This window comes from Sulfurimonas sp. (assembly GCF_026196735.1).
Lineage (GTDB): Bacteria > Campylobacterota > Campylobacteria > Campylobacterales > Sulfurimonadaceae > Sulfurimonas.
The window spans coordinates 1-57,671 of sequence record NZ_JAPHUF010000012.1; the positions used below are offsets into that span (position 1 = coordinate 1).

Sequence of the window (57,671 nt, forward strand, 5' to 3'; positions counted from 1 at the left end):
CAGGAGTATTTGGACATTTGTCTTTAGAGTTTAAAACACCGTCATTGTCATCATCGCCGTCTACTTTACATCCAGAAGCATCGACTTTTACTCCTGCTGGCGTGTTTGGACACTGATCAACAGAGTTTAAAACACCGTCATTATCGTCATCGCCATCAACCGGAGCAGGTGGTACTTGTTGCGCTTTAGGTCCAAAAGCATAGCTAACACCCGCTAAAACAGCAAAATTACTATCAAACTCTTTATTCATGTATATTGCTTCAAGTTTTAATGCAAGATTATCAGCTAGAAATGTTTTAACACCAACACCCGCATTTACAAACAAAGCATTGTCATTATCAGCTAAAGTTTCATCCATATATTCATAACCGACACCAACTTTAAAAAGAGGAGTAAAAGCACCTATAGCATCAAAATCATGAACACCGTTAAATGCAAAACGCCAAATGTCAGTACTTGGATTTACAGGTAAATCTTCATAGTCAGTATCTGTAAATAGTACGCTAAATTCCGGTTTTAAGAATGTATCTGTATTTATTTGAAATTCCGCACCAGCTAAAAACTGGTCTTTCAGGTTAAGATTGCCCTCTGCTATGTTGTATCCGATAACAGGAGTTATTTCATACTTATACTCTTGTGCAACCCCAATTGAGCCAAGTAAAAGAGCTGGGATTAGTAGTAATTTTTTCATGTGTTTCCTTCGTTATTTATTAATTCGGAATATTATCTATAAATATCTTAAAATACGACCACTATAGATATTAATATTTTTTTTAATTTATCTAGGGTCTGTTATGTAACCATTGATTGCAGAGATGGCAGCAACAGCTGAATTTGCCAAATATACTTTTGAGCTACGGCTTCCCATCCGACCTACAAAATTACGGTTAGTAGTTGAGACTGCAACTTCATCATCGCCGAGTATTCCCATATATCCGCCAAGACATGCTCCACATGTAGGATTACTGACAACCCCGCCTGCATCGATGATGATATCCATATAACCGAGTTTGTAAGCTTCTTGTAGGATTTTTTGAGTTCCAGGTGTTACAATAAGACGAACATCTTCATGAACTTTTTTACCTTTGAGTATATCTGCTGCAGTCTTTAAATCACCAAGTCTTCCATTTGTACAACTTCCAATAAATGCCTGGTCTATCTTAATTTTGTCACTAACTGCTTGAGTTATAGAGTGTCCGTTTGATGGTAAAAATGGGTAAGCTATAACCGGCTCTAGATTTGCTACATCAATCTCTAATATTTGGCAGTAAGAAGCATCTTCATCAGAGTAGTGAATTCTTGGCTCTCGAGCCAGATTTTTATCAGCAAGAAATTCTTTTGTGATGTCATCATAAGCAACGATTCCACTTTTTGCACCGGCCTCGATAGCCATGTTACACATAGAGAATCTATCGTCCATATTTAGATGCTCAATTGTGCTGCCTGTAAATTCTAAAGTTTTATAAAGTGCACCATCAACACCAATCATGCGGATAATTTCCAAGATGATGTCTTTTCCGGTTGTATATTTACCAGGTTTTCCGCTAAGAACTACTTTGATAGACTCAGGGACTTTAAACCAGTTACCGCCTGTAATCATCGCAAAAGCTAAGTCTGTTGAACCCATACCTGTTGAAAATGCTCCAAGTGCACCATGAGTACATGTATGACTATCAGCACCAATGATAACATCACCAGGAACTACAAGACCTTTTTCTGGAAGAAGTGCATGCTCGATTCCCATGTCTTTTTCATCAAAAAAGTTTTTAAGATTGTGCTTTTTAGCAAAATCACGACTGATTCTAGCTTGATTAGCCGAAGCTATATCTTTTGCCGGAATAAAGTGGTCAAGTACAATAGAAAAACCGTCCGGATTAGCAAGTTTTGTAGCGCCGCTTAAATTAAAAGCACTAATTGAGATAGGAGTAGTAATGTCATTTCCGATAACCATGTCAATGTTTGAGCGGATAATTTCCCCTGCAAAAACTTTTTTTCCAACATGCTCTGAGAATATTTTCTCTGTTATTGTTTGAGCCATAATGAACCTTTAAATATATTAAATAATTTCGCGATTATACCATTTAAGTTTTAAAGTTGTAATATCTAGTAAAACTAATTGCCAAATACTTGTTTTAAAAGTGATGTTGTTTGTGCAATTGGTTCTTGTCTGATTTGAGATTCTTTTGTTGCAATCATTTTAAATAAACCATCTATAGCTTTTTGTGTTACATACTCATCTAGATTTTCATCAGAACCTGAAGGTAAATACTCATCAGCCCCAAAACCTTTTGCCATATCCATAATTCCATTGCTGTTGACAAGTTCTTTAACATTTGAGTTATAAAACTCATTGACTTTATCATAATATACGGCAACTTGATTGTCTTGCATAGCCTCTTTGACAATTGGTTTAATCATCTCCTGTAAAGATTTTGTTGTGTTTTCTTTAAAGTATTCTGTAGCAGCATCTTTATTGCCTGCTAAAATCTTTTTTGCATCAGTCAGAGTCATTTTTTCTATTGCACTCATAAATATAGTTGCTGTTTTTGGAGCAGCTTGAGTAGCAGCAGAGTTCATAGATAAGATTAAATTATCAGCCATCTCCTCTCCGCCAGCTTTTCTAATAAGCCCTTCTGCCTTAGCCAAATCTCCAGGCAAAGCTATCTTTGCCATTTGGTTATTAAGATAACCATCTTTTTTGCCTAACTCTTTGACTCCATAATCAACACCAATTTTTAAAGCCTCTTTCAAACCGTTTGTAACTGTAGAGTCACTAAGGTCTGTTTTTGAAGTTGTTGTGCTATTTGAAGTTGTAGCGCTCTCTACACTCTTTAGTACAGAGCCAAAATCAAAGCTAAATGCGGTAGTTGAAGCGAAAAGTATTACTGTAAATATTGATGTTTTTTTCATAATAATTTTTCTTTATATAGTATATTTTAGAGCTTTTTTCATATATTCTATTGAACAAAAAAACATAGCTGCAAAGATGGGATTTATTTTTACATTATCATCTTGAACGCTCTCAAAGATTTTAAAGCTAAAGCCTTCACCATTATCTGAATTTTTAGGAGTTACAATAAACTCTATAGGCGCTAAAGTCTTTAGCATATTTAAAATTTTCTTCTTTTTTTTATCACTGTCATTTTCAAGTATATTGAAGTCTAAGCCTTCTGAGCTGTCGTGAGAGCGGATGATATTTTCTAAAACATCTAGTTTATCTTTAAAAACTATCTTATTCCATATTATGCTAACTTCATCGGATTCTATTTTGCACCCTTTAAACATGAGAGCATTAGGTTTTTTTTCTTTCATAGCTTCTAAAAGTCCAAGTAAAAAGTTTGTACCTCCTACGGTTTGAGCAGACTTTGTCATTAATAGATGGATTAATGCTTTGGTATCATTATCATGTTTGTTAAAATTACACATATATATTCCTGTTTTTTTAGATAAAATTGTTATAATTAAAATTATAGCTTAAATAATCCATAAGTACAGCTTCATTTAAGCTTATCATAATATCAAACCTATTATTATGTCAAAAGTGAAACAAGACAAAAATTGTCTTAATTAAAATAACTCAAAAAATGAGGAAAAATATGCAAGTTTATTTAGATAATAATGCTACAACAATGGTTGATCCGTTGGTTGTAGAAGCAATGCTACCATTTTTTAGTGAGATCTACGGTAATCCTAACTCGCTTCATAAAATCGGAACGGCTTCACATCCGGCAATCAGTAAGGCAATTGATCAAGTTTATACTGCTTTAAATGCGGCAGATGCAGATGACATAGTATTTACATCATGTGCAACAGAGTCAAACAACTGGGTTTTACAGTCTATGTATATAGACCATGTACTAAATGGTGATAAAAATCATATTGTTACAACTGAGGTTGAGCACCCGTCAATTCTTTCTACATGTAAGTTTTTAGAAGAGCAAGGCGTAAAAGTTACATACCTTCCGGTAAACGAGCAGGGCGTAGTAGAAGCTCATACTGTTAAAAGTTTTATAACTGACAAAACAGCTTTAGTTTCTATTATGTGGGCTTCAAATGAAACGGGAATGATTAATCCTATCGCTGAAATAGGTGAAATATGTAAAGAAAAAGGTGTGCCTTTTCACTCAGATGCTGTTCAAGCTGTCGGTAAGATTCCAGTTGACCTTCAAAGCCTACATGTAGACTTTATTTCAATGTCAGCACATAAATTTCACGGACCAAAAGGTGTAGGCGCACTCTATATTAGAAACTCTCAAGCTCTATCTCCACTGATGCATGGCGGTGAGCATATGGGTGGTCGTCGTTCAGGTACTTTAAATGTTGCAGGTATTGTTGGAATGGGTAAGGCTATTGAACTTGCAACTGCAAATATAGAAGAGGCAGCAGCAAAAATTAGAGCAAAAAGAGACCGCTTAGAAGATGCTATTTTAGAACTTAATGATACTTTTGTTGTAGGTGACCGTGACAACCGAACACCAAACACTATCCTTATATCTATAAAAGGTGTTGAGGGTGAAGGTATGCTTTGGGACTTAAACAATGGCCAAATCGGTGCATCAACCGGTTCAGCTTGTGCTAGTGAAGATTTAGAAGCAAATACTGTAATGCTTGCAATCGGAGCTGACAATGAATTAGCTCATACAGGTATTCGTTTAAGCCTTTCTCGTTTTACAACTGACGCAGAGATAGACTATACGATTACACACTTTAAAGATGCAGTAAAACGACTTAGAGCAATTTCAAGCTCTTTCGCAATACAAAAACCAACAGCTGGCGGAGAAGTTCAAGAGTGTGAACTTCACCATCATTAATAGCTAAGGCGACTAAAGAACGCATAAGTGCGTTGGGCTCTCTGCCCAAGAGAACCTAGTGTTAGCGTAGGTAGCGGAATTATTTCCGATACCGTAATAAACTATAGGGGAAAGGTTCCCTTATTTTATGAAATAAAAAAAGGAAATATTATGGCAAAAGATAATTTATTAGGCGGTTCACTTTGGGACGCTTACTCAAATAAAGTAACAACTCTTATGAATAATCCTCAACATCAAGGTGAAATCTTTGAAGCGGAGGCCCAGGAGCGCGGCAACAAACTTATTGTTGCTGATTTCGGTGCAGAGTCTTGTGGTGATGCAGTTCGTCTTTACTGGGAAATTGACCCAAAAACAGACATTATCGTAGATTCAAAATTTAAAAGTTTTGGTTGTGGTACGGCTATCGCATCTTCTGATGTTATGACTCAACTTTGTATCGGTAAAACAGTTCAAGAAGCTGTTAAAATAACAAATATTGATGTTGAGTTTGCTCTTCGTGATGATCCGGATACTCCAGCGGTTCCACCTCAAAAAATGCACTGTTCGGTTATGGCTTATGATGTTATCAAAAAAGCTGCAGGACTTTACATGGGTGTTGATGCTGAGAGCTTTGAAGAAGAGATTATAGTTTGTGAATGTGCTCGTGTAAGCTTGAGTACACTTCAAGAGGTAATCCGTCTTAATGACTTAACAACTATTGAACAGATTACCGACTACACTAAAGCCGGTGGTTTTTGTAAGTCTTGTATCAAACCAGGCGGACACGAACAAAGAGAATACTATCTAGTTGATATCTTAGCTGATACTCGTCGTGAAATGGATGAAGAAAAAATGAAAGCCGCAGCTGATGCCGGCGGAAGTGCTTCATTTGAAGATATGACGCTTGTTCAGCAGATTAAAGCTATTGATGCTGAGATTGATGAATCTATTCGTCAATTTCTAGTTATGGATGGTGGAGATATGGAAGTTATCGATGTTAAAACAAGCGATGAGTATATCGATGTTTATATCAGATATTTAGGTGCATGTAATGGATGTGCTTCTTCTTCAACAGGTACACTTTATGCGATAGAATCAACTCTTAAAGAGAAACTATCTAAAAAAATTAGAGTCTTACCTATATAAGTTTGTACGCTTTTCGAGCAAAAGCCCGATAAGCTACGCTAACGCTAAGTTGTCTTCAGCAGACGGCTCATGCGACTAGTCGCATTTAAATACTCTGTTCAATTCTTGTGGGGTTTTAAAAGCGGTGAATTCTTACCCATATATCTCAGATCTAAAACTGCTATTTCACACTCCAACCAAATATTAAATTTCTCGTAAACTCTTCTTTGAGCCTCTTGTATTAGATACACGGCATCTTCAAAATTTCCCTCACCATTGTTTACTAAAAAGTTTGCATGTTCTTGACTGAAGCACATATTGCCTCGCATAACACCTTTTAGTCCGACCTCTTCTATAAGTCTGCCGGCATAATCCCCCTCGGGGTTTTTAAAACAGCTTCCTGCACTTGGTGTACTTGGCTGGTTAGAACGCATCTTTTTAAATATCTCTACATTTTGTGTATCAAAGCCATATTCTAGTTTAAAAGTTGCTTCTAGAATGGGGCTTTTTATATCCGTGTATCTGTATCTAAAATTTATATCCTCTTTGTTCAACTCACCACTACATGTAGATATGGAGATAAGATTATTAAATATCTCATATTCTTTTAATCCCGCATTCATAAAAACAAGACCACCGAGTGTTCCTGGCAGATGAGAGATAAATTCAAAGTTAGCTATATTGTGTTTTTTACAAAATGAAGCGATTTTTCCAGATGGAGTAGAGCCGCCGATTTTAAGAGCTTTATTTTCTATTTTAATATAGTCATATTTTTTATCTAGTTTTAAAAGTGGAGGAGGGTTTGTTCCCATCAAGATATTATTGCAAGAACCAATAAGATAAAATTTTTCAGGGAGGTTTTCACAATCTTCTAGGAGAGTTACATCGAGTGTAGGACCAATTTTAAAAGATGAAAATTTTGAGAAGTTAATACTTTTTGTTTTCATCACTCTACAAAGGTTGGAATCATGTTAAACACATTTACTGAAAAATCTGTCATGGCATTGAGCATCCATGGCATAGTCAAGATAATTACAACGACAACACCGATAATCTTGGGAATAAAACTCAGAGTCATCTCATTGATTTGTGTAGTTGCTTGAAAAATACTAACTGCCAAACCTAAAAACATACCCGTTAACAGACCGGGAAGTGCTAACAAAAGAGCTATTTTAAATGTTTCAATTCCGAGCGAGATGAGTTTTGCTTCCATTAAGAATCTCTTAGTTGCTTATATTGGGTTGGTATCATAAAATCTTCAACCTTTACAAGTGTATCATAAAAGCCATGTTTATAGCCAATCTCAAACAGTTTGTTGATAGCTTTGTATTGAATATCACTTAGAGTTATTGACTCATCATTTGCATAGAGTTCAAGATACTTATCAAGTGTAGCGGCATCAATACGGACTAAATCTCTCTCAATAAGCATCTGTGAGAGTTTATTTTTATGGTCTCGTGCAACTTGAACAGCTTTTGTCAGAGTTTCTTCATACTCTATAGCTTTATTTAGTGCAATTGAGCGGCTGATTGCCATACCGCCAAGAGGAAGAGGTAACTCTTTTCCTGCTAATTCTTGCCAGATATCCCACATCTCTCGCTCTACTTCAAGCTCTGAATCATAAGTTAAAATAGACTCATGTATTAAAACACCTGCATCAACAACTCCATCAAGAACAGCCTGTTCAATTTCCAAGAAGTTCATATAGGTAACTCTTGCATCAGGGAAAGCTATGCGAAATAGCATGGCATTTGTAGTGTGTTCACCACTAAGAGCAACTTTGAAGTTACGCTTGAGCTTAACACCTTTTTTCTTGATGACTTTAGGTCCATAACCTTCACCAAAACTCACTGCAGTACGAAGAGGTGCATAATCATCTCTTATATGCGGATAAAGAGCAAAACTTATCGCAACTATTTCATACTCGCCTCGTAATGCTTTTTCATTTAGAGTTTGAATATCTTCAGCAATATTGTCAAATTTTGTATCTTTCATATCTACCCAGCCAAACTTAATGGCATAGTACATAAATATATCATCAGCGTCTGGTGAGTGTGCAATCAATGTTTTTTTCATAAGAGAGATTTTAACCAAATATGGATAAAATCCTACTAATTTACAAATAAGTTTTTGTATAAAAGAAATTAATAAAAAAATATGACAATTTGCAATATTTTTTATAAATAAAATAAAATTGACATACAATATCTTCAAATTTAATATAAGTGAGCCAAAGATGGACGCAAATAAACAAAAATCATTAGACTTGGCAATGAAGCAGATTGATAAGACATTCGGCAAGGGTGCTCTTATGAGACTCGGAGATAAAGATATAGAATCAATTCAGTCAATCAGCACGGGTTCTCTTGGACTTGACTTAGCGCTCGGTATAGGAGGCATTCCACAAGGAAGAGTTGTTGAGATATATGGACCTGAGAGTTCAGGTAAAACAACTCTAGCTCTTCAAATAACGGCCGAATGTCAAAAAAAAGGCGGTGTTTGCGCATTTATAGATGCCGAGCATGCTCTTGATGTAGTTTATGCTAAAAATTTGGGAGTAGATGTTGAGAACCTACTTGTTTCTCAGCCTGACTATGGTGAGCAAGCCTTAGATATAGTTGAAACAATCGCAAGAAGCGGTGCAATTGATTTGATAGTTATAGATTCAGTTGCTGCGCTTACACCAAAATCAGAAATTGAAGGCGAGATGTCTGACCAAAATGTCGGTGTTCAAGCGAGACTTATGTCAAAGGCACTTCGTAAACTAACGGGTGTTATTAGCAAGATGAACTGTACTGTCATTTTTATCAATCAGATTCGTATGAAAATCGGCATGATGGGTTATGGTTCTCCAGAGACTACTACAGGCGGTAATGCACTAAAATTTTATGCATCTGTTCGTATAGATGTTAGAAGAATAGCATCTCTAAAACAAGGAGAGAGTCAAATCGGTAACCGTGTAAAAGCAAAAGTTATTAAAAATAAAGTAGCACCTCCATTTCGTCAAGCAGAGTTTGACATTATGTTTGGAGAGGGAATTTCCAAAGAAGGAGAACTTGTTGATTACGGTGTAAAACTTGATATCATCGATAAAAGTGGCGCTTGGTTCTCATATGAGGAGACAAAACTTGGTCAAGGTCGTGAAAATGTCAAGCAAAAATTTAAAGAAGAGCCTGAATTAGCAAAAGAAATCGAAGAAAAAATTAAAAATGCTATGGGAATGAGCAGTCTTATGACTATGGATACAAGCGAGATAGAAGAGGCTGACCAATAGCCTAAACTAATCTTTAACCAAAAAACGATAGAATTCCATTAATAAAATAAAAAAGGCAAATTTATGTTCATAGATAACATTAGTGCAATAGAAGTTATGGATTCTAGAGGAAACCCAACCGTAAAAGCAACAGTAGAATTGAGCGATGGCACAAAAGAGAGCGCAATCGTACCTTCAGGAGCAAGTACCGGTAAGCGTGAAGCTCTTGAACTTCGTGATGGTGGAGACCGCTACATGGGTAAAGGAGTGCTTCAAGCAGTTGAAAATGTAAATGGTCCGATTGCAGATGCACTTGTGGGATATTCTCCATTTAATCAAGCGATAATCGATGCAGCGATGAAAGAGCTTGATGGCACTGAGAACTACGGTAATTTAGGCGCTAATGCTGTTCTTGGAGTATCAATGGCTGTAGCTCGCGCAGCGGCAAAAAGCTTAGATATTCCTCTTTATCGCTACTTAGGTGGAGCTAACGCTATGGTTATCCCTACTCCAATGCTTAACATTATCAACGGTGGCTCACACGCTGATAACTCTGTAGATTTTCAAGAGTATATGATTGTGCCTGTTGGTTTTGAAGATTTTACAGAAGGATTACGCGCATCTGCTGAAGTTTACCACAATTTAAAATCTATATTAAAAGATCAAAAACACAATACTGCACTTGGTGACGAGGGTGGTTTTGCACCGGATTTAAGCTCAAATGAAGAGCCGATTCAAGTAATAATGCAAGCTATTGAAAAAGCAGGTTATAAGCCTGGCGAACAGATAGCAATTGCACTTGATGTAGCTGCATCAGAGTTAGTTGTTGATGGCGGCTATAGACTTGATTCTGAAAACCGTACTGTAACTTCTGAAGAACTAGCAAACTATTATGTTGATTTATGTTCTAAATATCCAATTGTATCTATTGAAGATGGACTTAGTGAAGATGACTGGGATGGTTGGAAAGTTTTGACTCAAAAGCTAGCTGATAAAGTTCAGCTTGTTGGTGATGATCTATTTGTTACAAATGTTAACATTTTAAATGAAGGCATTGTAAAAGGTATCGCTAACTCTATTCTTATCAAGCCAAATCAAATTGGCTCAGTAAGTGAGACTATGCTTACTGTTCGCCTTGCTCAGAGAAACGGCTATACTTGTGTGATGAGTCACCGTTCAGGTGAGAGCGAAGATGCTTTTATCGCTGACTTTGCAGTTGCACTAAATTGTGGTCAAATCAAAACAGGTTCTACTGCTCGTGGAGAGAGAACTGCTAAATATAATCGTCTATTAGAGATAGAAAATGAAGTTGCTTACGGCGAATATCTGGGTTTGGCTCTTTTTAAATAAGAATCATTTATGAAAGATGAAGAACTTTTTGAGGGGATAGATGATACTCAGAGTATAACTCAAAAGTATTTAGGTCTATCACTTGTTAAGTTTTTTACTTTAACTATTATAGTTTTAGCAGTTGGTGTTTACCTTGGCATACTTTTGTATGGTACCAACTCAGTAGAGATTTTTTTAGGATTGCAGGATTATGAAGAGTATTTACAAAGTGAGATACATAGATTAAAAGGTGAAAATGCAGAGCTTCAAAGAGAGTATTTTGAACTAAAAGAGATAACTGCAAAGTAGCTTAATCGTAAAGTAAATAAACTATTTTGAGATACTAGTTAAACTTGATATAATACTTACAAATAATACTAGGAATAATCTTGACTAAGACTTTATTGATATTTTTTACTTTACTTCTTACGCTGGATGCTCGTGAAAATCCATTTTTCCCATCTGTTGGTGAAAAAGAGACTCCTTTTACTTCAAATGAAAATAGAGACAAAGAGCCACTAAAAAGAGCAACTATTACTTTGCCTGCTCAAGCAAGAATACTTCAAAAAGTTACTATAGAGTTTAAAAATCTTGATGGCTCACTTGAGAGCAAAAGTATAGAACTTGATAATGCGGTAGATTGGCATCTACCTATATTTATTTCTCAAAGTTACGGTGAAACGCAGGTAGCAGATAAACCTCTTGCAGAAAAACAAATAAGTAAAAAAATTATTGCAGATGAGTCGATGTATAAAAATATTGCATCTATAAAGAATTTTAAGCTTTACTCATCGGATAAAAGCCTTAAAATAGTTACTGATGATGAAATGATAAGAAACTTTTTGCTAGTTAATCCACATAGGATAGTTGTAGATTTTAAAAGAGAAATAGATATAAGAAGTTATGTAAAAAAATATCCTAAAGATATATTTAAAGCTGTAAGAATAGGAAGTCATAAAGGGTATTACAGAGCTGTTATAGAACTTGATGGGCCTTATAGATATTCTTTGAAAAAAATATCTAATGGGTATATTATGGAGTTAAAATAAATTAATTTAAATCTTCATCTTTCCAGTATTTAGTTCCTTGAATCGTTGCTTGTATGGCAAGACCATTTTGTGTTAATTTGTATAGTCTTATTCCCGGAGCAACAGTAATGGCGGCATTTATAGCCCCACCACTTTTTCCGGCTTTGGCAGCAGCATCCGCTTGAGCATTAGCTTCCCAGCCCGATTGCACAAATGTTTTAAAAGCTTTTCTATCTCTGAAAAGAAATACAGCTCTAAAATCTTTTACACCAAGTCCAAGACCTAGCCCGCCTGAAGCCATATTCATATAAATATTTTGACCGGTTTTGTTATTGTGTGCTACACCTTTGCCGCCTTCTGCTGAAAACAGAACAAGATTTACTCCAAAGTTGGCAAATGTTGCATATCCATAAGATCTTAAAAGCATCTCTCTTGCTTCTGGAGCATATTTATACAGCAGCTTTAATGTTTCGTTATTTGTTTGTAGACGCTCTTTTCTAGCCTCTCTATTTTCTTGTCTTATCTCTTTTTTACTTTTTGCATCCCAAAAACCAGAAAACATAATGACTACAAGAATTAAACTAACAATTAATTTTATACTTTTCATACAAAGCCTTTTTATTTGTGGGTTAATAATAACATAAAACTTATTATAACTTGTACAATATATTGATAATTATAATACTAAAAATAGTAGTTAAAATTAAGTTTATATGTTTGTTCTTTATTTAAATTATTAATTTTATACCTATCTTTATAAGTGTAATTAAATTGTAATTGTGTATTTTGTGAGATTCTTAGACTCTGTGTCAATTCTATAAGCCACTGTTGGTCACCTGTATCATACCATCGTCTTGTAGCTTCAAAATTTGTACTCATATGATTATACTTATCAAATACTATGCCGATACTCGTGCCAATTGCAGACCTTATGTTTCCATCAAGATAAAATAGTGGGTCAGCCATTGCATAAATATAACCAAGTTTATTTCCCCAACTCAAACCTATTCCTACGGTACCAATAAAGTTAGTGCCATTATCAAGATAGTTTCTGTCCCATCCAAATTTTGTTCTCCAAGATATATTGTCAAAAAATTCGCTTCTTTGAGCGATAGAGGCTATTGAAAGAATGGTTGCGTCTTCTACTTTTATTTCATCATCTGTATATGACAACTCAAAATTCATAAACTCTATTTGTGTACCTCTTAAAAACCCATAATTGCTATCTTTTAGATTATGATAAGCCGGTCTGATTCCTAAAAAACCAATCGCTTCATTTTCCCTAAATCCAAAGCCCGCAGTAGCTCTAACACCCCTATGACTCTCTATTGGATTAGGAGGTGTAGCAATATCTAATCTTTTACCTTCACCAAGAGATGCTCTGGCTTTAGAAAGGTTATGAAAAAGTTCTAAGAACTCATCCTTGTTCATCTCATTTTTAGCAAAGGAGTATTCTAGAAATTCTACTGCTGCTTCTAAAATATACATTTTTTGTTGAGAATCTATGCTTGGGCTGTCTACGACACTTTGTATAGAAATTTTTGAGTTTATTAATTTGGAGGGTATTTGCATATATTCTTCATTTATCAGCGTTTCATATTCTAGTAAAATAGTTCTTTTGGAAGCTCTGTAATTATTAGCTTTTAAAATGTTTTCTAATTTTGCCGCATGTACAGTTTCAAGCGGGATTACTTGGTAATTAAAATATTCTCTTAGATGAATGGATGGTCTTGCTATTTCAATCAACCATAGCATATTGTATGAGCAATTTTCAGTAAAAAAGTAGTAATAAGAATGAGTTCCGTTAAGTTCCCAAATATGTCTTACCATTTTTAATACTTCTTCTTGATTTAAATCTAAATCATATTCCCATATATCTCTTTTTTCCGTGTCTCTGTATTCTTTTAGTTTCTCGTAGTAGGGCAGTAAAGAGTACATTCCATAGTAACCGCCAATTAAGCCCTTGATTGCAAAAATTACACCGTTTTCTTTGTCTGGATTTGCATCTGCTGCATAGTTAATCGCATAAGATAATAGTTTAGAATCATATCCGGAATTAATGCGTAAAAATGTATGACCAAACATTGATGCAGGGGAATTGATATGTGCAGATGGAAATACAAGAGTAGCTGATTTTGGGTCAAGTCTATCTAAAATCTTATTGTACTCTTTGCACTCTACATTTGGAAAATTTGTTATTTGTAGTTCTTGCTCAAGCCAAGCTTTTCTAGCTGGAAATCTACAGGCAGTAGAATTATCGTCATATGTTGTTTCATTAAATAAAGCGTCAATAGTTGCGTTTAATTCAGCCTTAGCGTTGGTTTTACCGTCTTTTGCAAAAAAGAATCTAGGGTCGTCAATCTCACTCTTGCCATTGTTCATGTGCAGTAGAAGATTCCAGTATCTTGTTTGTGATAAATTCAATTTATCAGCCTTTTGTTGATACTCTTGTGATGAAGCATTTAAAAAAGTAATGAAAAAAATGAGTATTATAAATGATTTATTTAAAATGGAAATTTCCTAGATAGTAGTATGAGAGATATTGTAATAAACTAAACGAAAAAATTCGCTTAGTTTAAAGGTTGTTATAGAGAAACAGTTGAAATATTATCTAATACATCAGCCATTTTTGCATCTTTACTAGTATAGATGCTATTGTAGTTTTCTTGAAGTGAAGCAGAAAAAGTAGCTTTATCTTCAATATTTAAAAGTTCAGCTAATGTTTCAATAGATTCACCGTGACCTTTTGCAATCTCTTTTGCAAGTTGATCCATATTAGATGCTACGAACTCTTGAGCTCTTTCATTCATAACAAATTTAGTTTTTTCACAGCCAGAAGTTCCAGAAGTGATACCAAAAGTTTGATTACCAGATGTACCGTTAGTAGTAGCTTGTAAAGCGTATAATACAGCAGTATCAGCACTCTTAATTACTTGTGAACCAAGCCCACAACCTGTTTGATTATTAACCTCTGCCATTGCTGTCGTGCTAAGGGCTAAGATTGCTACTGCGCTTACTAAAATCTTTTTCATATAACTTTCCTTAAATTTAAGATAACTAGATTGTAGATTTTATTTGCTTAATATTTGTTTATAAATCATTACTAATAAACAATAATTCAAATATTATGTTACTGAAAATTATGATGTTTTTTTATAGACCAAAATGAGCTGCTTGTTGTAGCAGTTAATTAACAGTGAGAGAGTATAATATTTTTCATCAAAGGAAAAATAGAATGAAAATATTTTTAGTATTTTTAAGTTTATGTGTTTGTGCATTAAGTGCAGAGACTTTACATGTAGGTTCCAAATTAAGTCAGTTAAACAGTTTTAAATATGAAACTCCAAATGGTCGCGAGGTAAAAATTCCCAAAACAGTATCTCTTGTTATTGTTGCCTTTGAAAAAGATACAGGGATTTTGGTAAATGAGTATTTAAATACTAAAGATTCATTTTATTTACAAAAAAACAATTCAATATTTATAGCAGATATCCATGATACGCCAAAATTTCTTACAAATATGTTTGCTCTGCCTAAGCTTAGAAAGTTTAAACACCCTATCTACTTACATTATGAAGATAAGTTTCATACTGTAGTTCCAAGTAAAAAGAAAAAAGTTACTCTTGTTCATATAAAAGATTCTAAAATAGATAATATTTCCTATATATCAACAAAAGAAGCATTAAAAGCTGCTATTGAAAATTTTTCTATTAACTAGAAATGTGATATTATTATATTTATTTATATTTAAAAAGGTTTAATTATGAAAAATATACTACTGCAACAGATACAAAAAATAATTATACAATTGATGGAGTGCTAAGCTTTCGTGATCAAGTTGATATTTTGATTAAAGCTTCATTCTAGCAAATCACAACTGTAACTTTGGTATAATTCGCTCATGCATAAACTAGAAGAATATTTAAATTTTCATGAGTTAAGTGAAATTCACCCATCAGATATAGCCAAGATATTAAAGCAACTAGATGATAAAGAATTTGTTGATGCTTTAAAGCTTGTACCTAAAGACCTTATTGGTGATGTTGCTCTTGCTCTTCCTGATAGATATTTTGATGATGTTGTAGAAAATCTAAGCGTAGATGAGCTTAGTCATGCAGTTACCGAACTTGAGTCTGACGATCAAGTTGATTTTATGAATGAACTCGGAGAAGTTGATGAAAATATCGCATCAGAGGTTTTTGACACACTTGATGAAGAAGACAAACAAGAGATTACAAGACTTCAAACTTATGATGAAGATGAAGCTGGTGCATATATGCAGCTTGAAGTTTTTACAGCAGGCAAAGAGGAAGTTGTACATGATGTAATTAAGAGGTTTGGAGAACTTAGAAAAGCTAAAACCATAGAAAATATTCAAAATCTCTTTATTGTGGAGGAGGGGAACAAACTTCGTTTTACTGTTGGTTTGGATGACCTGCTTGTATTTGATTTTGATAAAACATTGTTTGAGAATATACAACAGAGTGAAGACAGCTTTGAGCCAAAAAAAGCCGAAGACAGGGAAGATATTCGAGATGTAGTTCACTACTTTGAAGAGTATGATCTCTCTGTAATGCCGATTGTAAATGCTTATGGTGTCTTAGTTGGTCGTATAACTTCGGATGATATTTATGATATTATTAACGAACAAGCAACGGAACAGATGTATAATCTTGCCGGTGTTGATGATGAAGCTGAAGATGATGATGAGGTATTAAAAGCAGGAAAAAAAAGAGCTTCATGGTTAAGTATAAATCTTTTTACGGCTATATTTGCTTCTATAGTCATAGGCTTATTTTCAAATACCATAGAAAGTATGGTTGCACTTGCAGTACTTATGCCGATTGTTGCTTCCATGGGAGGTAATGCAGGAACGCAAAGTCTAACAGTTGTTGTTAGACAGTTGGCACTTGGAGATATATCTCAAGGTGACGCAATGAGAATTATTAAAAAAGAGGTTATAATCTCCTTAATGAATGGAGTCTTCTTTGCTATAATAATGGGAGCAGTAGCTGCAATATGGTTTAATATGAATATGCTGGGTGTTGTAATAGCACTAAGTATGCTTATAAACCTTTTAGCAGCCGGCTTTTTTGGTGCGGCAATACCACTCTTTTTAAAAAGAATGGATATTGATCCGGCTATTGGTAGTACAGTTATATTGACTACCGTTACAGATGTTGTGGGCTTTTTTAGTTTTCTAGCCTTAGCAACATATATTTTATTATAAGGAATTTGTAAAACTTGGATTTATTAATACTGTTTTTCGTATTGTCGGTTGGTGTATCGTTTTTGTGTTCGATTTTAGAGGCTGTTCTTTTATCTGTCAACATGTCATATGTTGCCGTATTAGAAAAAGAGAGACCGACAATTGGTAAACTTTTAAAGCTACATAAACAAAATATAAATAAATCAATAGCTTCTATTTTGATTTTAAATACCATTGCAAACACTTTAGGTGCTGCAGCTGTTGGTGCACAAGCTTCTATATTATTTGGAAATGAAGCAGTTGTTTATGTATCGGTTGTTTTAACATTTGCAATTTTATTTTTATCGGAAATAATTCCAAAGACAATAGGTGCAATATATTGGAAACAATTAGCTCCGATGGCAGCTCAGTTTATAAGAGTTTTTATATGGATAACATATCCGATTATTCTTACAACTCTTTTTGTGACAGACAAGATATCAAAAGGTAAGCAAGACTCTCATACTTTAACCAAAGAGGAGTTGCTACACAGCATGCTTCTAAGCGAAGATGATGGTATTATTGATGAGAAAGAGTCAGATGTAATAGAAAATATTTTAAATCTAAATAACATAAAAGTTGGTGAAATACTTACTCCTAGAAGTGTTGTTTTTGCGCTTGATGAGACAATGAGCGTAAAAGAAATTATAGAAACAAAAGATGGTATATTTAGATTTTCTCGTATACCTCTTTATAAGGGAAGTATAGAGAATGTTACAGGTTTAGTATTAACAAAAAAGATATTTAAACAAGCTCTGCTGGACGATAGTGTCAGCATAGGCTCTATAAAAAAAGACATCTTTTCTATAAATGAAAATATTCCAGTTTCAAAAGCACTTGATTTGTTTATATATAAAAAAGATCATATGTTTTTAGTTAAAGACAATTATGATCAAACAGAGGGAATTCTTACACTAGAAGATTGTGTTGAGACAATACTTGGCGTTGAGATAGTTGATGAGAGTGATACAACGGTTGATATGCGTGAGCTAGCTAAAAGAAAAATGAAACTAAAAAGAATGCAAGAGTCTAAAGAAAAAGAATAAACAGGAGATGCGGTTTTACATCCCTGGTATTCTAGGTGTTTTGTTCAGTTTTGAAAGTTTATAATATTTTCCCCATGCTCTTTTAAGCCAGTGACCTACAATCGGAAGCGGTATCATCATAGCCTTAGTGCTATCTCTGTAGATGAATGAAGCGCCATTGCCGCTATCCATTACACAAAGTATGTTTAGGTGCTCTTGGTATCCTTTGAAATCAGACAAGCCTTTATCTGTTTGAATAATGTTAAATGCTGCATTCCTTGCCATAACTTCAGCAATATGTCCTTGTTTTGCCCTCCAGTCAGCTCCTTGAAGGGCTGCTATATCTCCAATAGCGTAAATATTTTTTGGCATATTAGAATCCTCAAAAATTACACGGCAGTTGTCATCAATAGATATAAAACCGGCTTCATTAGTTGGCAGGTCTGAATCTTTTACAACATCGTGTCCATCTCCAGCAGCAATAAACATTGTAAAATCAGACTCTAAGAATGAGTCATCTTCAAAAATTATACTATCACCCTTAAACTCTTTGATTTTTTTGCCATAATGTTGTTTGATATTGAGTTCTTTAAAAAAACTATCCATCATTTTTAAAGCCTTTGGACCAAGCCTTTTGCCAGGCTCTGGCATCGGTGCAAAAAAAGTCAGTTCAAAGTTATTGCGGATGCCTTTTTTCTTTAACATGTTATGAACATTAAATAGTAACTCAAACCCAGGACCGCCACGAACGGCTGAAGTGTCTTTGGGATTGCCTCCAAAACCAAAACATATCTTTGCGCTCCCTTTTTTTATTAGTTCATCAAGTTTATCTCGTATTTGAAGTGATTGTTCAGGAGTGCCACAGATTGAAAGAGTGTTCTCTATACCTTTGTGTTTCATCTTTGAAGCACCCATAGCAAGAACTACATGTGAAAAACCTTCTAGTGTTTTTCCACTCTTTAGCGTGTAAGAGTTATTTTTAGCATCTATTGTTTGTACACCATCAACAATAAGGTTGAAATTATGAACATTTTTTAATTCGTTTAAATCTATACAAATGTCTGAAAATTTGGCATTACCTGTTGGAATCCAAATAGAAGTCGGATATATAAAGAGATAATCTCTATCACTTACTAATGTGACATTGTAGTTGGCTTTTTTTAAATAAATTGCAGCCTCTATGCCTGCAAATCCACCACCTAGAACAAGAACACTTTTCATAAAAACCCTTATCATAAATAAATAATATAAGTAATATTATTATATATAATGTTAATATATGGTTAAAAAGAATAATACATTAAGTCTTTATTTGTTAACATCAACATAGTTCAAATTCACGATAAAGTTTATAAAATGATACAAAAAATAAAAAAATATTCAACCACAAATACATTGGTGATATTAGGAATTATCTTGGGTGTTTTATTTGGTAGTTTATTGCCGGAGTTAGCACTAAAACAACAAGTTATCGGACAGATGTTTATAAGCTTTTTAAAGATGCTTGTTGTCCCGCTTGTCTTTTCTAGTATATATATTGCAATTATGGGACTAGGAAGCTTGGATGACTTAAAAACTATCGGTTTTAGAACAATAGGTTTGTACCTGCTTACCACAGCTTTAGCTGTATTTCTAGCTATTGCTGCTATGAATATCGTACCAATTGGTGAGCCGGTCTCATCTGAAGGTTTGGAGTATGCAAAGGCTTCAACAATAGCTCCATTTTCATTTCAGGCAATGATACTTAGTTTCATCCCTACAAATATTTTCAACTCACTAAGTGAGGGTTTGATGATGCAGATTATTGTTTTTGCTATTTTGTTTGCAATAGCATCTATGCATATACATGTAGATAGACAAGAGTTGATGTTAAATTTTTTTACAGGCGTTACAAATGCTATGTTAATCATGGCTGAGTGGATTATTAAATTGACACCAATCGGCGTTTTTAGTCTTATCTCATATGTCGTCGCGGATCAGGGCATTGATGTAATTCTTGATTTATGGGAATATGTACTAATGGTTATTATCGTTCTTTTGCTTCACGCAGTTATAACCCTTCCTGCTGTTTTAGCTCTTTTTGGCAGAGTCAACCCTTTTAAGTATTTAAGCGATATCCGTGAAGCGCCAATCATGGCTTTTTCTACTGCTTCAAGTGCGGCAACATTACCTGTTTCTATGCGTATAGTCGAAGAGGTGGGCGGTGTTAGCAAAAAACATGCATCTTTTGTACTTCCATTAGGGGCTACTGTCTCTATGGATGGTACAGCGGCATATCTGACAATCGCAGTTTTGTATATATCGCATTTAGCTGGAGTTGAGCTCAGTTTTATGGATCAAATGCTTTTAGGAGTTACAGTAGTTGCTCTTAGCGTCGGCGTAGCAGCATTGCCGAGCGCTTCTTTGGTAATGATGGTTGTTATTTTAAACCAGATAGGGCTTCCGGTTGAATATATCGCTTTGATAGTTGCAGTAGATAGAATTTTGGATATGGCAAGAACATCACTAAATGTTACATCTGATTTGGTTGTTGTGAAAATTATTGACCAAATACAAAAATCTAAAAATTAAAATTATGTATAATGATTGTATAGATTTAAATAAGGATAAAAATGTATAAATATGTAGTAGTTGGATTTCTTATGTTGTTTAGCATGCAAGCAAGTGCTAGTGAGGCCTTGGATGCTTTTAAAAATAAAGATTATGACAAAGCTTTTAAGTTATACGAGAAAAGTGCAAAAGATGGAGACTCTAAAGCTCAAAGTGCCTTGAGTTATCTATACGCAAATGGTTTAGGTACTAAAGCTGATCCAAAAAAAGCTGTTTTTTGGCTGGGAAAAGCAGCTGAGGGTTCTAACGCAACTGCCCAATATGATTTAGGAATGATGTATTTAAGTGGATACAATGTAGAAAAAGACTCTAAAAAAGCTTTTGAGCTATTAACGAAATCTTCAGATGCAAATAATGCTAATGCGCAGTTTAATTTAGCCCTTATGTATTATAACGGTGATGCAACCGACATGAATGTAACAAAGACAGCTGAATTGTTAGAAAGTGCAGCCAAGCAGGGGCATAAAAAAGCAGAGCAAAATATCGGCCGTATATATATGAAGCTTATCAAGTTTGATAAAGCGGCTGAGTGGTTAGAAAAGAATGCTAAAGACGGTGATGTGAATGCCTATTATCTACTTGCAGAGGTATATTGTGAATTAGAAAAATTTGATAAAGCGAAGTATTGGGCTCAAAAATCAATTGACAATGGCAACAAAGAAGCAGAGGCGCTTTATAAAAAGTACACTCTTGAGAAGTATTAAATAGGAACTACTTTATATCCAGAGCCGTATATATTATGGATTACTTCGTCTGGTATCTTAGTACGAAGTCGTTTCATAAGTGAGGTTATGGAATGACTTGAAAATTCCTTCCCCTTTTTGTCTCCTTGCAGGTAGTCAAAAATTTCTCTTGCTGAGAAGCTGTGATTTGGCTTTGAAAAAAATAGTTTAAGCAGCAGATTCTCTTTATTTCTAAGCGGAATCTCTTTATTGTTTTGCATGAGTCTTTGCGTGTCTTTATCCCAATAAATAGTATCACTAACATAAATGCGCTTTTCTGTATCTCTAATTAAACATACAATATCTACCAATACTTTTTTTAAGGCATCATTTTTTATTGGTTTGATTAAATAGGTCTCAAGATGTAGTTTAACTGCTTGAAGAAGCTTATCTCGATCAGAATGAGCACTCATAACAATTATTTTTGTTTCATTATCATTTTCTCTAATTTTTGAAATCAGGCTTAGCCCATCAAGATTAGGCATGTTTATGTCAGTCAATATAATATTTGGTCTCTTTTGTTGATAAATATCATATGCTCTCATTCCGCACGATGCCGTGTAGACTCTATTGAAAAATATTTCCAAATACTCTTTTAGAGATTCAAGTAACTCTTCTTCATCTTCTGCCACTAAGATAGATATATCTCTTATTTTATCAATTTCCATGTTTCAACTTTATTATAAATTCAGCCCCGTCATTGCTGTTTCTTGCACTTAATGAGCCATGCATATGGTCTTCAATAATCATTTTAGCTATATGCAGGCCCAGCCCTGTTCCCATCGCTTGATGTTTAGTAGTAAAATAGGGGTCAAATATTTTACTTAGATTTTCTTTTTTTATCCCGCCACAGTTATCGGCTATTGTAAGAGTTGTATAGTTTTCATCTGTAAGCAAGGATATGGTTATATTTGTATCGGATAAATTTTTGCTGTTGACGATGTCGTTTATATTTGATAATATTGAAACGAGAGCTTGTACAAATTCATTCATCAGACCATATATTTTAATATCAGAATCTACAAAAAGGTTGATTTTTATTTTTTCATTTGATGATACATTTAATATATCTATTGCTTTTTGTATTGCTGTTTGAACTTCAAAATAAGAACTTCCCTTATTTGGTTTATAGTAGTTCATGAAGTCTTCAATGGTATCTGACATGTATGCTATGCGCTGTTCCATTTTTTCTAGCTTATCGGCAATTTCTTCTTTGTTTAGTAAGCCAATACTGTTTTTTTCTTTGAGTATGCCTACTGTAGAATTTATGATTGCTAAGGGCTGACGCCATTGATGAGCTATATTGCCAATCATCTCTCCTATTTCAACCCTTTTTGATTGCTCTAGTAGTTGTAAATCACGCTCTTTGATAGTTTTTTCTTTATCTTGAAGCTCTTTGATTGTGTTCATTAGCTCAAGATTGTATTTTTCATCTATATATAATCCACAATCAAGATTTTTCATGTTGTTGATTAGATTTTTTATATATTGTTTTTCTATTATAGAGCCATGTTGAGGAGCTATTAAGTTTATATCCAGTTTTTCAATTTTTCCCAGTGCATAGTTGAAAATATCTTTACTTGGCATATATTCTTGATGAAATTGCTTAGCTTTGTCAAAGTAACTCTCATCTGCATAAAACTCCCATGATTCTTCTATGCCGCCAAAAATATCACCAGAAAACAGTAGTTTATTATTAGGTTCATAACTTACAAATGCACCAGGCGAATGACAATATGGGGTAGTGTAAAAATCAAGTTGTAAACCAGAAGAAGTTATTAGTTGATTGTCATGTTTATCTATCTCATAGTAGTTTGAAGTAACTAAATAGTGTTTAATCAATAGAGACATTCTTGAGTGCGTGACTATGAGTAGGTCGTCTCTATTTATCAGTTTTTCTATCTCTGGAACTGCTGCGGCTAAATCAGGGTCTTGATGGTGCAGAATAATATATTTTATATCTTTTATATCGATAATGCTTTTTACTTTTCTAACAGTTTCATCAAACTCTATCATAGAGCCTGGATCTATAAGAATAGACTCATTTGCATTTTTTATTAAGTAGGGATGACACTGAAAGGGGTCATCTTTTAGATGCATGCCAACCCAATATACATTGGGTGCTATTTGTACAGCTTGCGTAGTATCTTGTTTTTTAGGCATTTTCCCCGAACCATTTTAGTTGTTCTCTAAGTAGAACCACTTTTCCAACAACTATAAGAGCGGGAGTTGGAACATCTTTGGTTTTTTCAACTATGTTTTCTAGAGTTCCAACCACAACGCTTTGGTCTTTAGTTGTTCCTTTTGAGATAACGGCTACGGGATAATCTCTTGCTTTTCCTATTTCCATAAGTTTGTTACTTATTTTAGAGATGTTATGCAGACCCATTAAAAATACTATAGTGTCGTCAGTTTTAAAAGTGTCCCAAGGAATTTGAGATACTTTTTTATTTGGTGACTCATGACCGGTTACAACACGAAATGAAACTGCAACACCACGATGTGTTACTGGTATTCCTGCATAAGCTGGACCACTGATAGCAGAAGTGATGCCGGGAATGATGTCAAATTTTATACCTCTTTCAAGAAGATAGATAGCCTCTTCTCCACCGCGGCCAAATACAAAAGGGTCACCGCCTTTTAAGCGAACAACATTTTCATATTTTAATGCATTTTGATAGATAACTTCGTTTATGTCATCTTGAGGCATGATATGTCTACCATCCTCTTTGCCAACATAAACAAATTCGCATCCGCTTTTTGCTTCTTCTAAAATTTCCGGATTAGCAAGGCGGTCATAGATGATTACATCTGCTTCTTTTACAACACGAAGAGCCTTGACTGTCATTAACTCAATATCACCAGGACCTGCGCCTGTTAAATAAACTCTACCCATTACTTTGCCTCTTCATAAATAAATATTCCTGACGGTTTTTTGATATTAAACATCTCACGAGAGAGATACCACTCTTTTGTATTAATTACCGCGACTTTATTAGTATCGTTTACAGATACATAAAGATTTGGTCTGATATTTGACCATCTGACATGTAGAACTTTTCCATCAAATTCAAATCTTTTAATAATTTCTAATGTTTTAGTATCTATTATCTGAATTACCGGAAATTTATCGCCGCTAAAAGTTACAGCCATATATTTTTTATCAGGCGAAAGTGCAGTAAAAACTGGAAGTCCCTCTGTTTCAATGTTTTTAACAAATTTAAAATCAGATGTATATACCAAAACCTTATTGTTTCCAACCGCCGGAATAAACACATTACCGTCACTTATGCTCCAAAAACCAAAATGTGGAACTTTTAAAACAGGTTTTCTGTCATCAAGTAAAATGTCTATTTTTGAGTATGTCATGGTGTCTAGATCTACAACTCCATAAAAATCACTCTTAAAAAATCCAGTTATAAAGTGGTTGTTTTTAATCATTGCATCAAAAGGCATGACTCCAACATTTTCAAACTCTTTGTGTATTACAAAGTTTGGAAGACCTTTACCACCGTTTTTGTCTTTTAAAACAGTGATTTTATCATTGTTCATTTGTGAAAAGATTAGGTAATCTTTATAGATTTTAATTCCGACATTTTTAGAGCCGGTCTCAAACGATTGAAGAGGGTTTAAATCTCGGTCCAAGATATCTACACTTTTTTTAGCATAGTTGGCAACCGCAAGATAGTTTTTATTTATCGTAAATCCAATAGCACTCTCGCTTGTCTTTCGCTCTTTTAAGATTTTTTCACTTGAAGGGTCAAACTTAATAACATATCCATCGCGAGAGATAACATAGCCATCTTTTCCTTCAAACTTAACAACACCATGGTTCATATTATGCATACCCGGTATCCGGCTTCTAGTCATACCTTGTTCTATAACAGCAAGAGAACTGTTCTCTCGTTCTACAACAAATATTTTTTCATTTGTATTTAGCATAGCAAAGATAGGATTTACCCCCTTTGCCTGAGCACTTATAAAAACTGATGCGACTAAAGAAGCCCCTACTAATATTTTGTTAATCATAATTAATTTTTCCTTCTTTCATCTTCTGTTAAATAACATGATGGATCTTCACTCCATAAATCACCTGTGATAGCATAAGCACGAGCACGCGAACCACCATTACAGATATCAAGTTGCTCGCAATCTGCACATATACCACTTATTTGTTTCCTAGGATGAATGCGTAGTTGGTCTAGCAGTTCCCCTTGTTGCCATATATCGCCAAAATCTTCTTCTATAATATTTCCAACTGTAAGCGGGAAGAAAGGGTCGGGTCTTACATCACCTTCACTATTAATATTTAATAATTTGCGTCCAGCACTATTGCCACCCCAAGTTACAAGTCTTTTTCGCATAGCCTCTTTAAGCTCGGGATACCTTTTGCCAAACTCATTTAAGAGTAAAATTGCATCCATCTCCATATTTCCTGTTACTATCTCTATATCTCTACCGGTATCGTAATACTCAAATGCTTTTTTGATTATGAATTCAACTGATTTTCTTCTTTGTTCTTTTGTCAAGTCCATTTTAAGATTATCCAGACCGCGTCCAGAGTATACAAGATGTGAGATATATATTTTTGGAATATTTTCTTTTTCAGCTAAATCAAAAATATACTCCAGCGAGTTGATTGTATCTTTAGTAATTGTAAAACGGATACCAACCTTTGCTCCGGTTGCGTTTGCAAGCTGTACAGCCTTAAGAGTCTCTTTAAATGCACCTTTTAAACCACGGAAGTAATCATGAGTAGGTTCATCACCATCAATGCTGACACCGACATAGTTAAAAGTATCTACGATTCTTTGTACATTGCCTTTTGTAAAGTAAAGACCATTACTTGAAAGATAAGTTATGATTCCATTTTCCTTACAAAAATCTGCAATCTCAAACAGATCTTTTCTAGTTAGAGGCTCTCCGCCTGAAAAAATGATAAACTTAACACCATTTTCTTTCATCTGTAAAATTGTTTTTTTAATTTGCGGCGTTGTAAGTGTGTCAACTTCATCTAAAGTTGATTTTGAGTAACAGTGAAGACATGAAAGATTACAACGATTTGTAAAGTTCCAAATAGCAATAGAGCCATTTAAAATTCTCTCCGGTTTATTTTCTACCACCGAAGATATTAAATTTGATAGCCTGAACATTATTTACCTTTAAATGAGAGCACATATTTTGCAACTGCTTCTCTTTGTGCTTGCGTAGTTTCTACTTTTGTCATAACTGTTCGTTTATAGCCAAATGCCTTGTACATAGATTCCGGATCTATTATATACGCTTGTATCTCTTCGTAAGAGCGTTTAGATGCAATCTCACTAAATGAAGGGCCGAATGCTTCTGCTGTTTGATGATGACATCCCCAACAATAAGTTTCAAAAACTTTTTTGCCATCCGTTTGAGATGAGTAAAGTAATGAACAAAGGAGGATAGTCGCTGTAAAATATCTATTTAACATGTTTTCTCTTTTATTTAAAATATTATTCTAACCAATAAGCTTGAATTACAGCTTATAGATAAGTTAGATTTTTAATTAACCGTTATTATATATTAATATGCTTAATTAAAATAATTATATGTTAATAGAGTGAGTAAAACCTTGTTTTGTGTCAAGATTTTGTCAATTTTAAAGTTTATGGGAGTTTAAGTAGGGTAAAAGTAGGTTTCTCTCCCGAAGGAGAGAAGAAAGGGTTATGCACCCGGAATAGTTTGTCTGTGCTCGATAGAATAAGTAAAAGTAGGAGTTGTTAAACCAGTGATGTATTTAACAAATTTACCTGTTTTAGACTCATATATACCAATACGACCTGCATTCCACTCAGAAATCATAGTCCAATAACCATGGTTAGCTGGCTCAGCGTGTAAAATACGAGGAACAATTGCATTACCATCAGCATCTTTTACAGTTGGAACTTTCCATTTGTATAAGATTTTGTGAGTTACTGGATCAATAACTGTACCTTGAGTTGTACCAACAGTGATAATTCTATCAACTTCTAAACGCTCTTTATTGATTAAGTGAACTTGATTCCAAACATCACTTGATCCAAGTACATTATCTGCCCATAAGAATGGAGTATGCTCAGATGTACCAATGAATAGACCACCACCACCGATTGGAATTTGACGGATAACATCAAAGTTATCATCCCAAATTGTTACTTGACCTAGGTTCATGTTAACAGTAGCACCTAGTTGAGAATTCAACTGATGGTTATACCAAGAAGAACCTTGACCTGGGTGTGGCTTAGATGAAGGACCAGTGTAGATTTTAGTAACTAAAGATTTAGTTTTAAAGTCAACTACACCAACAACATCAGAACCTTGAGATGCGATAAATAAGTATCTACCAATCTCTTTACCTTCATTTAAGAAACCATCGTGAAGGATGTCACCAATATTTGGAATATCACCAACGATTGGGAAACCTGGTTTAGAGTAATCTATAATATAAACGTGACCACCATCTTTAAGTGCAAATGCAATGTACGGACCATATGGCGTATCAAAGATACCTGCAACACGAGATGAACCGATGTCACCATTTGGTTTAATTACACTTGATGTTGGATAAACTTTCAACGGCTCAAGAGTCATTGCGTCCATTAGGATTGCTCCACCCGGTACATAGTTACCAGCCATTAGGTATTTACCATCTGGAGATACCGCTAGACCACGAGAATCACTACCAACTTGAACTTCAGCAATTTTTTGTTGACCCGGTGTATTTAGGTCGAACATTGTTACTAGACCTGAACGAGAGATAGAGTAAGCATAACGAGGCTGACGCTTGTTAGTCACTGTTACATGAACAGCAAAACCAGCTGGGTGCTTAGATAAAATTTTACCATTTGTACCATCAACGAATGCAACACGCTCAGCATCACGCTCTGTTATGAAACAGATATCTGTAACTTTCTTAACATCTGCAGCTTGTGGATATTTTTTGTAAAATGCCATTCTGTCATTAAGAGTTTTCCAACCAGCTTTAACTGTATCAAGAGTTAAGACAGCCATCTTTTTACCTTTAAAATGTTGAATATAATCAACCATCTTATCAGCATCATCTTTAGTAAATGAAGCTTTAAATGATGGCATTGCAGTACCTGCTATACCATTCATAATAGCCTCTGAAAGAACATAAGCATTTTTCTTAGCAGTAACTGCCGGTCTTAAATCAGAACCAACACCACCCTCTAAGTTAGGACCGTGACAACCTTGACACTCTTTCTCAAATACTTTTTCAACATCCATATTAGATGCTCCAAATAGACCCGAACTAACAACTGCCATAGCAGCTACTGACATAACTAATTTATTTAATCTCATTTTATTTCTCCTTCTAAAATTTGATAAAGCAGGCCCGAAGGCCCGCAACAATGAACGCCTTACTGACCCTCTTCTTGCTCTAATCGAGCTTTTTCTTGTTTGTAAATCCAAAACATTGGAAGTACAATTACTGTATGTAAAAATAATGTTAAAGTCATAGGACCTTGGTTTAACCAACCAAAGAAACTAGGAACTACATCTGTAAACGGTTCAAAGAACATAATTGCCTCCTTATCTTTCGTGATGAGCAGCTTTACCTATGCTCAATAAATCTTGTATTAAAATTATGAAACCTATGAATGTAACAACACCCATAACAAGTCTCCAATCCATACCTTGCGCAAACCATATACCTGCTTGACCATCAAAGTAACCTGCCCAAGTAGCACCCATTTGTGCACGAGAAACAAGAACTTGAACATAACCAGCAAGAGTAAGTGCTACTGTCATACCAAGTACACCACCAAAGATCATACTAGTTGCCCAGATAGATTTTTTAGTTGCATGCATTACTTTAATGCCGTTTTTACCTTGAACAGCAAGATAGAACATACCGATTAAGATAGTTGCATAAGCTCCAAAGAACGCTAAGTGACCGTGCGCCGATGTGAACTGTGTACCGTGCGTATAAAGGTTAACTTGTGGAAATGTATGAAAGAATCCCCATACACCAGCACCAAGAAAGTTACCAAACGCTTGAAGTACGAACCAAGTAAATGCAGGCTTGTTAGTAATAACAGAAACCTCTTTACCTTGAGCTTCTTGTGCACCTTGTTGTTTACCCCAGTCATATAATACATGGATAAACATAGCAACAAGTGGTAATGGCTCTAGTGCACTAAATAATGCTCCAATTTCCCACCAGTATTCAGGTGTACCAATCCAGAAGTAGTGGTGACCGATACCTAAGATACCAGAACCAAATAACATAGCTACTTCAATCCATAACCACATTTCTACAACTTTACGGTGTGCTCCAATCATAGTGATAAGACCATAAGCAGCAATCGAACCAACGAAAACTTCCCAAGTAGCCTCAACCCATAAGTGAATTACCCACCACCACCAGTATTGATCAACTGAAATATTGTCAGTATAACCCATACCTGCTAAGTAGATACCAGCAAATGCTAGCATGTCAGCCATAAGTACAGTAATGATACCTGAACGGTTACCTTTCATTCCTGTTGCATAAAGGTTATAGATAAAACCAAGAACAACAACAACGATACCGATATCAGCCCAACGAGGAGCTTCTAAATACTCACGACCTTCATTAATAAACCAGATAGTAGTTTGATCAGCCGGTCCAACTTGAACCAATAGATATACTAAAACAACAACAACGATTGCCGCTACGAATACCCAGTAAAGAAGTTTACCAAGACCAATACCTACCGTTTCAATACCTGTTTCATCAGGTAATAGCCAGTAAACTGAACCCATCATTGCAAATACCATCCATACAATAAGTGCATTAATGTGTATCATTCTAGCAACTGAAAAGTCAACTATTTCAAATAAGAAACCTGGCATCACATATTGAGTTGCAGCTACTAAACCAAATAATAGTTGTGCACCAAAAATAATTGCAGCAAAAGTAAAATACCATGTTGCCAGTTTTTTTGACTCTGTAGTTAAATAATTATTTGCCATGTACTGCTCCTTTGATTTTTCCGAAGTTTCTTGGGAAACCATTTGTATCAATTGATGACATATGTTTCAAGAAAGCTACCAAACCTTTAGCCTCTGCAGCAGTAATACCAAGATTTGGCATCATACGCGCGTGAGTAGGATATTGTGACGGATTGATTAAAAATTCAGCCATTGCCTCTTCTTTAGTATCTTTTCCTGTCATTGCTTGCATTGAACCTTCTGGTCCCCATGCTGGATCTAACCATGATTTAGTTAAATCTGGTGCATAGTATGCTCCATTTCCAAGAAGTGTATGACAGTTCATACAGTTTTTCGCTTGAGAACCTAATTTACCTAAATTAAGCAGTTCTGCAGCTTCTTCTTCGCTCCAATCATCTCTTCCAAAAAACAATTCTTTTTCTTGAAAAGATGAAGTTCCCTCTGCGTTTGCTCCACCAATTACCGGAATTTCATGACCACGTTTAGTGTCCATTTCATAAGTAATCTTGTAGTTAATAACTGTAGGGCTTGGAACCCTCTTAGTTACGCCATTTTGTATATCAGAATCGCTACCCATCATTATTTGTGGAATCGTGTCAAACGTTAACCAAATAAGTAACATTGCTGCGAAACCTGTGATCCATCCTGCTGAACGCTGCCAGAAACGATTGTCACTCCATACGGATTTTTTAGCCACTTGTACCCTCCTATAAAATTATAAGTTAATATATAAAATCAATGTTCATTTTCTTCATGAACACGATCTTGCATGTAATAAACTGCATGTGGAAGTAATAACAATCCAATAGCAGCAACAACTAAAGCCTTTGCTGTAAAATCATTAACATGCATCAAACTTCCCATTAGATATAGACAATAACCAGTCAATATCCAAAAGCCATACCCTAAAGGCATAGTCCACTTTTTAAGAAGTCCAACTTTTACAGCTGCATATATACCAACATAGAATCCTCCAAACACTAAAACAAGAGAAGCAGATACAAATATTGTTAAGAAATCATCAATATGTATATCTTGCAGTATTAAAGCTTCTTGAACCATTTTCTATCTCCTTGAATTGTTACATTTTTTCAGAATCAAGAGTAGTTTAGTCCTATTTATATTAAAGTTTGTTGACATATATCAATTTTTCAACTTAATTTAAAATTTAAGGTTTGTTTTATTATTTCTGTAACTATTTGAAACATAGAGAGTATTAAAAAAAAGTTATATTATTTTTTATAATACAACTATAGGTAGTGCAGGAGTGATGAAAGAGTCACTGTGAAGAAAATGGTAAAGATAATAGCTACCTTGCGCTTTTGCCCCTCTTCTATATTGTATTTTTCTTCAAGGTAATCACCAAGTTTTAATCCTGGGTAAACAGAGAACAGAAGCATAGGGACAGACATTACAAGAATCATTACTATATCTTGAAGCATATTGATAACCTTTTTATTTTAGTTTAATTTAATTTTTATAACTATTATTATATCATTAATTAATTAATTAATTTTATAATTTAAAATAATAAAATTAATTTTATTTAAGTTTACCAAAAAACAAAAGGATGTAAAAATGAAAAAAGCATTATCAATCGCGCTAATCTCTACTCTTGCTCTTGTTCTATCAACTGGCTGTGCTTCAAATGAGATGAAAGCTCAGATAGATAAAACTGACGAGTCAACAATTAAATCAGCTATATATATAGGTGATATGGGTAATGAAAAAGCAATCAAAGCAATTAAAAAAGCTGGAAAAAAGAATGGTTGGAGAGTAACTGACTTTAAAAGTAACGCTGTAATTGTTGAGAAAGTTGTTGGCGATGAAACAATAGCTAGAACTATTACAATCTATAATAGACACATTTCAGGTGACTCAATGGTTTCTGGAAGTGAATTAAAAGATCTTAGAAAAGCGATTGTTGAAGAGCTACAAAAGAATGGAGAATCTTCTCACTAATCTACTTACACAGCTTCAGATAACTTTTTGTTTATCTGAAGTTGTTTCCCCTTTTAAATACCAAAAGTCTCTTTGATTTTTTTCTCAAACGCTTTGTCACTCAATTCTCGTCTTAGAGGTACAAAAGTTTCAGCTTCACCGCCAACTGGTACAAATATGTCAGCATTTTTATCTTCAATAATATTTTTTATTGCATCGGCAATCGGCTGAGGAGATGGTCCTTCATTGATGGCTTTTGCAACAATAGGAACAAAATGCGCTACCAAGTCTTTATATGGAGAATCTTCACTAGTTGTTTTAGCATTTGCAACTAAACCTTTTTTTACAAAATTTGTTCCAAAAAGTCCAGCTTGAATAGAGTGAACTCTTACATTATAAGGAAGTGTCTCAAATCTAAGTGAATCAACGATTCCTTCAACTGCATATTTTGAAGCATTGTAGTGAGAAAGAAGAGGAAGCCCCATTTTTCCTAAAAATGAGCTAATGTTGATGATGACTCCATCCTTTGCTTCTCTCATATATGGAAGAACAGCGCGAGTAACTTTGAGCAGACCAAATACATTTACATCAAACTGATTGAACATCTCCTCATCGGTTCCATCCTCAACGGTTGCCAAAAGTCCATAACCGGCATTATTTACCAGAACATCAATTTTACCTTCATTTTTTATGATTGTCTCAACAGCATTATTGATGCTATCTGTTTTAGTTACATCAATATATATGCTCCTTAGAGGACTATTATCAGGTTTTGCGTCTTTATCTCTTGTTCCTGCGTATACTATATAACCATTTTGAGATAATAACTTTGATGTTAATAAACCCATTCCTGATGTTGCTCCTGTTATTAAAACTACTTTTGACATGTACAACTCCTTTTTTATTAACGAATATTTAAGCAAATGATTATATCATACTATTTAAATAAATAAAATTGCAAAATAAAAGAGAAAAAATGAATTTTCATAAATATATACACGCAGTAGGAACCGGACCAAAAGGTAACAAAAACTTAACTCTAGAAGAGTCAAAAGATGCAATGGAGCAGATTTTGAAACAGTCGGTTTATAGTGAGCAGGCAGCTGCTTTTTTACTTGGATGGAGATTGAAACCAGAAACAACAGAGGAGTTTAAAGGTGTTGTCGAAGCATGTGACATGTTTATTAAAAACAGTGTTGTTCCAAACTCGATAGAGCTCGGCTATCCATTTGACGGAAAAGCAAATAATCCTTATATATTTCCTTTAGTAGCTAAAATTCTTGAGGATTCGGGGCTTAACTTGGTAGTTATCGGAGATGACTTGGCACCGGCAAAAAAAGGAATAATACTCAAAGATATTGCAACAAATATTAAGCTGAACAAAAATCTTCACTATTTTGACAGAGCAGATTTTTTTAAAGAAATGCACGATTTGACAGAACTTCGTATGAGACTAGGTCTTCGTACCGGCCTTAACACTATTGAAAAACTAACAAAAGTTGCAAACAGTGAGTATGCGATTACGGGAGTGTTTCATAAGCCATTTGTAAAAAAATATGTAGAAGCTTTTTCTCATAGATATAAAAAACTTGCTCTTATTCAGGGAAATGAGGGAACACCTGAGCTTTTTAGCAAAGGGCGTTTATGGATAGCAGAAGGAAATGATATACAAGAGATTATAGTTGATCCGGAGCATTATGGAATAAACTACACAAAATCATGGGATAGAATAACTCTTGAAGAGTCACTTGAGCAGTTAAATAACCCATCGGACGAGTATTTAAAGTTGGCAAAACTAAATGCGGCTGTTTTTTTGTTTGTGAGTGAGCAGGCAAAAAGTATAGATGAAGCTTTTGAAAAGTTAAACTAGATTAAATGGATAAATTCTCAAACCATATAAAAAATATTTTACATGGTTTTTTCTTGGCGATTGGTACGACAATCGCTGAACCTTCAACAATCCTGCCTCTTATTGTGAATTATTTTGGCGGTAGTTCAATGCTTGTTGGTTTTTTTGCAGCTCTTCTTCGCGGCGGGGCGATAATAGTACAGCTTTTTGCTGCTTTTCACGCACAGAGCTATCAGCTTATGATGCCATATCTGCGCCGTATCTTTTTCATACGCTTTTTGTCATGGTTTTTTATCGGTATTGCTATTATTCTTTTTGGTGAAAATTATCCAAATGTAACTCTGGCTTCTATTGGTTTTGGTCTATTTATGTTCTCGTTTAGTGCAGGTTTTGCAGCTATATATTTTAGAGAGATAATGGCAAAGATATTTTCTCATAAGTTTCGTGGAAAGACTATGGCTTATCGTCAGTTTTTTTCTGCTGTTGGTGGTTTACTGAGTGGTGCTTTGGCTGCTTGGATTTTAGAGTCGTTTGAACCACCGTATAGTTATGGATATCTCTTTATTATTAGCTCATTTATTATGGGATTTGGATATCTGTCTTTTTCTTTGGTCGATGAACCTGTAAAAGAAGAAGTAAGCAAAAAAGAGAGTTCATTTAAAAAGTTTTTACATAACTCTTTTGCACTTTTAAAAGCAGACAAAGCTTTACAGACACAGATAACTACTTTTCTTTTTGCTTACGGATATTTGATTGCTCTTCCATTTATAATCTTAGATGCACAACAAAAAATAGAGCTTGACGGTATAGCAATCGGTTCTTTGATTACAACTCAAATGGTAGGAGCAATGCTTAGTAATTTTTTATGGGGGAAACTCAGCGGAAGCGGCTACAACACTCTAACAGCAAAAGTAGCAATTTCTATGCAGATAACGGCAATTCTTTTAGCTTCTAATGCATCCTCACTTTTTGAATATATGATTATTTTCTTTTTAGTAGGTGCTTCTATTGACGGCAATCGCATAGCATCTAGCAATCTGATATTAAAGTTGGCACCTGCTGATAAAAGACCTGTCTATATAGCTCTTCAGATGAATATTGTATCGTTGGGAATGTTTTTTTCTATTGCGGGTGGAGTTATTTTACATTTTTTGAATTATACTGTCTTATACAGCACTGCAGTTGTTGCACTGCTTTTTGCTCTATATTTTTCTTTTAAATTGAAAGATTAAATCCCGAAAAATCTTTTAACCCATGCTCTTTCTCCTTCTGTTTCAAGAAAGATTCTCGCAACAGTTTGATTGTTTTCGCCCATAATCAAAACATCATTGTTTTCAATCTTAAGGTGCTTTTTTCCCCATTTTTGCTCAAGTTCATCGAGTCTGTGAAAAAGTTCCTTTGAACTTGGTTTTTCTTTAATCCCTGTTCTTTTGTCTATGATATTGAAGCCACCGACTTTTTTCTCTAATGTATAAGGACTGTAAACCTTTATAGCTGTATAGATTCTTTCTTCTTTTGCATCAGGCATCGCTCTTTGCATTGATACTATTCCTAAAATTAAAAAGGCTGTGAAAAACCCAAATATTAACGCTTTTTTTATATGCATCTATTTATCTCCTGTATTGTTCCAACTATTAATATAGTCTTGTGCTTTTTTATCAAGCATTTTCATTCTCTCTTTACCTTTTGGCAAAGTTTTTCTCAAGTTTTTCATCTCTACTAAAAATTCACTTATCCCGGATGGAATCAACTCTTGCAAGTACATTCGCAGGTGCTTTGCCATTGCAGGTGAAGCACCGGATGTCGAAATGGCAACAGTCAAATCATCTTTTTTAACATAAGAAGGAAAGATAAAATCGCAGTAGTCCACTGAATCAACAGAGTTACATAAACAGTTATGCTGTTTTGATTCGGCAAATATTTCTGCTTGAAGGGGAATATCATCAACAGCAACTATCACAATAGCAAAATCTTTGATATCTCCTATTTTATAGGCTCGTTTTTCAAAATGAAGATTTTTCTCTTTTATCATATTGCCCATATCATCAGAAAGCTCAAGAGCAATTACTGAAATATCCGAAGTGAAATCTAAAAGATGTTCTAGTTTTTCGTAAGCAATATAGCCACCGCCGACAATTAGAATTTTTTTGTTGTCAAGTTTTAAAAAGGCAGGAAAATAACTCATTAATCTCTTTCGTGTATGTTTGATGACATAGTATCATAGTTTTTTTAAAAGTTTAATTGATAAAAATCAACTTAGGTTAACTTAAATAAGTTACAATCGAGAAAAATAAAATAATGAAACGGAACTATAATATATGAAAGACGAGATTTTATCACGAATTCAAAAAAAATTCCCTTTAGTGGATAGACCATTTAAAGTGATTGCAGATGAGCTGAATATGAACGAGGAAGAAGTTCTTGAGATTTTACAAGAGCAAAAAAAAGCTAATATCATTCGTCAAACATCGGCTATATTTGATACAAAAAGATTAGGTTATACATCTTCTTTGGTTGCATTTAAAATTCCAGAAGATAAAATAAATACTGCTGTTGAAATTATTAATTCACACCCTGGAATTTCACATAATTATGAAAGAAACCATGATTTTAACATCTGGTTTACACTTGCAGTTGCTCCTGACTCTAAGCTTGGTCTAGAGAAAACCTTAGAAATCTTAGCAGAGGCTACAGAGGCAGAAGATTACATTATGCTGCCTACTTTAAAACTGTTTAAAATTAATGTTAAACTAAACACGACAGGAAAAGATGAGAAAAAAGAGAAAGTTAAAAAAGTTGTGCATACAGATATCGAAATGACTCCTCTTCATCATGCAATTGTAAGGCGTGCCCAGTATGATATACCTATGGTCAGTGAACCGTTTAAAGATATTATTGATGAGTTAGAAATTGATTATGAAAAGTTTTTTTCTATCTTGCAAGAGTTGCAAGAAGCCGGTGTAATGAGAAGATTTGCATCGATTTTAAATCATAGAAAAGCAGGTTTTTCTGCAAACGCAATGGTTGTTTGGGATGTTGATGAGGGTGAAAAAGGCGAAGAGATTGGTGCTAATGCAGCCTCATTTTCTGCAGTTAGCCACTGCTACCTTCGTCCAAAGTACGAGAACTGGCCATATAATCTCTTCACGATGGTTCATGGAAAAACTACGGAAGAAACAAATGGAATTATTCAAGAGATGGCAAAAGAGATTGATTCAAAATCTCATATGCCTCTTTATAGTTCGAGAGAATTTAAAAAAGTGCGTATTGAGTACTTTACCCCGGCTTTTGAAGCTTGGGAAGCAGAATATAGTAACTAGGAAAGAAAATGGAATTATTTTTAGAATTAGAGATAGTATATATAGTTATAGGTATTTTTATAATGATTGTAACAGCAATCGTAACAACAAGAGATTTTGTACCTAAAGGCGCATTTAAAAAAGGTATGTCAATAGTTGGTGCTTTTGTCGCTATTTTGATATTTGCTCACTACTCAGTTACTACTTCAAGGATGCAAGAAGTTAAAGATCTATTTAATAAAGGCGAAACAATAATCTGTGAAAATAAGATGCGTCGTACAGTCTCAAGATCTGTCTTGCTATCCCAAGAGTTAGGCTGGAGAATAGAAGACCATCTCTTTAAAAACCCTGATTATGAGAGAGATTTTCATACTTCGAGATGTCTTGGATGGATGGGTAGTGAGCCTCAACTTGAACAAGAAAAAAATGACAGATTTAAACTTACACCAGAAGATAAATAGATGAAAGACGCATTAAAACGATACTCTATCGCACTTTTTATCCTGTTTGCTGTTGTCGGTTTGATGATACTCGGTACTATGGGTGTTAAAAGCTTCAGCGATAAAATGGTTAAAGATGCAAATATAGTAGAAAATATTAAACCAAGAGGGGAGAATTTGATTAAATGACTTTACCAATATTACTTGTAGCAGCTGCATTGCTTAGCTTAGGTTTTCATTTCCTTGGTGTGTATATAGGTGCAAAAAAAACTATTTGGGCTATGCTTGTTTTTGTGTGGGCAGTTGCAATCGGCACAGCTATGAATGAGATTAAACCATCAGGATATAAAGATATCCAGAAGATGAAAGGTCAGTTTAGCGATACTGATAAACTTATAGAAGAGGCGATGCCCGAAGTTTCACTTTATGAGATGATAGTAATTAAAAAAAGTTATTATACAAACAATCCTCAAAAGTAACATGTCAAAAAAAATTGGAGTTATTGGGTGTGGCTGGCTTGGTCAACCTCTTGCTGAGGAGTTGTCAAAAAACTTATCTGTAGAGTGTTTCTCTCGCGAGAATACTAAAGATGATTCATCTTTTTGGAAAAATGACATCATCGTCATTGCCATAAATACAAAAGACAACTACTTACAAACACTTCAAAAAATAGCTAAACTGACAAAACCTACATGTAATATTATTTTAATGAGTTCAACTTCTGTTTACAGGGAGTTTGATAAAGAAGTTGATGAAAGTGCAGAGATAACAAAACCGGCCCTACAAAAAGAGGCAGAAGATTTGATTTTATCTTTAAAGAAAAATGTTCTCATACTTCGTCTTGGCGGTTTGATGGGTGATGACAGGATATCAGGCAAATGGAAAAACATATCCACTTTCAGTGATGGACCGGTTAATTATATTCATAAAATAGATGTTATAAATATTACTAAAAAAATGATTGAAGAGGGTGTGACATGTGGAATATACAATTTGGTTGCACCGATGCATCCTCTTCGCTCAGAGGTTCATAAAAAAAATAGTGAAGATTTTGGATTGACACTTGGAACATTTGAAGGTATGACAAAGAGAATAGTTCTTTGTGATGCCTTGGTTAAGAAGTTGAACTATAGTTTTTTATATCCAGATCCGCTTGACATGTGGAAGCAGCAGAGTTAATTACTTCTAGCCAGTTCAGCAAAATCAATCTCTTCGTGTTTTTCTTTTTTTTCATCTTGAGCCTTTTTGTCATCCTCAAAACTACCGGTGCTAAAAACTATGCCATCGCTTTTTTGTAAAACACACCCCTTCATACCGGGAATACATGTTTTTTTAATAAGCTTACAGTACCCTTGATGGTCATATTGGCATGTCCAACCCATAATAAGTCTCCAACTTTATATAATTATAATGAATTATGCTACAATTTTTTTAATAAAGAGCTAAAGCATAGGAAAAAAGATGGAATATAAGCAATTAGATAAAACAACTATTATTGATTATCTTGAAAATATACAGAGTGTTAGGGAGTTTTTTCTCTCTGATACGATAGAAGCAGATGAGATTGGAGATGGTAATCTTAATTTTGTATATATAGTTAAATCACTAGACGATCCATCAAAAGCTTTGATAGTCAAACAAGCAGTTCCATACCTTAGATGTGTTGGAGAAGATTTTCCTCTTGGCCGTGAGAGAATGACTTATGAGATTAGAGCGCTTGAGAAATTTTACAGCATATTTCCAAACTTTGTGCCTCGTATTTACCACTCAAATGAGGATATGAGTCTGGTTGTGATGGAGTTTTTGGATAATCATGTGATTATGAGAAAAGGGCTTATTCAGAGTGTTAAATATGTGAACTTCTCAGAGCAAATATCAACCTACATGTCAGCTATGCTTTTTTATACATCATCCCTTGCCTTGGGCAGCTCAGAAAAAAGAACTTTGATAGACAGGTTTAACTCAAATACGGAACTTTGCAAGCTCACAGAAGATTTGGTTTTTAGTTTTGCATTTATGGAGCATGAAACAAATGATAATGAAAATGTAAAAGATAATCCTCATGCCAAAAAGCTTTTTGCAGATATGGAGCTTAAAGAGAAGGTCTTGGACCTTAAATACAAGTTTATGACGCAAAATGATGCACTTCTTCATGGTGATTTGCATACGGGCTCTATAATGATAAATGAGGAAGAGACTTATGTCATTGACCCTGAGTTTGCATTTGTAGGTCCATTTGGTTTTGACATAGGCGCACTGCTTGCAAACTTGGTTAACAACTATATTCATCACTGTGTAGTCACTAAAGATGAAGAGTTTAAAGAGTGGCTCTTAGAAACAATAAAAGAAGTGCTTGATAAATTTTCTGAAAAGTTTTTAAACTTTTGGAGCGAACATAAAGATTCTGCGCTTTTAGTCGATGGTTATATGCAAGCAAACTCATTAAACAACTATAAAATCAGGTTTGTAAAAAATATTTTAAAAGACAGTGTCGGATTTGCCGGATGTAAAATGGCAAGAAGAGTTTACGGTGTCGCTGGGGTAGAAGAGATTCGTGGTATTGAAGATATAACTCTTAGGCATGAGGCTGAAGCACTCTGCCTTGAAATAGCAAGAGAGTTCATAATGAAGTACGAAACCATAGAGAGCACAGATGAAATATTGGAGATAATAAGAAATGCTGGGTAAATACAGAGCTTTATGGCTAAATAAAGACGGATTTTTAGAGGTAATTGACCAGACTAAACTTCCGTTTGAGCAGCAAAGCAAAGTATTAAAAACAACAGATGAGGTTGTCGAAGCCATTAAAGATATGACTGTGCGCGGCGCTGGGGTTATCGGTAGTGTTGCCGCTTTTGGAATCTATACCGCAGCTATGGAACTGAATGAAAGCTACAAGGTGAGCTCATCAGAGCGAGAAGGTAGCCTGGGCTATGAAAAACTGCAAGCAAAAGCTTTACTTATAAGAGAATCTCGCCCGACTGCTGTAAACCTTATGTGGGCAGTTGATAAGATGATGGAATTTTTAAAAAACTCTAATGATTTAGTAAATGATGCTAAAAGATACGCGATTGAACTAAATGATAAAGAGGCTCTTGAGAGTCAAAAAATAGCAGAGTATGGCTGCGACATAATCGAAAATATTTTAAAAAAGAAAAATAAGACAAAGATAAATATACTGACTCATTGTAATGCTGGATGGTTAGCAGTTATAGATGAGGGAACGGCACTAGCACCGATATATGAAGCACAAAGAAGAGGAATTGATGTACATGTATGGGTTGATGAGACAAGACCAAGAAACCAAGGTGCATCTTTAACTGCATGGGAACTTACGCAAAGCGGTATAAATCATACAATCATAGCGGACAATACGGGCGGACATCTTATGCAAATAGGTGAAGTCGACATGGTCATAACCGGAGCAGACAGAGTAAGTGCCAACGGTGATGTTGCAAACAAGATAGGAACATACCTAAAAGCATTGGCAGCATATGACAACAATGTTCCTTTTTATGTGGCTATTCCGGCTTCAACCTTTGATTTTGATATAATAGATGGATTAAAAGATATTCCTATAGAACTTAGAAGCGCAGATGAGGTAAGGTGCATAAAAGGTGTTGATGCAGACGGCGTTATACGAGAGGTCCTTATAACTCCAAAAGATTCACCTGCAATTAACTATGGTTTTGATGTGACTCCTGCAAGATTGATTACAGGGCTTATAACAAATAAAGGGGTTTGCGAAGCAGACTTTGATAAAATTAAAGAAAAATTTATAGTAGAAAAATAATGAAAATAATAGAAATAAAAAAGAAAGTGCCAAAATTTTTAATATTGCCATTGATAGTTTTATTGATTTTATCAATCTACTCAGGTCTTGATAAATACCAGGAAAAAGAACAGCTAGTTGTACTAAAGGGGTATATAGTATTTAGTAAATTGGCAACCGACCTTATACATGAATTACAAAAAGAAAGAGGTTTAAGCTCCGGTTTTTTAGCTTCAGGCGGAAAATCTTTTACTGATGAGTTAAACAAGCAAAGAGATTTAACAGATATAAAAATACAACTGCTCAACAAACACTTAGACAGTGAAGAGTACGAAAAATGTAAATTTCCATTTGAAAAACCAACCAAAGAACTTCTTGAACCATTAAAAGATATCGGTAAATTTAGAGCAAACATTGATAAACTTTTAGTTTCTGATGTTATAGATTATTACACAAACTATATAAATATCCTGCTCAAGCATATTAATATGATAATTGCACTTGCAAATGATGGTGAACACGCAATTTTAGTGGAGTCATATATTGCAATTATGGATATCAAAGAGAAAGCCGGCATAGAACGCGCATTGATAAACAAAATTTTTGGGCTGGGACATTTGTCAAATTATGAACTTTATAAATTTGGAGAGTTGGTTGCCGCTCAGGAAATATATCTGAAACATTTTAAACGCATAGCAAAAAAAGAGCATATTGAAATGTTTAATACTAAAGAAGTTGAAGATAGTTTTAAAGAAGTTGAAGAAGATAGAAATATAATATATGAAAAAACCGATAAAAATTCTGTTTTAACAGAGATAAAAGAGCTTATAGGATACGGAGGACTTATCCATAATTTTAAAAATTATGTTATTCGCGGAGAAGATAAGTATGCACAAAATTTTCAAAAGCAATACTCTGAGTTAGAGATAATAATAAACAAATATAAAGCATTTAAGGGGATTACGGTTGAAGAAATTCAGCAGTTAGAGATTATACAAAATTTATTTGCACAATATTTCAACGGTATGCAAATGGCGATGGAAGCTTATGCAAAAGGAACCACGGCGCTTGCTATAGATAAGCTTATTAAACTAAACGACTATCCGGCAATTGATGCATTTAATCATTTGAAAACAAATATATATGGATCACAACAAAATTGGTTCAAACACTCTACACATAAAATAAATTTATTAAAAAAGATTGAAAATAAGATTGTGTCAGATTTAATGGTTTTTACAGATGAGAGAAAGATAGAACTTTTTATTCAGCTGGTAATCCAAATTTTAATATTAATAATCATCTTGCTGATAATAATATCATCTTTTATAGTTTTAAAACAGCTTTTAGACTCTCGAAAAATGCTAAGCAGAGCACAGAAAAATACCAAATCAGGCAGCTTTGAGTATTATGTAGAAGAAAACATAATCTTTTGGTCAGATGAGCAGTATAAACTTCTACAGGTTGATAAAAATACATTTAATCTAACAATAGAGTCTTTTATGGAGTTTGTGCATCCAGATGATTTGCAAATTTTTAAAGATAATTTAGAATTATCAATAAAGTCAAAAAAGATAACTTTCTTTGAATATCGTATAGTTCTTCCAGATAAAACAGTTATACATGTCCGCTCAAGTTCTGAAGTTACCAAGTATACATCTTCAGGAAAACCGCTCGTAATAGTCGGTACTATTACAGATATCTCAGACTCTAAAAAACTTGAACAAGAGATTATAGACACGCAAAAAGATGTTATTTTTACAATGGGTGCTATAGGTGAGAGCAGAAGTAGAGAAACCGGACAGCATGTCAAGCGGGTAGCGGAGTACTCTAAACTTCTATATCTTTCAAGTGGTGCAACCGAAGAAGAAGCAGAACTACTTAGAATGGCAAGTCCTATGCATGACATAGGAAAAATAGGAATTCCCGATAGTATATTAAACAAACCGGGAAAATTGACTCCAGAAGAGTGGGAGATAATGCAAACACATGCTGAACTAGGATATGACATGCTTAAAAGCTCAAATAGAGATATTTTAAAGCTTGCTGCAACTGTTGCTCTTACCCATCATGAAAAATATGACGGAGGCGGATATCCAAAAGGTTTAGTTGGAGAAAACATACCATTAGTCGGCAGGATAACAGCACTAGCAGATGTTTTTGATGCACTTGGCAGTGAGAGGTGTTATAAAAAAGCGTGGGAACTTGAAGAAATATTGGAATATATAAAACTAAAGAGAGGAACACAATTTGATCCAAAGCTAGTTGACCATTTTCTTAAAAATCTTGATAAGTTTTTAGAGATAAGAGACAAATATAAAGACATAATTTAAAAAAAGTAATTAAATAAAGGAATATTTATAGATGAGAAGTTTATATAGTGATAAAGAAGCGAGTGAGTTTAAAACAGACTTAGATTTAAGGGTTTATACATCTAGACTTCTTGGACGAGATTCTTCTTTGGTTTTGCATGGTGGTGGAAATACTTCTGTAAAATCTACTGCAACAAACCTTTTTGGCGAAACAGAAGATATACTATATGTAAAAGGGAGTGGTTGGGATTTAGCAACTATTGAAGCAGAGGGTTTTGCTCCGGTTAAGATGGAGATGCTTTTAAAAATGGCAGAGTTAAAAGAGCTAAACGATACAGACATGGTAAAGTACCAAAGACTTGCTATGACAAATCCCTCCGCTCCAAATCCGTCAGTTGAAGCAATCTTGCATGCTATCATCCCTTTTAAATTTGTAGATCATACGCATACTGATGCTGTTGTTACCATCACAAATACACAAGGCGGTGAAGATAAAATAAAAGAGCTTTACGGAGATAAAGTTCTTGTTATCCCTTATATCATGCCGGGTTTTGTTCTTGCAAAACTGATATATGACATGACAAGAGATGTTGACTGGTCACAGCTCGAAGGCATGGTTTTGATGAATCATGGTCTTTTTACATTTAATGACGATGCAAAGAAATCTTATGAGAAAACTATTGAGTTAGTTGATAAGGCAGAGAAATATTTAGCGGATAAAGGCGCTGTGTTAGATGTTAAAGAGACTAACACTAACACAGATTTGTTAGTGTTAGCAAGAATAAGAAAAGAAATCTCAAATCTAAAGGGCAAGGCGACAATAAGTATTTTAAATAATAGTAGTGAAGCAGTGTATTTTTCAAAACAAAATATAGACAACATCGCTACTCAAGGCCCTCTCACCCCTGACCATGTTATAAGAACAAAAAGAATTCCCGCAATTTTAGGAAATGATTTTGAATCAGATTTAGCAGAGTATATCAAAGAGTATAAGCAGTACTTTGAAGATAATAAAACAAACGAGACACTTCTAAATCCTGCCCCAAATTTTGCAATATTAAGAGGTGAGGGAAGTCTCTCTTTTGGTGCTAATGCCAAAGAAGCAAATATCATCAAAGATATAAATGAGCATACTTTTGAAGCGATTTTAAAAGCTGAGATGCTTGGCGGATATAAAGCTTTGAGTGCTGCAAATATTTTTGAAGTTGAGTACTGGAGTTTGGAGCAGGCGAAATTAAAAAAAGCTGGAAATGCACCTGAGTTTAGCGGACAAGTAGCAATAGTTACCGGAGCTGCAAGTGGAATAGGTTTGGCAATTGCTAAAATGTTGAACTCAAGAGGCGCAGCAGTTGTGGCACTTGATATAAATCCTGAAATTACAAATATTTTTAATAAAGCAGATATGATTGGCGTTCAATGTGATTTGACATGTAGTGAAGATATACAAAATGCCGTGTCAATTGCACTAAAGAGTTTTGGTGGAATCGATATAGTTGTAAGTAATGCCGGTATCTTTACACCTAGTGAAAACTTAGACTCTTTAAGTGATGAGAACTGGCAAAAAAGTATGGATATAAATCTTACCTCACACCAAAAACTCATAAAAGAAACAGCACCGTTTTTAAAGCTTGGAATTGATGCTTGTATAGTTATGGTAGCTTCTAAAAATTTCCCGGCTCCAGGAAAAGGTGCAGCTGCTTACTCTGTTGCAAAAGCAGGGCAGACTCAACTAGCTCGCATTGCAGCTTTAGAACTTGGTGAGTATGGAGTTCGAGTAAACACTCTTCATCCTCATGCAGTATTTGATACGGCTATTTGGACAGATGAAGTTTTAGCTAAGCGTGCTAAGGCTTACGGCATGAGCGTTGATGAGTACAAAACTAACAATGTTTTAAAAACTGAAATTTGTTCAGAAAATGTAGCAGAGTTAGTATGTGCTATGGCAGGAAAACCTTTTGCAAAAACAACAGGCTCTCAAGTTGCAATAGACGGCGGGAGCGATAGAATAATATAAATCTTACTTTAGATGTTCCATGCGCTTAATGTTTTCAGGCATTTTATCAAGAGCAAAATCTTTTTGAGAGCTTATGTAGCTTGGATATTTATAACCTTTGGAAGTCATCAGAGTATAAAGCTCTCGTAGGTGTTCATTCTCTATTGTCTCATATTTTACTTCCATCTCTTTAGCAATACGAAGAAAAAATGTAAGTAGAATTGCTTGCGTTTTTTCGCCAACCTTATCGCTGCGAATGACACTCTCAAACTCTTGTCTCATAGTTAGAAGATTGTACTCGCATTGCTGGTCAAGTTTATCTGCGTCCTCAGTTCCTAAATGTTTTAAAATCTTTACAAGTAGTTCAAGAAACATAAGATTTGTTTTGTCGATAGCAACATTATTTTTGCAAAGCTTGTCTGCGTATATTAATATTTCAGGTTGTAATTCTTTAAAGTATGGTGTCATGTATATCCTTTATATAGTTTATGAATTTTATGATAAAATTATAGCATAAGCTTATTTACCGGGATTAACACCTAATTTAGAGATAACGATATTATCTATACAACAGACTTCTTTTCTGCAAGTAAACTATTTTAGTCCACCGTTTCATTGAAAGTATATGACTTTACTTTTGCATCTTTGTCAAACTTTATAATCAAATCTTTAGTATCTGTTTCACCTATAAGACGGTAGGTATAACGGCCATAAGTCCACATTGTAACACCATTCTCAATTCCTTTGCGCCAAGGCTGTCCGAACATATTTATAATGTCGCTTTGTGTAGTTTGCCCGATTTTAATCTGCTCAACACGATGTTCTTTGAAATCTTGACCTACTCTTGCGCAGCCACCAAGAGTCAATAGAGCGGTAATCATTACCAATCCCCATAGTTTTGCGGTTTTTTTCATAGCACTTTTCATATCTTTATCTCCTCTTTAATACTTAAGATTATATATCTAACTTTAACGATACTATTATAATATAACTTTGAGAAAATAATTTAAAATTTTGAGCATTAAGTCAATTTTGATAGAATGACACTATGAAAAGATATATAATTTTTGCCATTATTGCTATTGTGCTTACCGGTTGTGGCGCAAGTGATTATAGCAATATTTTAAGAGCATCCATAAGTAAAGACCCTTCTGCCGCATTTAAAGTCTTGGCTGAGAATAAATCAATACAGTATGCTACAAATCCAAGCCAATTATCCAGAGATATAAAAAACTTGGATAAAAATATTTTTAGTGCTCTTGTTTCGATGTTTAAAGATGCTTCAAAGAGTTGGGGTGAAGATAATGTTAAGGTGCCAAGCAAAGAAGAGTATGTTAAATACATGCAAAACTACAAAAGCAGGGCATTGGTTGATTTTGACAACGGGTTAATAACAGTAGAGACTCTTGACACAGTAAATAGTAAAAAAAGCTTGAAAAACGCTATTGTTACAACACTTCTCTTGCCGGATGACCCAAGAAGTGCTGACTTGTTTGGTGCAAAAAAAATAAAACTAGGCGAGACCCCGTATTTGCTCGGTGAGGTAAAAGACGACCAAGGTAAAAATATCCGTTACTCTTGGAGAGCTGAGAGATATGCGGACATACTTTTGGCTAAAAACTATAAAGTAAAAAACATTGTTAAAGATTCTAAAAATGTAAAAGTCCACTATGTCACAATGCCAATGGTTAAAGACCATTCAGATATTCGAGTTGCAAAATTTAAGCCACATGTCAAAAGATATGCTAAAGAATTTAATGTAAGTGAAAATTTAATCTACGCTATTATGCAAGCCGAAAGTAATTTTAACCAATATGCAGTAAGTGGAGCCGGTGCATTCGGACTCATGCAAATAGTACCAAGTAGTGCAGGAAAAGATGCATACAAGCTTGTAAAAGGTAAAAGCGGTACTCCATCTAAATCATACCTGTTTAATGCCCAAAATAATATAGAACTAGGTGTGGCATACATCCATATCTTGAACGACAGGTACCTACCGGGGATTACAAACCCAATATCTAAAGAGTACTGTGTAATAAGTGCTTATAATACCGGAAGTGGAAATGTACTAAAAACATTTCACAGCAACAGAGATAAAGCAAAAGATAAAATAAATTCTCAATCAGCATCTATGGTATATAAAAAGCTTCGTTCAGATCTACCGTATGAAGAGACTAGAAGGTATCTAAAAAAAGTAATTGACTATAAAAAAGACTTTGTAAGATTGTAAATAAATAAATACTTAGTTACAATTTGAATATAAGGAGTATTTTATGCATACAGTACAGCTTAATATAGATGATAGTGTATTTGATGAGTTCATGGAACTACTTAATAAATTACCAAAAAGTAAATTAGAAGTTACGAGTGATGCGGAGTTTCCAGGTGTTGCTTTTGAAAAAACTATATATGACACTTCTTCAAGAGAGTTTTGTATCAATGAATTGTTAAAAGAACATAACTTGTCGCATTTTACATATGATGATAATATGTCTAGAATAGTATATACTTATGGCACCGGCACGCCCCAGCAAAAGCATGATTTTGTTAGATTAAAAGCTATTCTAAGAGAAAAAAATATTAGACATACCGATATTGGTTTAGATGTAATAATCATAGAAAAAGATTAAAATAGGATTATTTTTAAGTTAAGTTGATATCATGGCATCAATGGTCTCTGCCACACTCTCGCCAAGAGCACTTAAATTGTAGCCGCCTTCAAGCATAAAGATTTTTGCAACATCAGATGAATGCATAATCGATTCTACAATCTTTTTTATCCCATCTGTGCTCACTTGCAACTGTGCTAAAGGATCTGCTTTATGCAAATCATAGCCTGCTGAGACTAGAATAATATCAGGTTCAAAACTTTTAACATCAATGAGAAGTTCTTCTTCGTAAATGGGGAGAATGTCTTCATCTCCACTATAAGCTTGCATCGGAAAGTTGTGTGTAAACCCTTCTCCATCTCCTCGCCCACGCTCATCAAATGAACCACTACCCGGATATGCCGGATACTCATGTGTACTAAAATAAAAAACACTAGGGTCATCATAAAAAATCTCTTGAGTTCCATTGCCGTGATGCACATCAAAGTCAATAATCATGACTTTTTCATACCCTACAGATTGAGCATAACGAGCTGTAATAGCAATGTTGTTAAATAGACAAAAACCCATAGATTGATTGCTTGTTGCGTGATGTCCAGGGGGTCTTACTGCACAAAAAGCACTTTTTGCCTTACCGGATAAGACAATGTCCACGGCTTCCTTGCCGGCTCCGACCGCCATCAAGGCTGCATCAAAAGATTCAGATGAGACTTGAGTATCTGCGTCAATAGCCTCTTGGTGTAAACATTTGTCTTCAACAAATTCTATATGATAAGAAGGGTGTATCTGCATAATAAGCTCTAAAGACGCTGGTTTGGGCTCCAAAAATAGCAAATGTTGGCGAAGTGGTTCTATCGCTTTTAAGATAGATCGAAGTCTGTTCGCGTTTTCAGGATGATACGCACCGGTATCATGTTCTAAATATATCGGATCATAAATAAATGCAACAGCTGACATAACACACCTCCTACTTTTGAAAAGTATAGCATCGCTTTTTACATAAGAATATTAAAATACTAAAATCAGTCATATTTTAGACTTAGCAATCTCCTAGCTTTAGTACACAAGCTATTTAGCAGTTCTTTTTACTTCATAGATATCTTTTCTTCTATCTTTAAGGTTTTTAACACTTCCTAATTCATGTAGCTCTGTTAAAAGGTCTATATCAACATCGGCTATTAAAACCATTTCGGTATTTGGTGTAGCTTCTGCTTTTATGCCGTTTGTCGGAAAAGCAAAATCACAAGGAGTAAATACCATTGATTGAGCAAACTGCATGTCCATGTTGTGAACATTTGGCAGATTTCCTACACTTCCTGCAATAGCAACATAACATTCGTTTTCAATCGCTCTTGCTTGAGAGCAGTGTCTAACTCTTGAATATCCGTTTTGCGTGTCTGTTAAAAACGGAACAAATAAAATATCCATCCCATCATCTGCAAGTAATCTGCTTAATTCTGGAAATTCAGAATCATAACAGATAAGTATCCCTATTTTCCCACAGTCGATATCAAATGTTTTTACTTCGTGCCCGCCCTGCATTCCCCATATCTTTACTTCATCTGGAGTTACATGTATCTTTTCATAACGGTCTATTGTGCCATCGCGTCTGCATAAATAACCGACATTATATAAATGCCCATCTTTAATCTCCGGCATACTTCCTGAGATAATATTGATGTTGTAAGATATAGCAAACTCTGAAAATTTTTGGATAATATCATGCGTATGTTTTGCTAGTTCTCTAATTGCTGCAGGTTCTGAGAGATGGTTGTTCTCAGCCATTAATGGTGCATTGAAAAATTCTGGAAAAAGAGCAAAGTCTGAACGATAACCTGAAACTGTATCTATAAAATACTCAGCTTGCTGTAGTAGTTCTGCTAAATTTTTATAAGGTCGCATCTGCCATTGAATTAAACCTAATCGAACTATTTTTTTCTTTGATGAGGTTATTTTAGTTGGTTTTTCATAGTAGATATTATCCCACTCAAGTAAAACAGCAAATTCTCCAGACTCTTCATCCCCTTCTAAATATCCTTTTAAAATTTTTGATGGATGAAAATCATTAGATATTTGAAAATTGAAAACAGGATCATTAATCTCTTTTCTTTTTACCTTTTCAATATACTCTTTTGGTGAAAGCTCGTTTTCATATTTGTGATAATTTGGAATTCTTCCGCCAAAAGCGATTCCTTTAAGATTTAATTTTTCACATAACTCTTTTCTGTAATCATACAATCGTCTTCCTAAGCGAAGACCTCTAAACTTAGGCTTTACAAAAACATCAATTCCATAAAGTATATCTCCTTCGTCTGTATGAGTATCAAAAGTGTAGTTACCAGTAATTTCTTTATAAGTATGATGATTTGAGAATTCATCATACTTTACTATGATTGACAATGTACATCCAGCTATTTCTCCATCTATCTTGATGATAACCTGACCCTCTTGAAACTTGTCAATTAATGCTTTAAATTGGGACTCTTTCCAATAAGCATCGGGCATAGTCTCATACGATAAAAGCATAGTCTCTTTTAACTCTTGATAATCATCCATGCTTAAAAACATTAACTCAATATTTTCTTTTATTTGTGTTTCCATAGTTCTCCAACTATCTATAAAATTTGTATTATTTTAAGACTCAAAGATAACTTAATATTCAAGTATTTTGATTAAGAATTATAGCTAAAATACATGGTGAAATAGCTAGGTAAATAACACACTTGTGTAGCGCTAATTGCCGAGTTTTTACCCTGATAAGTTTATATAGCTCAAACCCTACTGTAAATTTTAAGTAATTTTTTCAGATTTGGTTTGTCATAGAAGAATTTTATGATAAACTAATATTTAATATGCAAATCTTAATAGTGATTTAGGAATTAATATGAAATTATATTTTGGAAGTGCTGCTTTAATCACAGCTATAATACTTTCATTGGTCGTTTTTATATACAACGGAGAGTATCAACAATATCGTTTTCTATTGATTAAAGAAGCTAAAACCTCTCTTAAATCACAATCAACGCTAGTTTCAAAAGAATTAGCAAGACTCTCTCGAGATATACTTTTTCTTTCTAATAATAATCTTTTTAGAGACAATGGCCGTTATAGCAATACAAGCATAGAGAGTTTGATACAGTTTATACAGATAAAAAAACAGTATGACCAGCTTCGTTTTATAGATATGAAAGGTATGGAAAGGCTTCGCATTAACCAAGGAAGTCCGCCAGTTCTTGTACCCAAAGACCAACTTCAATCTAAGCTAGATAGAGATTATATTAGAAATGGAATGAAACTTCAGCAAAATGAAATACTGCTATCTCAACTCGATTTAAATAAAGAAAGAGGAGTTGTAGAGGTGCCACATAAGCCGACACTTCGTCTTGTAACTCCAATTTTCAATCATGATGGTGAAAGAGAAGGCCTATTTGTCATTAATTTTCTTGCTATAGAGTTGATAAAAAGTTTAAAAAAACTGCATAGTAATCATTTGGTCCATATATCTGATTTTAAGAATACTCAACTGTCTTTTTTTATGAGTAATTCAAATGGAAACTGGATTATTGCTCCAAAATATGCCACAGATTTTGGGTTTGTATTTAAAAATGTAGGTAATGAACTCTCTTTATCCTATCCAAAAGTAAGCGAAGCGGCGAATTTACAAGATTCCGGGATAATTTCAACTGATTCTTCAGATATAATTTTCCAAAACATTTATCCTATAACCGAGATTCAAGTTCCTGTGGAGATTTTATCATCTAAAATGCTCACTTTTAAAATTAAACATAGTGTTGTATGGCGAATGATAATTGAAATACCTCACGCTACTGCTCATGCTTTAACCAAAAACTATTTTTATAAATCTTTACCGTATATTTTTGGTTTTTGGGCAATTTTACAAATACTAAGTATCATCCTAATTCGTAACTACAATCGATATAAAGAACAACATACGGAATTATTATTGACTGCAAGTGCCTTGGAAAACTCTGCAGATGGAGTTATAGTTACTGATGTTGATGGAGTAATTTTAAGAGTAAATGCAAGCTATTGTAGGATCAGCGGTTACTCTTCAGAGGAGCTAATTGGTAAAAACCCAAGCACTATGAGCTCTGGATGGACACAAGCTGATATTTATGAAGATATGTGGCGCTCACTTGATAAAAATGAATATTGGGAAGGGGAGCTAAAGGATCGCAATAAAAATGGAGCTTTGTATGTTGCTTGGCTTCGTATTATAAAGATTGTAGATGCCAGTACTCAGAAAGTACATTATGTTGGAATAACAACAGATATTACAGAGAAAAAAGAGTTTGAAGACAAGATTACTGATTTAGCTTATCGCGATGCACTAACCAAGCTTCCTAATAGAAATCTGTTTTATGACCGCCTTAGAAAAGCGATTAGTGAGCGAAGAGGTTTTGATGAAAAACTTGCTGTAATGTTTATAGATTTAGACAATTTTAAATTTGTAAACGATACCGCAGGTCATTTAGTAGGTGATAAATTTCTTATCAATGTTGCTGAGCGCTTCAAAGATGTTTTGCGTAGTCATGATACTCTTGCCCGTGTCGGGGGAGATGAATTTATCATACTTTTGGAAAAAGTCGATGATAACACTATTGCAGATATTGCTTATAGGTTGGTTGAGTCTGTTTCTACTCCGATTAAAGTTGATTCTTATGAATTTGTCACTTCGGCAAGTATCGGCATAAGTGTTTATCCAACAGACGGAACTGATGAAGAGACACTAATAAAGCATGCAGATACAGCTATGTATGAAGCAAAAAATAGTGGTAAAAACCGCTATCTCTTTTTTCTTTCATCAATGAATGATGAGATAAAAAGACGAGTTTTAATAGAAACAAATCTTTCAAAAGCGATAGAAAATAATGAATTTACTATCCATTATCAACCTCAAATCAATGCAGTAAATAGCAAAATAGTTGGTGCTGAGGCACTTTTAAGATGGAATAATAAAAATATTGGCTCAATAAGTCCCGCAGAGTTTATACCGATTTGTGAATCTACAGCTAAAATAGTTCCAATAACTGAATGGATTATTGCTCAGGTTTGCCGTGATGTTCATGCGATCGAGGAAGCCTTTTCAAATGAATATAGAGTTGCTATAAATATCTCTAGTACACACCTTTTAGTTGATGATTTTGTTGAAAAAGTAGATTCAGTTGTTAAAAATAATTATGTTGAAGCATCTAAAATTGAATTAGAAATTACTGAGGTGGCGCTTGTAAAAGATATCGAAGAGAGTACAAATAAACTAAATGCTCTCAAAGAGCTAGGATATAATATTTCAATCGATGATTTTGGTACCGGATATTCTTCTCTTTCTTATCTTAAAAACTTTCCTTTTGATAAATTAAAAATAGACCAAAGTTTTATTGGCTCAATTCCTAACGACACACAGAATATTGGAATTATTCGTTCAATTATCGGAATTACAAGAGCACTAAACTTAAAGGTAATTGCTGAAGGAGTAGAAACTAAAGAGGAGTTGGATTTTTTGATTAAAGAGGGGTGTCCTTTGATGCAAGGGTACTACTTTAGCAAACCATTGCCACTCAATGAATATATAGAATTTGTTAAAACTTTTGATGAGACTCAAAACAAGACTTAGTGAATTATTAAAGCTTGAAAGTAAGTAATTATGGGATTTGTAGATGGTGGACCCTCAGAGATTACACTCTTCGAATAACTATATATCACCAGTTGACTTTGAAAATCAGATGTTACAAAAAGAAATGGTTGGGTAATAGTTTAAATTATTTGTCTGAAATATGATTGACAGATCAGTTGTGTGTGTAATGTTAATAAAAAAATAATATCAATATGCTACAATTTCGGTAAAATTTATGAGTGCATATGATATACTAGAATTAAATAAAGGAATTAGCCATGGGTATTGTTATTAATATTAAGAATGAAATTGGCGGTTTAGACTTTGCTGGTTCAAGAGGGAGCGGTGAGCTTATTCGTGAAAAAATGAAACCAGTACTTGATAATGGCGGTGATGTTACACTTGATTTCACAGGTATAGAAAGCATTACTCAATCTTTTGCAGATGAAATTGTTGGTATCTTTGTTCGTGCTTTCGGTATCGATTATATAAAAGATTCTCTTCGCTTGAATAATGCGAATGACTCGATAAAACAGACTTTAAACTTTGTAATATCATATAGTAAGAAGAAGATGGCTTAAAAAAAGTCTTCGTCATCTTCATCTTCCATAAACATGCATTTACTCATCATTTGTTCAAACTCATAGTCGGTGTTTTTTTCAATAAATTCAAAGGCAACAACAGTACCATTCCAACTTTTGTCTAGAGTACATGTTGTTATTTCACCATCTACACATCTCAACATACCAAAATTTGAAATGATTACTACTTTTCCTCTTGTTTCTTTAATAATTTGAATTAAAGCATACAATCCATAACCAGCATTTCTTTCATGTCCATACATACGATTATTTGATGCAGTTACACCCATTTCAATTGCTTTTTTTATTGCTTCTTCATCTGTTGTTATCTTTGGATAGGCTTTATGTATATGCTTTAAAAAACCAACACCAGAATCAGCTACTGCGACTTGAACTTTTCTTTTTGTAGGATAATATTGAGCCATTGCAAAACCACCATTAGTACTTCCAGAATGGTCTGCCACATTATTTAGAATCTCTGCAATTAAATACTGAAGATACTTTTTTAAATCTTTCTGGTGCAATGGCTCTAAATCAATAAAGTTTGTTAAAATAGTAGCAGTTAAATGTGCCGTTATATCTTCAACATCACCTCTTGAACTAATTTGCTCAATAGAAGTATATTTGGAATTTGCAGATAGCCTACCATCTAACATAAGTTCTATATAGTCATTTAGATTTTCAACCTTATCTATATCATGATAAGTCTGATATGCTTTTATCATTGATACAGCTATGGGTTCAGCCCAGCCAACATAGTTCAAACCAAACTCATGAGGAGTAAAGTAGTTTAATTTAGTATGAATATTACCAAGCCTTATGTCCATAATTTATTTCCTAAATAATATATAAAACATTATACTACTATAAATTTATAAAAGCACTATCGTTTGTTTAATTAATGCTTTTCATTTTGTGAACTCTGCATTGCTTTATAGGCAGTAATTGATTGTTTAAGTTTAGAAAGTTATTTTAAGCAAGTTTAATATCACATGCGAGACCTAATGATTTCTTAAAGCTTGAAAGTGTTAAATATAGGGGTTTGTAGATGGTGGACCCTCAGAGATTCGAACTCTATCCATAAGATTTTATTAAGTTTCTTAAAGTTTTCTATTCTTCTATAAAGTCCCTTATTTTAGGGCTTTAAAGCTTATTTTTATTATATTAAGTTTGCTATACTTTTATATAGATTTTTAAATTTTGGGTAGCAATAGGGTAACAATTTGGCAAGAGTAAGAAGTAGAAAATATTCAGGTGTATATCTAAATAAACTGTCTGATGGTGACATAACATATTCTATAAATTATAAAGATATTGATAATAAAAAAACTTGGTTTACTGTAGGTAAAAAATCAAATGGTATTACTGAAATATATGCATACAACAAAAGAAACGAGTTTATAAATAAAATAAAGCTCGGAGAAGAACCACCAGCAGTTCTTAAGAGAAAGAAAAAAGATATAGTTTCTCTTGATAGCATCGCGATAGAGCATTATCAGTCGAAAGAAAATCACAACCGCAATAATAAACTCTCAAAAAGAAAATATGAAATGCATATATCACCAATATTAGGTAAAAAAGATATAAAAAACATTACAGCAGAAGACACGCAAAAACTCCAGAGTATTAAGTTAAAAAAGTTTGCTCCAAAAACTGTGAACACTATTTTAGGAGAGTTGAGTGTTGTTTTTAACTATGCCATAGATAAAAATATCATTGCCCAAAATCCTTTAAAAAAAGTCAAATCACTAAGAGTTGATAATGTAAGAGAAAGGTACCTAAGTAAAGAAGAAGTTTCTATTTTGCTTGAACATACCAAAGTAGATGAGCAGTTGCATATATTTATACTAATTGCTTTAACTACAGGAGCTAGAGTTGGGGCTATATGTAAAATTACGCCAAGAGATATAAACTTTGAAACAAAGACTATAAGTGTGTTAGATGAAAAAAATAATGAAAAATATATAGCATTTTTAGGTAGCCAAGCACTTGAAGAACTTTTAAAAATAAGAGTGAAAAATATAAAACTTGATATTCCTGTTTTAAAAGAAAATGAAGCGAACCTATATGATCAAATAAAATTAAAAGCTAGAACTATTCTTGATAAGTTATTTAATGATGAGGATATTGATTCAAAACATAAAGTAGTTATACATACTTTGCGACATACATTCGCTTCTCATTTGGCAATAAATGGCACCCCAATTTTTACAATTCAAAAGTTGCTTAACCATAAAGATATTAGGATGACTTTGAGGTATGCAAAGCTAAATACCGATACAGGAAGAGATAGTATTTTAAAACTAGGATTTTAACTAGAATAGAAGAGAGTATGGCTAAAAACCTGTACTGTTTTTGTGCTTTTGGTTGGTATTTTTATAAATAAACTAAACAATAGACCGTTCAGCGTTTTGTGCCAGTAATCGATAGTCATTAAAATTATATAATAGTTCAACAATTTAGTTCGAAACTTGGAGCAAGTTCCAAAATCTACAAGTTTAGTAACTGTATAGTCTACAGGGGGACATTCCAGAAAAAAGTCATTTTTGACATAGTAGTAAAATGAGTAAATTAAACATGTTTTAGCAAAAGTATAAAGTGTTACTTGACACTTTATACTTAATTAGGCTATACTTTCTCAAATAATTTCTAAAAGGATATACGATGTCTATAAAAATGAGTGAACTAGTTAAATTAACAGATACCCCAAAATCAACTATTCTTTATTATGTTAAAGAAGGTTTGTTGCTCGAGCCACAAAAACCAAAACCAAATCTTCACCTTTACGATGAAAGTTCTATTGAAGTCATAAAGTTTATTAAATATTTACAAAGTAATTTCGGTTCTTCTATTAGTGAGATTAAAGCTGTTATAAATAACGGAAGCTTTGATTTTGAGAGAGGTTTTGAAGCGATACTTGAAACTCTTAACATGCTTATGGGCTCAGCACATCAAAGTACATATACCCAGCAGTTTATTTGTGAAAATTATAAAATAACACAAAAAAAACTAGAATCTTATCTTGATACGGGACTGTTATTTAAACGTGATGGGGCATTTACTACAAAAGAGCTTGAAATATTAGAGATTCTTTTAAATCTTGAAAAACTTGGTATTGCTACAGATGTTACACAGGCGTATGT

The 57,671-nt window shown here is 34.1% G+C and carries 61 protein-coding genes (1 of these 61 running past the window's edge); 29 read left to right on the top strand and 32 right to left on the bottom strand.

The window, feature by feature from the left end; genetic code table 11:
• The 4 genes from OQK60_RS06260 to OQK60_RS06275 all read right to left on the bottom strand — a co-directional run.
• The coding region (locus OQK60_RS06260; RefSeq protein WP_297685218.1) for a thrombospondin type 3 repeat-containing protein at positions 1-691 on the bottom strand (691 nt) is incomplete at its 3' end.
• A gap of 87 nt (positions 692-778) precedes the next feature.
• The gene (locus tag OQK60_RS06265; protein WP_297685220.1) at positions 779-2,038 is read right to left on the bottom strand and encodes a 3-isopropylmalate dehydratase large subunit; all 1,260 of its coding nucleotides are present in this window, start codon (positions 2,036-2,038) and stop codon (positions 779-781) included.
• Between the two features lie 74 nt (positions 2,039-2,112).
• Complete coding sequence (locus OQK60_RS06270) at positions 2,113-2,910, bottom strand: DUF4197 domain-containing protein (RefSeq protein WP_297685222.1); 798 nt, start codon at positions 2,908-2,910, stop codon at positions 2,113-2,115.
• A gap of 12 nt (positions 2,911-2,922) precedes the next feature.
• Positions 2,923-3,426: a hypothetical protein gene (locus tag OQK60_RS06275; RefSeq protein ID WP_297685224.1), complete on the bottom strand. Its 504-nt coding sequence runs from the start codon at positions 3,424-3,426 to the stop codon at positions 2,923-2,925.
• A gap of 170 nt (positions 3,427-3,596) precedes the next feature.
• Here OQK60_RS06275 and OQK60_RS06280 point away from each other — a divergent pair, with 170 nt between their 5' ends.
• Together OQK60_RS06280 and OQK60_RS06285 are read left to right on the top strand one after the other, a co-directional pair.
• Positions 3,597-4,811 (top strand): NifS family cysteine desulfurase, encoded by a 1,215-nt coding sequence (locus OQK60_RS06280; RefSeq protein WP_297685226.1) that lies wholly within the window; start codon positions 3,597-3,599, stop codon positions 4,809-4,811.
• 150 nt (positions 4,812-4,961) lie between these two features.
• The gene (locus tag OQK60_RS06285) at positions 4,962-5,936 is read left to right on the top strand and encodes an iron-sulfur cluster assembly scaffold protein (RefSeq protein ID WP_297685228.1); all 975 of its coding nucleotides are present in this window, start codon (positions 4,962-4,964) and stop codon (positions 5,934-5,936) included.
• A gap of 98 nt (positions 5,937-6,034) precedes the next feature.
• Here the strand turns inward: OQK60_RS06285 and OQK60_RS06290 are convergent, their stop codons facing one another.
• The 3 genes from OQK60_RS06290 to OQK60_RS06300 are packed head-to-tail and all read right to left on the bottom strand — an operon-like array spanning position 6,035 to position 7,991.
• Positions 6,035-6,862 (bottom strand): UDP-N-acetylmuramate dehydrogenase, encoded by an 828-nt coding sequence (locus OQK60_RS06290; protein ID WP_297685230.1) that lies wholly within the window; start codon positions 6,860-6,862, stop codon positions 6,035-6,037.
• Positions 6,862-7,128 carry a flagellar biosynthesis protein FliQ gene (fliQ, locus tag OQK60_RS06295; protein WP_297685232.1) on the bottom strand — a complete coding sequence of 89 codons (267 nt, stop codon included), beginning with the start codon at positions 7,126-7,128 and terminating at the stop codon, positions 6,862-6,864. Before fliQ ends, OQK60_RS06290 begins: the two co-directional genes overlap by 1 nt.
• A complete protein-coding gene (locus OQK60_RS06300) occupies positions 7,128-7,991 on the bottom strand; it encodes an MqnA/MqnD/SBP family protein (protein ID WP_297685234.1) in 864 nt (287 codons plus the stop codon). The genes fliQ and OQK60_RS06300 overlap by 1 nt, the downstream gene beginning before the upstream one ends.
• A gap of 160 nt (positions 7,992-8,151) precedes the next feature.
• Between OQK60_RS06300 and recA the strand changes: the two genes are divergently transcribed.
• From recA to OQK60_RS06320, 4 genes are all read left to right on the top strand, one after another.
• A complete protein-coding gene (gene recA / locus OQK60_RS06305) occupies positions 8,152-9,189 on the top strand; it encodes a recombinase RecA (protein WP_297685236.1) in 1,038 nt (345 codons plus the stop codon).
• Positions 9,190-9,252: 63 nt separating this feature from the next.
• Positions 9,253-10,518, top strand: coding sequence for a phosphopyruvate hydratase (eno, locus tag OQK60_RS06310; protein ID WP_297685238.1), 1,266 nt, complete (start codon positions 9,253-9,255; stop codon positions 10,516-10,518).
• Between the two features lie 9 nt (positions 10,519-10,527).
• Complete coding sequence (locus OQK60_RS06315) at positions 10,528-10,806, top strand: hypothetical protein (RefSeq protein WP_297685240.1); 279 nt, start codon at positions 10,528-10,530, stop codon at positions 10,804-10,806.
• 80 nt (positions 10,807-10,886) lie between these two features.
• Positions 10,887-11,546, top strand: a complete 660-nt coding sequence (locus OQK60_RS06320) for an AMIN domain-containing protein (protein ID WP_297685242.1) — start codon at positions 10,887-10,889, stop codon at positions 11,544-11,546.
• A 1-nt stretch (position 11,547) separates the two neighbouring features.
• On the opposite strand, the gene OQK60_RS06325 is transcribed toward OQK60_RS06320, so the two are convergent.
• The 3 genes from OQK60_RS06325 to OQK60_RS06335 all read right to left on the bottom strand — a co-directional run bounded on the left by OQK60_RS06325 (position 11,548) and on the right by OQK60_RS06335 (position 14,557).
• On the bottom strand, positions 11,548-12,132 hold the full coding sequence (locus tag OQK60_RS06325) for a YSC84-related protein (RefSeq protein ID WP_297685244.1): 585 nt from the start codon (positions 12,130-12,132) through the stop codon (positions 11,548-11,550).
• Positions 12,133-12,209: 77 nt separating this feature from the next.
• The gene (locus OQK60_RS06330) at positions 12,210-13,949 is read right to left on the bottom strand and encodes a DUF4105 domain-containing protein (protein ID WP_297685246.1); all 1,740 of its coding nucleotides are present in this window, start codon (positions 13,947-13,949) and stop codon (positions 12,210-12,212) included.
• A 161-nt stretch (positions 13,950-14,110) separates the two neighbouring features.
• On the bottom strand, positions 14,111-14,557 hold the full coding sequence (locus OQK60_RS06335) for a DUF3015 family protein (RefSeq protein WP_297685248.1): 447 nt from the start codon (positions 14,555-14,557) through the stop codon (positions 14,111-14,113).
• 203 nt (positions 14,558-14,760) lie between these two features.
• On the opposite strand from OQK60_RS06335, the gene OQK60_RS06340 reads away from it, so the two are divergent.
• The 3 genes from OQK60_RS06340 (at position 14,761) to OQK60_RS06350 (ending at position 17,819) form a co-directional block, all read left to right on the top strand.
• Positions 14,761-15,243 carry a hypothetical protein gene (locus OQK60_RS06340; protein ID WP_297685250.1) on the top strand — a complete coding sequence of 161 codons (483 nt, stop codon included), beginning with the start codon at positions 14,761-14,763 and terminating at the stop codon, positions 15,241-15,243.
• A 183-nt stretch (positions 15,244-15,426) separates the two neighbouring features.
• A complete protein-coding gene (mgtE, locus tag OQK60_RS06345) occupies positions 15,427-16,755 on the top strand; it encodes a magnesium transporter (RefSeq protein ID WP_297685252.1) in 1,329 nt (442 codons plus the stop codon).
• Between the two features lie 14 nt (positions 16,756-16,769).
• Complete coding sequence (locus OQK60_RS06350) at positions 16,770-17,819, top strand: CNNM domain-containing protein (protein WP_297685253.1); 1,050 nt, start codon at positions 16,770-16,772, stop codon at positions 17,817-17,819.
• 15 nt (positions 17,820-17,834) lie between these two features.
• On the opposite strand, the gene OQK60_RS06355 is transcribed toward OQK60_RS06350, so the two are convergent.
• Positions 17,835-19,019 carry an FAD-dependent oxidoreductase gene (locus OQK60_RS06355; protein ID WP_297685255.1) on the bottom strand — a complete coding sequence of 395 codons (1,185 nt, stop codon included), beginning with the start codon at positions 19,017-19,019 and terminating at the stop codon, positions 17,835-17,837.
• Between the two features lie 135 nt (positions 19,020-19,154).
• On the opposite strand from OQK60_RS06355, the gene OQK60_RS06360 reads away from it, so the two are divergent.
• A complete protein-coding gene (locus OQK60_RS06360) occupies positions 19,155-20,369 on the top strand; it encodes a dicarboxylate/amino acid:cation symporter (protein WP_297685257.1) in 1,215 nt (404 codons plus the stop codon).
• A gap of 41 nt (positions 20,370-20,410) precedes the next feature.
• Entirely contained in the window at positions 20,411-21,112 is a 702-nt protein-coding gene (locus tag OQK60_RS06365) for a tetratricopeptide repeat protein (protein WP_297685259.1), read from the top strand.
• Here the strand turns inward: OQK60_RS06365 and OQK60_RS06370 are convergent.
• From OQK60_RS06370 to OQK60_RS06425, 12 genes are all read right to left on the bottom strand, one after another.
• Positions 21,109-21,798, bottom strand: a complete 690-nt coding sequence (locus OQK60_RS06370; protein WP_297685261.1) for a response regulator — start codon at positions 21,796-21,798, stop codon at positions 21,109-21,111. The genes OQK60_RS06365 and OQK60_RS06370 overlap by 4 nt on opposite strands.
• A complete protein-coding gene (locus tag OQK60_RS06375; protein WP_297685263.1) occupies positions 21,788-23,293 on the bottom strand; it encodes an ATP-binding protein in 1,506 nt (501 codons plus the stop codon). Before OQK60_RS06375 ends, OQK60_RS06370 begins: the two co-directional genes overlap by 11 nt.
• Positions 23,286-24,026 (bottom strand): uroporphyrinogen-III C-methyltransferase, encoded by a 741-nt coding sequence (gene cobA, locus OQK60_RS06380; RefSeq protein WP_297685265.1) that lies wholly within the window; start codon positions 24,024-24,026, stop codon positions 23,286-23,288. Before cobA ends, OQK60_RS06375 begins: the two co-directional genes overlap by 8 nt.
• Positions 24,026-25,159, bottom strand: a complete 1,134-nt coding sequence (locus tag OQK60_RS06385; RefSeq protein ID WP_297685267.1) for a cytochrome D1 domain-containing protein — start codon at positions 25,157-25,159, stop codon at positions 24,026-24,028. Before OQK60_RS06385 ends, cobA begins: the two co-directional genes overlap by 1 nt.
• Positions 25,160-25,161: 2 nt before the next feature.
• Positions 25,162-26,283, bottom strand: coding sequence for a radical SAM protein (locus OQK60_RS06390; protein WP_297685269.1), 1,122 nt, complete (start codon positions 26,281-26,283; stop codon positions 25,162-25,164).
• Positions 26,283-26,591: a cytochrome c gene (locus OQK60_RS06395; protein WP_297685271.1), complete on the bottom strand. Its 309-nt coding sequence runs from the start codon at positions 26,589-26,591 to the stop codon at positions 26,283-26,285. The genes OQK60_RS06390 and OQK60_RS06395 overlap by 1 nt, the downstream gene beginning before the upstream one ends.
• Positions 26,592-26,824: 233 nt before the next feature.
• Complete coding sequence (locus OQK60_RS06400; protein ID WP_297685272.1) at positions 26,825-28,462, bottom strand: nitrite reductase; 1,638 nt, start codon at positions 28,460-28,462, stop codon at positions 26,825-26,827.
• Between the two features lie 59 nt (positions 28,463-28,521).
• The gene (locus OQK60_RS06405) at positions 28,522-28,683 is read right to left on the bottom strand and encodes a hypothetical protein (RefSeq protein WP_297685274.1); all 162 of its coding nucleotides are present in this window, start codon (positions 28,681-28,683) and stop codon (positions 28,522-28,524) included.
• 10 nt (positions 28,684-28,693) lie between these two features.
• Entirely contained in the window at positions 28,694-30,118 is a 1,425-nt protein-coding gene (locus OQK60_RS06410; RefSeq protein WP_297685276.1) for a cbb3-type cytochrome c oxidase subunit I, read from the bottom strand.
• The gene (locus OQK60_RS06415; protein ID WP_297685278.1) at positions 30,108-30,677 is read right to left on the bottom strand and encodes a cytochrome c; all 570 of its coding nucleotides are present in this window, start codon (positions 30,675-30,677) and stop codon (positions 30,108-30,110) included. Before OQK60_RS06415 ends, OQK60_RS06410 begins: the two co-directional genes overlap by 11 nt.
• A 155-nt stretch (positions 30,678-30,832) precedes the next feature.
• On the bottom strand, positions 30,833-31,159 hold the full coding sequence (locus tag OQK60_RS06420; RefSeq protein WP_297685280.1) for a hypothetical protein: 327 nt from the start codon (positions 31,157-31,159) through the stop codon (positions 30,833-30,835).
• Between the two features lie 188 nt (positions 31,160-31,347).
• Positions 31,348-31,539: a hypothetical protein gene (locus OQK60_RS06425; RefSeq protein WP_297685282.1), complete on the bottom strand. Its 192-nt coding sequence runs from the start codon at positions 31,537-31,539 to the stop codon at positions 31,348-31,350.
• 136 nt (positions 31,540-31,675) lie between these two features.
• Here OQK60_RS06425 and OQK60_RS06430 point away from each other — a divergent pair, with 136 nt between their 5' ends.
• Positions 31,676-32,059 carry a hypothetical protein gene (locus tag OQK60_RS06430; RefSeq protein ID WP_297685284.1) on the top strand — a complete coding sequence of 128 codons (384 nt, stop codon included), beginning with the start codon at positions 31,676-31,678 and terminating at the stop codon, positions 32,057-32,059.
• 53 nt (positions 32,060-32,112) lie between these two features.
• Here the strand turns inward: OQK60_RS06430 and OQK60_RS06435 are convergent, their stop codons facing one another.
• On the bottom strand, positions 32,113-32,925 hold the full coding sequence (locus OQK60_RS06435; protein WP_297685285.1) for an SDR family oxidoreductase: 813 nt from the start codon (positions 32,923-32,925) through the stop codon (positions 32,113-32,115).
• Between the two features lie 89 nt (positions 32,926-33,014).
• Here OQK60_RS06435 and OQK60_RS06440 point away from each other — a divergent pair, with 89 nt between their 5' ends.
• Together OQK60_RS06440 and OQK60_RS06445 are read left to right on the top strand one after the other, a co-directional pair.
• Positions 33,015-33,908, top strand: coding sequence for a glycosyl transferase (locus OQK60_RS06440; RefSeq protein WP_297685287.1), 894 nt, complete (start codon positions 33,015-33,017; stop codon positions 33,906-33,908).
• A gap of 5 nt (positions 33,909-33,913) precedes the next feature.
• Complete coding sequence (locus OQK60_RS06445) at positions 33,914-35,119, top strand: MFS transporter (protein WP_297685289.1); 1,206 nt, start codon at positions 33,914-33,916, stop codon at positions 35,117-35,119.
• Here OQK60_RS06445 and OQK60_RS06450 read toward each other — a convergent pair.
• Together OQK60_RS06450 and OQK60_RS06455 are read right to left on the bottom strand one after the other, a co-directional pair.
• On the bottom strand, positions 35,116-35,493 hold the full coding sequence (locus OQK60_RS06450) for a hypothetical protein (protein WP_297685291.1): 378 nt from the start codon (positions 35,491-35,493) through the stop codon (positions 35,116-35,118). The two genes, OQK60_RS06445 and OQK60_RS06450, sit on opposite strands and share 4 nt — an antisense overlap.
• Positions 35,494-36,072 carry a bifunctional precorrin-2 dehydrogenase/sirohydrochlorin ferrochelatase gene (locus tag OQK60_RS06455; protein ID WP_297685293.1) on the bottom strand — a complete coding sequence of 193 codons (579 nt, stop codon included), beginning with the start codon at positions 36,070-36,072 and terminating at the stop codon, positions 35,494-35,496.
• A 133-nt stretch (positions 36,073-36,205) separates the two neighbouring features.
• Here OQK60_RS06455 and OQK60_RS06460 point away from each other — a divergent pair, with 133 nt between their 5' ends.
• The 5 genes from OQK60_RS06460 to OQK60_RS06480 are packed head-to-tail and all read left to right on the top strand — an operon-like array spanning position 36,206 to position 38,805.
• Positions 36,206-37,207 carry an Lrp/AsnC family transcriptional regulator gene (locus OQK60_RS06460; RefSeq protein WP_297685295.1) on the top strand — a complete coding sequence of 334 codons (1,002 nt, stop codon included), beginning with the start codon at positions 36,206-36,208 and terminating at the stop codon, positions 37,205-37,207.
• A gap of 8 nt (positions 37,208-37,215) precedes the next feature.
• Positions 37,216-37,647 (top strand): hypothetical protein, encoded by a 432-nt coding sequence (locus tag OQK60_RS06465; RefSeq protein WP_297685297.1) that lies wholly within the window; start codon positions 37,216-37,218, stop codon positions 37,645-37,647.
• Entirely contained in the window at positions 37,648-37,815 is a 168-nt protein-coding gene (locus OQK60_RS06470) for a hypothetical protein (RefSeq protein WP_297685298.1), read from the top strand.
• Complete coding sequence (locus tag OQK60_RS06475) at positions 37,812-38,105, top strand: hypothetical protein (protein WP_297685300.1); 294 nt, start codon at positions 37,812-37,814, stop codon at positions 38,103-38,105. The genes OQK60_RS06470 and OQK60_RS06475 overlap by 4 nt, the downstream gene beginning before the upstream one ends.
• 1 nt (position 38,106) lies before the next feature.
• Positions 38,107-38,805, top strand: a complete 699-nt coding sequence (locus OQK60_RS06480) for a hypothetical protein (protein ID WP_297685302.1) — start codon at positions 38,107-38,109, stop codon at positions 38,803-38,805.
• Here OQK60_RS06480 and OQK60_RS06485 read toward each other — a convergent pair.
• Complete coding sequence (locus tag OQK60_RS06485) at positions 38,802-39,008, bottom strand: hypothetical protein (RefSeq protein WP_297685304.1); 207 nt, start codon at positions 39,006-39,008, stop codon at positions 38,802-38,804. The two genes, OQK60_RS06480 and OQK60_RS06485, sit on opposite strands and share 4 nt — an antisense overlap.
• A gap of 79 nt (positions 39,009-39,087) precedes the next feature.
• Here OQK60_RS06485 and mtnK point away from each other — a divergent pair, with 79 nt between their 5' ends.
• From mtnK to OQK60_RS06505, 4 genes are read left to right on the top strand one after another with little or no spacing between them, the layout of a single operon-like run.
• Positions 39,088-40,314 carry an S-methyl-5-thioribose kinase gene (mtnK, locus tag OQK60_RS06490; protein WP_297685306.1) on the top strand — a complete coding sequence of 409 codons (1,227 nt, stop codon included), beginning with the start codon at positions 39,088-39,090 and terminating at the stop codon, positions 40,312-40,314.
• Positions 40,304-41,419, top strand: a complete 1,116-nt coding sequence (gene mtnA, locus OQK60_RS06495; protein ID WP_297685308.1) for an S-methyl-5-thioribose-1-phosphate isomerase — start codon at positions 40,304-40,306, stop codon at positions 41,417-41,419. The genes mtnK and mtnA overlap by 11 nt, the downstream gene beginning before the upstream one ends.
• The gene (locus OQK60_RS06500; protein ID WP_297685310.1) at positions 41,419-43,731 is read left to right on the top strand and encodes a nitrate- and nitrite sensing domain-containing protein; all 2,313 of its coding nucleotides are present in this window, start codon (positions 41,419-41,421) and stop codon (positions 43,729-43,731) included. Before mtnA ends, OQK60_RS06500 begins: the two co-directional genes overlap by 1 nt.
• Before the next feature lie 31 nt (positions 43,732-43,762).
• Positions 43,763-45,724: a bifunctional aldolase/short-chain dehydrogenase gene (locus tag OQK60_RS06505; RefSeq protein WP_297685312.1), complete on the top strand. Its 1,962-nt coding sequence runs from the start codon at positions 43,763-43,765 to the stop codon at positions 45,722-45,724.
• 3 nt (positions 45,725-45,727) lie between these two features.
• Here the strand turns inward: OQK60_RS06505 and OQK60_RS06510 are convergent, their stop codons facing one another.
• Positions 45,728-46,171: a hypothetical protein gene (locus tag OQK60_RS06510; protein WP_297685314.1), complete on the bottom strand. Its 444-nt coding sequence runs from the start codon at positions 46,169-46,171 to the stop codon at positions 45,728-45,730.
• A 131-nt stretch (positions 46,172-46,302) separates the two neighbouring features.
• On the bottom strand, positions 46,303-46,629 hold the full coding sequence (gene bamE / locus OQK60_RS06515) for an outer membrane protein assembly factor BamE (RefSeq protein ID WP_297685316.1): 327 nt from the start codon (positions 46,627-46,629) through the stop codon (positions 46,303-46,305).
• Between the two features lie 122 nt (positions 46,630-46,751).
• Between bamE and OQK60_RS06520 the strand changes: the two genes are divergently transcribed.
• Both OQK60_RS06520 and OQK60_RS06525 read left to right on the top strand, forming a co-directional pair.
• A complete protein-coding gene (locus tag OQK60_RS06520; RefSeq protein WP_297685318.1) occupies positions 46,752-47,933 on the top strand; it encodes a murein transglycosylase domain-containing protein in 1,182 nt (393 codons plus the stop codon).
• 43 nt (positions 47,934-47,976) lie between these two features.
• Positions 47,977-48,333 carry a hypothetical protein gene (locus OQK60_RS06525; RefSeq protein WP_297685320.1) on the top strand — a complete coding sequence of 119 codons (357 nt, stop codon included), beginning with the start codon at positions 47,977-47,979 and terminating at the stop codon, positions 48,331-48,333.
• An 18-nt stretch (positions 48,334-48,351) separates the two neighbouring features.
• On the opposite strand, the gene OQK60_RS06530 is transcribed toward OQK60_RS06525, so the two are convergent.
• Both OQK60_RS06530 and OQK60_RS06535 read right to left on the bottom strand, forming a co-directional pair.
• Positions 48,352-49,269: a histone deacetylase gene (locus OQK60_RS06530; RefSeq protein ID WP_297685322.1), complete on the bottom strand. Its 918-nt coding sequence runs from the start codon at positions 49,267-49,269 to the stop codon at positions 48,352-48,354.
• A gap of 111 nt (positions 49,270-49,380) precedes the next feature.
• On the bottom strand, positions 49,381-50,913 hold the full coding sequence (locus OQK60_RS06535; protein WP_297685323.1) for a bifunctional GNAT family N-acetyltransferase/carbon-nitrogen hydrolase family protein: 1,533 nt from the start codon (positions 50,911-50,913) through the stop codon (positions 49,381-49,383).
• Positions 50,914-51,196: 283 nt separating this feature from the next.
• Here OQK60_RS06535 and OQK60_RS06540 point away from each other — a divergent pair, with 283 nt between their 5' ends.
• Together OQK60_RS06540 and OQK60_RS06545 are read left to right on the top strand one after the other, a co-directional pair.
• Entirely contained in the window at positions 51,197-53,947 is a 2,751-nt protein-coding gene (locus OQK60_RS06540) for an EAL domain-containing protein (RefSeq protein WP_297685324.1), read from the top strand.
• A 278-nt stretch (positions 53,948-54,225) separates the two neighbouring features.
• The gene (locus OQK60_RS06545; protein ID WP_297685325.1) at positions 54,226-54,528 is read left to right on the top strand and encodes an STAS-like domain-containing protein; all 303 of its coding nucleotides are present in this window, start codon (positions 54,226-54,228) and stop codon (positions 54,526-54,528) included.
• Here OQK60_RS06545 and OQK60_RS06550 read toward each other — a convergent pair.
• Complete coding sequence (locus OQK60_RS06550) at positions 54,525-55,355, bottom strand: ATP-binding protein (RefSeq protein ID WP_297685326.1); 831 nt, start codon at positions 55,353-55,355, stop codon at positions 54,525-54,527. The two genes, OQK60_RS06545 and OQK60_RS06550, sit on opposite strands and share 4 nt — an antisense overlap.
• 396 nt (positions 55,356-55,751) lie before the next feature.
• Between OQK60_RS06550 and OQK60_RS06555 the strand changes: the two genes are divergently transcribed.
• Together OQK60_RS06555 and OQK60_RS06560 are read left to right on the top strand one after the other, a co-directional pair.
• Positions 55,752-56,843, top strand: a complete 1,092-nt coding sequence (locus OQK60_RS06555) for a site-specific integrase (RefSeq protein ID WP_297685327.1) — start codon at positions 55,752-55,754, stop codon at positions 56,841-56,843.
• Positions 56,844-57,192: 349 nt separating this feature from the next.
• On the top strand, positions 57,193-57,671 hold the 5' portion of the coding sequence (locus tag OQK60_RS06560; RefSeq protein WP_297685328.1) for a MerR family transcriptional regulator. It continues 175 nt past the right edge of the window; the window shows 479 of its 654 coding nt (coding positions 1-479); it begins with the start codon at positions 57,193-57,195; its stop codon lies beyond the right edge, outside the window.

Bases quoted from the DNA above. Each gene is read 5' to 3' on its own strand.
- OQK60_RS06265 (WP_297685220.1), bottom strand. From the start codon at position 2,038: ATGGCTCAAACAATAACAGAGAAAATATTCTCAGAGCATGTTGGAAAA.
- OQK60_RS06270 (WP_297685222.1), bottom strand. From the start codon at position 2,910: ATGAAAAAAACATCAATATTTACAGTAATACTTTTCGCTTCAACTACC.
- OQK60_RS06275 (WP_297685224.1), bottom strand. From the start codon at position 3,426: ATGTGTAATTTTAACAAACATGATAATGATACCAAAGCATTAATCCAT.
- OQK60_RS06280 (WP_297685226.1), top strand. From the start codon at position 3,597: ATGCAAGTTTATTTAGATAATAATGCTACAACAATGGTTGATCCGTTG.
- OQK60_RS06285 (WP_297685228.1), top strand. From the start codon at position 4,962: ATGGCAAAAGATAATTTATTAGGCGGTTCACTTTGGGACGCTTACTCA.
- OQK60_RS06290 (WP_297685230.1), bottom strand. From the start codon at position 6,862: ATGAAAACAAAAAGTATTAACTTCTCAAAATTTTCATCTTTTAAAATT.
- fliQ (WP_297685232.1), bottom strand. From the start codon at position 7,128: ATGGAAGCAAAACTCATCTCGCTCGGAATTGAAACATTTAAAATAGCT.
- OQK60_RS06300 (WP_297685234.1), bottom strand. From the start codon at position 7,991: ATGAAAAAAACATTGATTGCACACTCACCAGACGCTGATGATATATTT.
- recA (WP_297685236.1), top strand. From the start codon at position 8,152: ATGGACGCAAATAAACAAAAATCATTAGACTTGGCAATGAAGCAGATT.
- eno (WP_297685238.1), top strand. From the start codon at position 9,253: ATGTTCATAGATAACATTAGTGCAATAGAAGTTATGGATTCTAGAGGA.
- OQK60_RS06315 (WP_297685240.1), top strand. From the start codon at position 10,528: ATGAAAGATGAAGAACTTTTTGAGGGGATAGATGATACTCAGAGTATA.
- OQK60_RS06325 (WP_297685244.1), bottom strand. From the start codon at position 12,132: ATGAAAAGTATAAAATTAATTGTTAGTTTAATTCTTGTAGTCATTATG.
- OQK60_RS06335 (WP_297685248.1), bottom strand. From the start codon at position 14,557: ATGAAAAAGATTTTAGTAAGCGCAGTAGCAATCTTAGCCCTTAGCACG.
- OQK60_RS06340 (WP_297685250.1), top strand. From the start codon at position 14,761: ATGAAAATATTTTTAGTATTTTTAAGTTTATGTGTTTGTGCATTAAGT.
- mgtE (WP_297685252.1), top strand. From the start codon at position 15,427: ATGCATAAACTAGAAGAATATTTAAATTTTCATGAGTTAAGTGAAATT.
- OQK60_RS06355 (WP_297685255.1), bottom strand. From the start codon at position 19,019: ATGAAAAGTGTTCTTGTTCTAGGTGGTGGATTTGCAGGCATAGAGGCT.
- OQK60_RS06360 (WP_297685257.1), top strand. From the start codon at position 19,155: ATGATACAAAAAATAAAAAAATATTCAACCACAAATACATTGGTGATA.
- OQK60_RS06365 (WP_297685259.1), top strand. From the start codon at position 20,411: ATGTATAAATATGTAGTAGTTGGATTTCTTATGTTGTTTAGCATGCAA.
- OQK60_RS06370 (WP_297685261.1), bottom strand. From the start codon at position 21,798: ATGGAAATTGATAAAATAAGAGATATATCTATCTTAGTGGCAGAAGAT.
- OQK60_RS06375 (WP_297685263.1), bottom strand. From the start codon at position 23,293: ATGCCTAAAAAACAAGATACTACGCAAGCTGTACAAATAGCACCCAAT.
- cobA (WP_297685265.1), bottom strand. From the start codon at position 24,026: ATGGGTAGAGTTTATTTAACAGGCGCAGGTCCTGGTGATATTGAGTTA.
- OQK60_RS06385 (WP_297685267.1), bottom strand. From the start codon at position 25,159: ATGATTAACAAAATATTAGTAGGGGCTTCTTTAGTCGCATCAGTTTTT.
- OQK60_RS06390 (WP_297685269.1), bottom strand. From the start codon at position 26,283: ATGTTCAGGCTATCAAATTTAATATCTTCGGTGGTAGAAAATAAACCG.
- OQK60_RS06395 (WP_297685271.1), bottom strand. From the start codon at position 26,591: ATGTTAAATAGATATTTTACAGCGACTATCCTCCTTTGTTCATTACTT.
- OQK60_RS06400 (WP_297685272.1), bottom strand. From the start codon at position 28,462: ATGAGATTAAATAAATTAGTTATGTCAGTAGCTGCTATGGCAGTTGTT.
- OQK60_RS06405 (WP_297685274.1), bottom strand. From the start codon at position 28,683: ATGTTCTTTGAACCGTTTACAGATGTAGTTCCTAGTTTCTTTGGTTGG.
- OQK60_RS06410 (WP_297685276.1), bottom strand. From the start codon at position 30,118: ATGGCAAATAATTATTTAACTACAGAGTCAAAAAAACTGGCAACATGG.
- OQK60_RS06415 (WP_297685278.1), bottom strand. From the start codon at position 30,677: ATGATGGGTAGCGATTCTGATATACAAAATGGCGTAACTAAGAGGGTT.
- OQK60_RS06420 (WP_297685280.1), bottom strand. From the start codon at position 31,159: ATGGTTCAAGAAGCTTTAATACTGCAAGATATACATATTGATGATTTC.
- OQK60_RS06425 (WP_297685282.1), bottom strand. From the start codon at position 31,539: ATGCTTCAAGATATAGTAATGATTCTTGTAATGTCTGTCCCTATGCTT.
- OQK60_RS06430 (WP_297685284.1), top strand. From the start codon at position 31,676: ATGAAAAAAGCATTATCAATCGCGCTAATCTCTACTCTTGCTCTTGTT.
- OQK60_RS06435 (WP_297685285.1), bottom strand. From the start codon at position 32,925: ATGTCAAAAGTAGTTTTAATAACAGGAGCAACATCAGGAATGGGTTTA.
- OQK60_RS06440 (WP_297685287.1), top strand. From the start codon at position 33,015: ATGAATTTTCATAAATATATACACGCAGTAGGAACCGGACCAAAAGGT.
- OQK60_RS06445 (WP_297685289.1), top strand. From the start codon at position 33,914: ATGGATAAATTCTCAAACCATATAAAAAATATTTTACATGGTTTTTTC.
- OQK60_RS06450 (WP_297685291.1), bottom strand. From the start codon at position 35,493: ATGCATATAAAAAAAGCGTTAATATTTGGGTTTTTCACAGCCTTTTTA.
- OQK60_RS06455 (WP_297685293.1), bottom strand. From the start codon at position 36,072: ATGAGTTATTTTCCTGCCTTTTTAAAACTTGACAACAAAAAAATTCTA.
- OQK60_RS06460 (WP_297685295.1), top strand. From the start codon at position 36,206: ATGAAAGACGAGATTTTATCACGAATTCAAAAAAAATTCCCTTTAGTG.
- OQK60_RS06465 (WP_297685297.1), top strand. From the start codon at position 37,216: ATGGAATTATTTTTAGAATTAGAGATAGTATATATAGTTATAGGTATT.
- OQK60_RS06470 (WP_297685298.1), top strand. From the start codon at position 37,648: ATGAAAGACGCATTAAAACGATACTCTATCGCACTTTTTATCCTGTTT.
- OQK60_RS06475 (WP_297685300.1), top strand. From the start codon at position 37,812: ATGACTTTACCAATATTACTTGTAGCAGCTGCATTGCTTAGCTTAGGT.
- OQK60_RS06480 (WP_297685302.1), top strand. From the start codon at position 38,107: ATGTCAAAAAAAATTGGAGTTATTGGGTGTGGCTGGCTTGGTCAACCT.
- OQK60_RS06485 (WP_297685304.1), bottom strand. From the start codon at position 39,008: ATGGGTTGGACATGCCAATATGACCATCAAGGGTACTGTAAGCTTATT.
- mtnK (WP_297685306.1), top strand. From the start codon at position 39,088: ATGGAATATAAGCAATTAGATAAAACAACTATTATTGATTATCTTGAA.
- mtnA (WP_297685308.1), top strand. From the start codon at position 40,304: ATGCTGGGTAAATACAGAGCTTTATGGCTAAATAAAGACGGATTTTTA.
- OQK60_RS06500 (WP_297685310.1), top strand. From the start codon at position 41,419: ATGAAAATAATAGAAATAAAAAAGAAAGTGCCAAAATTTTTAATATTG.
- OQK60_RS06505 (WP_297685312.1), top strand. From the start codon at position 43,763: ATGAGAAGTTTATATAGTGATAAAGAAGCGAGTGAGTTTAAAACAGAC.
- OQK60_RS06510 (WP_297685314.1), bottom strand. From the start codon at position 46,171: ATGACACCATACTTTAAAGAATTACAACCTGAAATATTAATATACGCA.
- bamE (WP_297685316.1), bottom strand. From the start codon at position 46,629: ATGAAAAGTGCTATGAAAAAAACCGCAAAACTATGGGGATTGGTAATG.
- OQK60_RS06520 (WP_297685318.1), top strand. From the start codon at position 46,752: ATGAAAAGATATATAATTTTTGCCATTATTGCTATTGTGCTTACCGGT.
- OQK60_RS06525 (WP_297685320.1), top strand. From the start codon at position 47,977: ATGCATACAGTACAGCTTAATATAGATGATAGTGTATTTGATGAGTTC.
- OQK60_RS06530 (WP_297685322.1), bottom strand. From the start codon at position 49,269: ATGTCAGCTGTTGCATTTATTTATGATCCGATATATTTAGAACATGAT.
- OQK60_RS06535 (WP_297685323.1), bottom strand. From the start codon at position 50,913: ATGGAAACACAAATAAAAGAAAATATTGAGTTAATGTTTTTAAGCATG.
- OQK60_RS06540 (WP_297685324.1), top strand. From the start codon at position 51,197: ATGAAATTATATTTTGGAAGTGCTGCTTTAATCACAGCTATAATACTT.
- OQK60_RS06545 (WP_297685325.1), top strand. From the start codon at position 54,226: ATGGGTATTGTTATTAATATTAAGAATGAAATTGGCGGTTTAGACTTT.
- OQK60_RS06550 (WP_297685326.1), bottom strand. From the start codon at position 55,355: ATGGACATAAGGCTTGGTAATATTCATACTAAATTAAACTACTTTACT.